The sequence below is a fragment of the Clostridium sp. 10cd* genome, from assembly GCF_044336395.1.
Taxonomy (GTDB): domain Bacteria; phylum Bacillota_I; class Bacilli_A; order Erysipelotrichales; family Erysipelotrichaceae; genus Clostridium_AQ; species Clostridium_AQ innocuum.
The window spans coordinates 4,493,073-4,550,743 of sequence record NZ_CP172347.1; the positions used below are offsets into that span (position 1 = coordinate 4,493,073).

56 protein-coding genes and 1 pseudogene (2 of these 57 cut by a window edge) are annotated in these 57,671 nt (G+C 42.8%); 14 read left to right on the forward strand and 43 right to left on the reverse strand.

Features of this window, described 5'->3' with window-relative positions; all coding sequences use genetic code 11:
- Window positions 1-272, forward strand: partial view of a type I phosphomannose isomerase catalytic subunit gene (locus ACG3M1_RS22325; protein WP_242408277.1) — the final stretch only. Its footprint begins 658 nt before the window's first position; 272 of the gene's 930 nt are visible here — the last part of the coding sequence; its start codon lies off the left edge, out of view; it ends in the stop codon at window positions 270-272.
- 221 nt (window positions 273-493) lie between these two features.
- Here ACG3M1_RS22325 and ACG3M1_RS22330 read toward each other — a convergent pair whose 3' ends face one another.
- From ACG3M1_RS22330 to ACG3M1_RS22375, 10 genes are all read right to left on the reverse strand, one after another.
- Window positions 494-1,207 (reverse strand): glucosamine-6-phosphate deaminase, encoded by a 714-nt coding sequence (locus ACG3M1_RS22330; protein WP_242408276.1) that lies wholly within the window; start codon window positions 1,205-1,207, stop codon window positions 494-496.
- 13 nt (window positions 1,208-1,220) lie between these two features.
- The gene (locus tag ACG3M1_RS22335; RefSeq protein ID WP_395814630.1) at window positions 1,221-3,101 is read right to left on the reverse strand and encodes a glucose PTS transporter subunit IIA; all 1,881 of its coding nucleotides are present in this window, start codon (window positions 3,099-3,101) and stop codon (window positions 1,221-1,223) included.
- Between the two features lie 94 nt (window positions 3,102-3,195).
- On the reverse strand, window positions 3,196-4,029 hold the full coding sequence (locus ACG3M1_RS22340) for a PRD domain-containing protein (RefSeq protein WP_109770749.1): 834 nt from the start codon (window positions 4,027-4,029) through the stop codon (window positions 3,196-3,198).
- Window positions 4,030-4,495: 466 nt separating this feature from the next.
- Window positions 4,496-5,248 carry a class I SAM-dependent methyltransferase gene (locus ACG3M1_RS22345; RefSeq protein ID WP_395814633.1) on the reverse strand — a complete coding sequence of 251 codons (753 nt, stop codon included), beginning with the start codon at window positions 5,246-5,248 and terminating at the stop codon, window positions 4,496-4,498.
- Window positions 5,245-5,961, reverse strand: a complete 717-nt coding sequence (locus ACG3M1_RS22350; RefSeq protein WP_395814636.1) for a hypothetical protein — start codon at window positions 5,959-5,961, stop codon at window positions 5,245-5,247. Before ACG3M1_RS22350 ends, ACG3M1_RS22345 begins: the two co-directional genes overlap by 4 nt.
- A gap of 46 nt (window positions 5,962-6,007) precedes the next feature.
- Window positions 6,008-6,745, reverse strand: coding sequence for a GntR family transcriptional regulator (locus ACG3M1_RS22355; protein WP_002606518.1), 738 nt, complete (start codon window positions 6,743-6,745; stop codon window positions 6,008-6,010).
- Between the two features lie 214 nt (window positions 6,746-6,959).
- Window positions 6,960-7,796 (reverse strand): 3-dehydro-L-gulonate 2-dehydrogenase, encoded by an 837-nt coding sequence (gene yiaK, locus ACG3M1_RS22360; RefSeq protein ID WP_008816210.1) that lies wholly within the window; start codon window positions 7,794-7,796, stop codon window positions 6,960-6,962.
- Window positions 7,778-7,948, reverse strand: coding sequence for a hypothetical protein (locus ACG3M1_RS22365; RefSeq protein WP_009588475.1), 171 nt, complete (start codon window positions 7,946-7,948; stop codon window positions 7,778-7,780). Before ACG3M1_RS22365 ends, yiaK begins: the two co-directional genes overlap by 19 nt.
- 110 nt (window positions 7,949-8,058) lie before the next feature.
- On the reverse strand, window positions 8,059-8,841 hold the full coding sequence (locus ACG3M1_RS22370; protein ID WP_009588446.1) for an HpcH/HpaI aldolase family protein: 783 nt from the start codon (window positions 8,839-8,841) through the stop codon (window positions 8,059-8,061).
- Window positions 8,838-10,037: a glycerate kinase gene (locus tag ACG3M1_RS22375; protein ID WP_008816207.1), complete on the reverse strand. Its 1,200-nt coding sequence runs from the start codon at window positions 10,035-10,037 to the stop codon at window positions 8,838-8,840. Before ACG3M1_RS22375 ends, ACG3M1_RS22370 begins: the two co-directional genes overlap by 4 nt.
- Window positions 10,038-10,159: 122 nt before the next feature.
- Between ACG3M1_RS22375 and ACG3M1_RS22380 the strand changes: the two genes are divergently transcribed.
- Window positions 10,160-11,266, forward strand: coding sequence for a CdaR family transcriptional regulator (locus ACG3M1_RS22380; protein ID WP_008816206.1), 1,107 nt, complete (start codon window positions 10,160-10,162; stop codon window positions 11,264-11,266).
- 169 nt (window positions 11,267-11,435) lie between these two features.
- Here the strand turns inward: ACG3M1_RS22380 and ACG3M1_RS22385 are convergent, their stop codons facing one another.
- The 13 genes and pseudogenes from ACG3M1_RS22385 to ACG3M1_RS22445 all read right to left on the reverse strand — a co-directional run bounded on the left by ACG3M1_RS22385 (window position 11,436) and on the right by ACG3M1_RS22445 (window position 26,096).
- Window positions 11,436-12,665, reverse strand: a complete 1,230-nt coding sequence (locus ACG3M1_RS22385) for an ATP-binding protein (protein ID WP_008816205.1) — start codon at window positions 12,663-12,665, stop codon at window positions 11,436-11,438.
- A gap of 226 nt (window positions 12,666-12,891) precedes the next feature.
- The gene (locus ACG3M1_RS22390; RefSeq protein ID WP_008816204.1) at window positions 12,892-13,758 is read right to left on the reverse strand and encodes a ketose-bisphosphate aldolase; all 867 of its coding nucleotides are present in this window, start codon (window positions 13,756-13,758) and stop codon (window positions 12,892-12,894) included.
- A 20-nt stretch (window positions 13,759-13,778) separates the two neighbouring features.
- Window positions 13,779-14,633, reverse strand: a complete 855-nt coding sequence (locus ACG3M1_RS22395; RefSeq protein WP_008816203.1) for a class II fructose-bisphosphate aldolase — start codon at window positions 14,631-14,633, stop codon at window positions 13,779-13,781.
- 18 nt (window positions 14,634-14,651) lie between these two features.
- Window positions 14,652-15,740 carry a PTS fructose transporter subunit IIC gene (locus ACG3M1_RS22400; RefSeq protein WP_395814639.1) on the reverse strand — a complete coding sequence of 363 codons (1,089 nt, stop codon included), beginning with the start codon at window positions 15,738-15,740 and terminating at the stop codon, window positions 14,652-14,654.
- A 21-nt stretch (window positions 15,741-15,761) separates the two neighbouring features.
- Window positions 15,762-16,073, reverse strand: coding sequence for a PTS fructose transporter subunit IIB (locus ACG3M1_RS22405; protein WP_002606527.1), 312 nt, complete (start codon window positions 16,071-16,073; stop codon window positions 15,762-15,764).
- 134 nt (window positions 16,074-16,207) lie between these two features.
- Window positions 16,208-16,663, reverse strand: coding sequence for a PTS sugar transporter subunit IIA (locus ACG3M1_RS22410; protein ID WP_002606528.1), 456 nt, complete (start codon window positions 16,661-16,663; stop codon window positions 16,208-16,210).
- A 74-nt stretch (window positions 16,664-16,737) separates the two neighbouring features.
- Complete coding sequence (locus tag ACG3M1_RS22415) at window positions 16,738-18,702, reverse strand: BglG family transcription antiterminator (RefSeq protein WP_008816202.1); 1,965 nt, start codon at window positions 18,700-18,702, stop codon at window positions 16,738-16,740.
- Window positions 18,703-18,726: 24 nt separating this feature from the next.
- Complete coding sequence (locus ACG3M1_RS22420; RefSeq protein WP_008816201.1) at window positions 18,727-19,617, reverse strand: ROK family protein; 891 nt, start codon at window positions 19,615-19,617, stop codon at window positions 18,727-18,729.
- 200 nt (window positions 19,618-19,817) lie between these two features.
- Window positions 19,818-21,217: pseudogene (locus ACG3M1_RS22425) on the reverse strand (glycoside hydrolase family 1 protein).
- A 17-nt stretch (window positions 21,218-21,234) separates the two neighbouring features.
- Window positions 21,235-22,674 (reverse strand): glycoside hydrolase family 1 protein, encoded by a 1,440-nt coding sequence (locus ACG3M1_RS22430; RefSeq protein ID WP_008816199.1) that lies wholly within the window; start codon window positions 22,672-22,674, stop codon window positions 21,235-21,237.
- A 2-nt stretch (window positions 22,675-22,676) separates the two neighbouring features.
- Window positions 22,677-23,135: a sigma 54-interacting transcriptional regulator gene (locus ACG3M1_RS22435; protein ID WP_242408082.1), complete on the reverse strand. Its 459-nt coding sequence runs from the start codon at window positions 23,133-23,135 to the stop codon at window positions 22,677-22,679.
- A gap of 339 nt (window positions 23,136-23,474) precedes the next feature.
- Window positions 23,475-25,052: a 2,3-bisphosphoglycerate-independent phosphoglycerate mutase gene (gpmI, locus tag ACG3M1_RS22440; RefSeq protein WP_008816197.1), complete on the reverse strand. Its 1,578-nt coding sequence runs from the start codon at window positions 25,050-25,052 to the stop codon at window positions 23,475-23,477.
- A gap of 102 nt (window positions 25,053-25,154) precedes the next feature.
- Entirely contained in the window at window positions 25,155-26,096 is a 942-nt protein-coding gene (locus ACG3M1_RS22445; RefSeq protein ID WP_008816196.1) for an alpha/beta hydrolase, read from the reverse strand.
- A 350-nt stretch (window positions 26,097-26,446) separates the two neighbouring features.
- Here ACG3M1_RS22445 and ACG3M1_RS22450 point away from each other — a divergent pair, with 350 nt between their 5' ends.
- Window positions 26,447-27,355, forward strand: a complete 909-nt coding sequence (locus ACG3M1_RS22450) for a PD-(D/E)XK nuclease family transposase (protein ID WP_009270017.1) — start codon at window positions 26,447-26,449, stop codon at window positions 27,353-27,355.
- A gap of 448 nt (window positions 27,356-27,803) precedes the next feature.
- On the opposite strand, the gene ACG3M1_RS22455 is transcribed toward ACG3M1_RS22450, so the two are convergent.
- The 3 genes from ACG3M1_RS22455 to ACG3M1_RS22465 all read right to left on the reverse strand — a co-directional run bounded on the left by ACG3M1_RS22455 (window position 27,804) and on the right by ACG3M1_RS22465 (window position 30,000).
- Complete coding sequence (locus tag ACG3M1_RS22455; protein ID WP_008816193.1) at window positions 27,804-28,421, reverse strand: manganese efflux pump; 618 nt, start codon at window positions 28,419-28,421, stop codon at window positions 27,804-27,806.
- Between the two features lie 68 nt (window positions 28,422-28,489).
- Entirely contained in the window at window positions 28,490-29,056 is a 567-nt protein-coding gene (locus ACG3M1_RS22460) for a DUF3795 domain-containing protein (RefSeq protein WP_008816192.1), read from the reverse strand.
- A 257-nt stretch (window positions 29,057-29,313) separates the two neighbouring features.
- Entirely contained in the window at window positions 29,314-30,000 is a 687-nt protein-coding gene (locus tag ACG3M1_RS22465; RefSeq protein ID WP_002606536.1) for a hypothetical protein, read from the reverse strand.
- A 128-nt stretch (window positions 30,001-30,128) separates the two neighbouring features.
- Here ACG3M1_RS22465 and ACG3M1_RS22470 point away from each other — a divergent pair, with 128 nt between their 5' ends.
- From ACG3M1_RS22470 to ACG3M1_RS22515, 10 genes are all read left to right on the forward strand, one after another.
- Window positions 30,129-31,175 carry an HNH endonuclease gene (locus ACG3M1_RS22470; protein WP_008816191.1) on the forward strand — a complete coding sequence of 349 codons (1,047 nt, stop codon included), beginning with the start codon at window positions 30,129-30,131 and terminating at the stop codon, window positions 31,173-31,175.
- 255 nt (window positions 31,176-31,430) lie between these two features.
- A complete protein-coding gene (locus ACG3M1_RS22475; RefSeq protein ID WP_008816190.1) occupies window positions 31,431-31,853 on the forward strand; it encodes a rhodanese-like domain-containing protein in 423 nt (140 codons plus the stop codon).
- Window positions 31,854-31,857: 4 nt separating this feature from the next.
- The gene (locus ACG3M1_RS22480; RefSeq protein WP_008816189.1) at window positions 31,858-32,295 is read left to right on the forward strand and encodes an RrF2 family transcriptional regulator; all 438 of its coding nucleotides are present in this window, start codon (window positions 31,858-31,860) and stop codon (window positions 32,293-32,295) included.
- A 3-nt stretch (window positions 32,296-32,298) separates the two neighbouring features.
- Entirely contained in the window at window positions 32,299-32,625 is a 327-nt protein-coding gene (locus ACG3M1_RS22485) for a thioredoxin family protein (RefSeq protein ID WP_161129468.1), read from the forward strand.
- 16 nt (window positions 32,626-32,641) lie between these two features.
- Entirely contained in the window at window positions 32,642-33,568 is a 927-nt protein-coding gene (gene trxB, locus ACG3M1_RS22490) for a thioredoxin-disulfide reductase (RefSeq protein WP_242408083.1), read from the forward strand.
- 54 nt (window positions 33,569-33,622) lie between these two features.
- Window positions 33,623-35,170, forward strand: a complete 1,548-nt coding sequence (locus ACG3M1_RS22495; RefSeq protein WP_242408084.1) for a glycine betaine ABC transporter substrate-binding protein — start codon at window positions 33,623-33,625, stop codon at window positions 35,168-35,170.
- The gene (locus ACG3M1_RS22500) at window positions 35,167-35,895 is read left to right on the forward strand and encodes an ATP-binding cassette domain-containing protein (protein WP_242408085.1); all 729 of its coding nucleotides are present in this window, start codon (window positions 35,167-35,169) and stop codon (window positions 35,893-35,895) included. The genes ACG3M1_RS22495 and ACG3M1_RS22500 overlap by 4 nt, the downstream gene beginning before the upstream one ends.
- A 790-nt stretch (window positions 35,896-36,685) precedes the next feature.
- On the forward strand, window positions 36,686-37,156 hold the full coding sequence (locus ACG3M1_RS22505; RefSeq protein WP_009270020.1) for a flavodoxin: 471 nt from the start codon (window positions 36,686-36,688) through the stop codon (window positions 37,154-37,156).
- 18 nt (window positions 37,157-37,174) lie between these two features.
- Window positions 37,175-37,966 carry a carboxymuconolactone decarboxylase family protein gene (locus ACG3M1_RS22510; RefSeq protein ID WP_008816097.1) on the forward strand — a complete coding sequence of 264 codons (792 nt, stop codon included), beginning with the start codon at window positions 37,175-37,177 and terminating at the stop codon, window positions 37,964-37,966.
- A gap of 334 nt (window positions 37,967-38,300) precedes the next feature.
- Window positions 38,301-38,888: a flavodoxin gene (locus tag ACG3M1_RS22515; RefSeq protein ID WP_008816096.1), complete on the forward strand. Its 588-nt coding sequence runs from the start codon at window positions 38,301-38,303 to the stop codon at window positions 38,886-38,888.
- A 527-nt stretch (window positions 38,889-39,415) separates the two neighbouring features.
- On the opposite strand, the gene ACG3M1_RS22520 is transcribed toward ACG3M1_RS22515, so the two are convergent.
- From ACG3M1_RS22520 to ACG3M1_RS22560, 9 genes are read right to left on the reverse strand one after another with little or no spacing between them, the layout of a single operon-like run.
- Complete coding sequence (locus ACG3M1_RS22520; RefSeq protein ID WP_009270022.1) at window positions 39,416-40,027, reverse strand: AAA family ATPase; 612 nt, start codon at window positions 40,025-40,027, stop codon at window positions 39,416-39,418.
- 14 nt (window positions 40,028-40,041) lie between these two features.
- Window positions 40,042-40,443 carry a GntR family transcriptional regulator gene (locus ACG3M1_RS22525; protein ID WP_395814642.1) on the reverse strand — a complete coding sequence of 134 codons (402 nt, stop codon included), beginning with the start codon at window positions 40,441-40,443 and terminating at the stop codon, window positions 40,042-40,044.
- Entirely contained in the window at window positions 40,400-40,774 is a 375-nt protein-coding gene (locus ACG3M1_RS22530) for a GntR family transcriptional regulator (protein ID WP_395814645.1), read from the reverse strand. Before ACG3M1_RS22530 ends, ACG3M1_RS22525 begins: the two co-directional genes overlap by 44 nt.
- 28 nt (window positions 40,775-40,802) lie before the next feature.
- Window positions 40,803-41,588: an SDR family NAD(P)-dependent oxidoreductase gene (locus ACG3M1_RS22535; protein ID WP_009588420.1), complete on the reverse strand. Its 786-nt coding sequence runs from the start codon at window positions 41,586-41,588 to the stop codon at window positions 40,803-40,805.
- Window positions 41,589-41,614: 26 nt separating this feature from the next.
- Window positions 41,615-42,088, reverse strand: coding sequence for a PTS system mannose/fructose/N-acetylgalactosamine-transporter subunit IIB (locus tag ACG3M1_RS22540; RefSeq protein ID WP_009588460.1), 474 nt, complete (start codon window positions 42,086-42,088; stop codon window positions 41,615-41,617).
- Window positions 42,057-42,503, reverse strand: a complete 447-nt coding sequence (locus ACG3M1_RS22545; protein ID WP_002606590.1) for a PTS sugar transporter subunit IIA — start codon at window positions 42,501-42,503, stop codon at window positions 42,057-42,059. Before ACG3M1_RS22545 ends, ACG3M1_RS22540 begins: the two co-directional genes overlap by 32 nt.
- A gap of 19 nt (window positions 42,504-42,522) precedes the next feature.
- Entirely contained in the window at window positions 42,523-44,181 is a 1,659-nt protein-coding gene (locus ACG3M1_RS22550; RefSeq protein ID WP_257362651.1) for a PTS system mannose/fructose/sorbose family transporter subunit IID, read from the reverse strand.
- 15 nt (window positions 44,182-44,196) lie between these two features.
- The gene (locus ACG3M1_RS22555; protein WP_009270027.1) at window positions 44,197-45,201 is read right to left on the reverse strand and encodes a zinc-dependent alcohol dehydrogenase family protein; all 1,005 of its coding nucleotides are present in this window, start codon (window positions 45,199-45,201) and stop codon (window positions 44,197-44,199) included.
- Window positions 45,202-45,204: 3 nt separating this feature from the next.
- On the reverse strand, window positions 45,205-46,056 hold the full coding sequence (locus tag ACG3M1_RS22560; RefSeq protein WP_009270028.1) for a class II fructose-bisphosphate aldolase: 852 nt from the start codon (window positions 46,054-46,056) through the stop codon (window positions 45,205-45,207).
- Window positions 46,057-46,328: 272 nt separating this feature from the next.
- On the opposite strand from ACG3M1_RS22560, the gene ACG3M1_RS22565 reads away from it, so the two are divergent.
- Complete coding sequence (locus ACG3M1_RS22565) at window positions 46,329-47,075, forward strand: MurR/RpiR family transcriptional regulator (protein ID WP_021421016.1); 747 nt, start codon at window positions 46,329-46,331, stop codon at window positions 47,073-47,075.
- 311 nt (window positions 47,076-47,386) lie between these two features.
- Here the strand turns inward: ACG3M1_RS22565 and ACG3M1_RS22570 are convergent, their stop codons facing one another.
- From ACG3M1_RS22570 to ACG3M1_RS22605, 8 genes are all read right to left on the reverse strand, one after another.
- Window positions 47,387-48,139 carry a GNAT family N-acetyltransferase gene (locus tag ACG3M1_RS22570; RefSeq protein ID WP_021421017.1) on the reverse strand — a complete coding sequence of 251 codons (753 nt, stop codon included), beginning with the start codon at window positions 48,137-48,139 and terminating at the stop codon, window positions 47,387-47,389.
- Between the two features lie 848 nt (window positions 48,140-48,987).
- Window positions 48,988-50,421 carry a glycoside hydrolase family 1 protein gene (locus tag ACG3M1_RS22575; RefSeq protein ID WP_257362599.1) on the reverse strand — a complete coding sequence of 478 codons (1,434 nt, stop codon included), beginning with the start codon at window positions 50,419-50,421 and terminating at the stop codon, window positions 48,988-48,990.
- A gap of 26 nt (window positions 50,422-50,447) precedes the next feature.
- Window positions 50,448-52,289 (reverse strand): BglG family transcription antiterminator, encoded by a 1,842-nt coding sequence (locus ACG3M1_RS22580; RefSeq protein WP_154411004.1) that lies wholly within the window; start codon window positions 52,287-52,289, stop codon window positions 50,448-50,450.
- Between the two features lie 20 nt (window positions 52,290-52,309).
- Window positions 52,310-55,471 (reverse strand): adenine deaminase C-terminal domain-containing protein, encoded by a 3,162-nt coding sequence (locus ACG3M1_RS22585; protein WP_395814648.1) that lies wholly within the window; start codon window positions 55,469-55,471, stop codon window positions 52,310-52,312.
- Window positions 55,472-55,473: 2 nt separating this feature from the next.
- Entirely contained in the window at window positions 55,474-56,769 is a 1,296-nt protein-coding gene (locus ACG3M1_RS22590; RefSeq protein ID WP_009270050.1) for a PTS sugar transporter subunit IIC, read from the reverse strand.
- Window positions 56,770-56,771: 2 nt separating this feature from the next.
- Window positions 56,772-57,074, reverse strand: coding sequence for a PTS sugar transporter subunit IIB (locus ACG3M1_RS22595; protein WP_002606632.1), 303 nt, complete (start codon window positions 57,072-57,074; stop codon window positions 56,772-56,774).
- Window positions 57,075-57,080: 6 nt separating this feature from the next.
- On the reverse strand, window positions 57,081-57,392 hold the full coding sequence (locus ACG3M1_RS22600) for a PTS lactose/cellobiose transporter subunit IIA (RefSeq protein ID WP_002606633.1): 312 nt from the start codon (window positions 57,390-57,392) through the stop codon (window positions 57,081-57,083).
- 240 nt (window positions 57,393-57,632) lie between these two features.
- Window positions 57,633-57,671 carry the end of an HAD family hydrolase gene (locus ACG3M1_RS22605; protein WP_021421026.1) on the reverse strand. Its footprint extends 609 nt past the window's final position, so only the last 39 of its 648 coding nucleotides appear in the window; the start codon falls outside the window, past its right edge; its stop codon occupies window positions 57,633-57,635.

Here is a 57,671-nt window from a genome sequence, read left to right on the forward strand (position 1 = left end):
TACAAAGCAGAGATTGTATACAGACAGTATACCAAAATGATCCCGGCATCTTTACGTTAAAGAAAATAGAGCTGCATGGAGATACCACAATACACCATAAGGATTTCCACCTCCTAACGGTAATTGAAGGAAACGGCACGATCAACGACGAGCATATAAACAAATGGGATACACTTCTTCAAATTTGTGATACAAAACTTCATCTATGTGGTGATATGACAATCATGGCAGCGAGCTTTAAAGAAGCAAAGACTTCCTGCATAGCCACATAACCCTATGTATGACATAACAATAGCGAAACGCAACTCTATAGCATCTGCAAACAGTAAAAGCCTTATCCGAATTATCCGCTTAATACTAAGCTGTATTTGCAGTTTTCCTATCAATAGTGCATGTATATAATGGGCAAAGTCTTTTGGAACTTACCTTACAAAATAAAACCCTGAAGTTATAGAGGACATATCCATAACTTACAGGGTTTTTATCTTATTCTTTACAGCAGAGATGCCGCTTCTTCGTCCACAATCAGAGTGAAATGAGGATGCAATGTCAGAATGGAGGCTGGCACATCCTGATCAACCACCTGTTCCAGCAGTGTTTTGATAATGCCTGCTTTTTTTACTCCGCTGGCAATCATGACGATATGTCTGGCACGCATAATACTGCGTGGACCCATTGTAATATAATACTCAGGAACATCTTCCTCAACATTATGAAACTCCGGCAAGATGCGTGCTTTTAAACGCTGATCATTTTCCACACGGGTTGTCAGATCACCAAATTTTGTCGTCTGTGGCAGATTACCGCAAAAGTGACCGTCTGCCCCTACTCCCAAAATCACCATATCAAGCCCACCGTCTTTTTCAATGCGCTCGTCCTGTGTCTGATAATTAAACTGATCGAGCTTATGAATCTGTTCTTCTTTTATGTGTGCAGGTGTAAAAAATGCATCCCGCAGACCGGATATCGTAACACCCTCACGGTCCTCTTTTCGATAGGGTATTTCATCAAAGTTATAGAAATGCACATGCTGAAACTGTTTTTTATCTTTTACCATAGGTACCAAAATTTCATACATACGCTGCGGTGTCGTCCCACCTGTTATCGAAAGATTTACTCGTTCCCTATCCTGATACATATAACTCATCACATAGCCTGCGGCTACCTGACTCATCTCTTCAACGTCTTTACCGATTATAACTTTCATTTTTATATTCTCCTTAACATATAATATTCATAATTTCCTGACCAGCAGATACTGCATGCTCTTTATCTTTCACAAACAGGTCGAGATACTGGTTGGCGTTCGTGATGATCATAATAACATCACTATTGTAGTTTTTTTCTTTTATTTTCGCCTGATCAAATCGTATTAAGGCAGTTCCCTTAGTAACCGTTTCTCCCAGCTGTACTTCAGCAGTGAAAAAGGCACCGTTTAAATTCACCGTATCAATTCCGATATGAAGAAGGATATCCACACCCTCACTGCTTCGGATACCGATTGCATGCAGTGTAGGGAACAGGGCGGTTACCTCACCATCCACCGGAGCATATATAACATCCTCCTCTGAATGGAAGGCAATGGTTTTTCCCATTTTCTCCTGTGCAAAGGTATCATCCGGCAGCTCCTTCACATCTGTAAAGCTGCCATTTACCGGACTGTACACGGATATGACCTTATCATCCATTGATGCTGTTATTGTAGGTTTTACGATTGCCTGTACTTCCTTGATATTTACGCTTCCATCCTCTTCGATCAGCTTATTTTTCAATAGAAAGATAATGGCCATTGTTACAGCAATGGAAGCAGGCAGACCAATGGCAATTCCCATAAAGCCTTCTCCAAATGTTGCAGGGATGGTAATCAGAGAGGACATGACCATGGCATACTCCGCACCATTGAATGCCGCACAGATAGCAGCACCAATTCCTCCACCAATCATCGTTGCTATCATAGCAACTTTATATTTTACAATGATGCCATATAAACCTGGCTCTGTAACTCCCAGAAATCCTGAAATTGCTGCGGATAGAGATATATTCTTCATTTTTTCATTCCGCTTACGCAATATCAGATAGATAGCTAACGGCGCAGCAGCCTGTGCCATAGTACTCATATAATTCATAGCTCCAATTGTTGTGAATCCATAGGTAGCAAGCTGCTGAGATACGATTGCACGTACTGCATGATGCGTTCCTGTAAGAACGGTCAGCGGACGCAAGAAGCCAATCACAAATCCGGCGATAATCGGTGAGAAGCTGATTAGTGCCTGTACTCCCTCGGCAAGGTACTCACCGATATAAAATCCAAGTGGACAAATCATAACCAGAGAGACAGGTATGATGATAACCAGTGACAGCATCGGTGTAAAGATAACACTGATAATATCCGGGATATGCTTCTCAAAAAAGCGGTATACATAGCTTAATATCCAAACGGATAAAATGATCGGTATGACAGAGGCATTATAATCTAAATATGGCACACTGATAAAGCCGAAAACCTGAAAGCTTTCCAAGCCTGCATTGATGCCCTCATACATAGTCGGATGCATCATACTGCCGGCAACCGCCAACGCCATATATGGGTTTGTCTTAAACCGCTTTGCGGCAGATACGGCTAATAGAAACGGATAGAAATAAAACATACCATCCGATACGATATTCAATAGATTAAAGAGATTGCTTCCCCATTCAATCCATCCAAACTCCCAGAACATAAAGAGAAAGCCTTTGATCATACCTCCACCGATAATCGGAGGCAGACTTGGAATTAAAATGGAGGATATTGTCTCCAACAGATTTGATAGGAAGGATTTCTTCTCCTTTGGCCCTGTCTCCTTTTCTTCATCATTGAAAGCCGTTAATGCGGTAAGTGCCTGATAGACCTTTGTCACCTTACTGCCTACAATAACCTGAAACTGCCCGTTTTGTTCCTGTACCCCTAATACTCCCTCCAACTGCTCAATATACTTGACATCTGCTTTTTTTCTATCTTTTAAGGTGAATCGCAATCTGGTAACACAATGGGTCAGATTTTTAATATTTTCCTCTTTCCCTATATGATCCAGGATTGCTTTTGCTAAATCCTGATTTTTCATAAATGACTCCATTCCCCCGCACTTTGCGTGCGGACACAAATATTACACGAAGGTTGCTTCATACTACAAACTGGATTTTCTCTTTCACTATCTCCTATTGCATTTTCAGTAAACGGTTAATATGTAAGGTAAGATATAATTTTTCACTATCTGCTGATGTATTTTGATAAAGTACATCCATTTTGTCTGCAATACTTTGTGCACAGGCATATGCCTTTGGATATTTTTCCTGTACAATCTCCAGCAGTTCATCATTGATGGATTCCTCTATTTCAAAATTCAGCTGACGGATCAGATAATATCTTAAATGTGTTATGAAACGAGAGAACGATGTACTGTTCTGATCAATCGTACAATCAAAATATGTTTCTATATAGGAAACAATTTCTGCCATAACATCTGTCAGCTGTGAAACATCATATGCTTCGCTCAGTCCACCTAATGCATTTACGACATGCATTGTCAGAAATACGGCTTCTCCCTGTGGAAGGTCTACATGCAAACGTTCCTTAATCAGACGCAGTGCGTAGTAGCCAACTTCCATTTCTTTAGGATAAAACTGCTTGATTTCGTTTGCGAGAGGATGATCTATCAGCATATGCTTCTGCATGCGTTCCATTGTAAATTTTAGATGATCCGCAAGTGCAAACATCAGGTTTCCGGAAACTGGTTTACCCAGCATTTCATTTGCCTTAACAATGATTTCCTCACAGACATTCAGTGTTTCCATTGGAAGACTTTTTAACAATTTTATATAATAGACATCATCCGTATGCTCCTGTAATATAAAACGTTGTTCAATCAGCTGTTCATTCACATCATTTCCGGGATATACCTGAAATCCCAGACCTTTTCCGGTTACGATCATCTTTTGTGTTCCATCCTTGATGAGTACGACATTGTTGTTTATACGATTGATAACCTTCATAATGACACCTCTTTTTTTATGTGATCACATAGGAATTAAATAAATGGAATAAAAAAGACCCAAATGATTTATACTAAAAATCACTTAGGTCATGCCGGCATATTCCGTAACAAATCCTGGTTACTATTTAATTCATTTACATTCTAACAGACGCAATTTCTCTTGTCAACCACTTTCATCAGAAAAATGAAACCGCTTATATTTATAAATTACGGTTTTCGCAATCACCTGTAAGAAAGTTTATTCATAGAAATCACTTTGATAACCATAGCTGGAAACATACCATTTCATACAGCAGCAACTAGAAATCATATATAATATAAAATAATTTTATACAGTCTGTATCCGCTTCATATTTCCTATGCGCGTTTTTTTATTATAATTTTTTATCACTGCAATTCATCGCAGTTATCATGCCCAGCTCAAGTCATTTTATCAGGCGTCGTAAGCAATCATTTCTTTACCCTCACATTTCTCTTGTCATTTTTCTCGCCCGAACAATCAGAAAGCTTGGTTTGATAAACTCTTTTATCATACCCGGACATTCCTGCAGCGCATGTTCATCCGGCAGCGTTTCCACCATATCTTCTACAAAAAAACCAGTGTGTGCAAGCGTGGTGATGATGGTTCCCATCATGCGATGATAGTTTTCCACATTGTCGACATACCAGAAGCCGCTCCTCTTTCCTTCCCTTCCATAATCAGAAAAGGTATAGGAAATGCAATCTCCATGCTCATCGTGATTATAGTGACCCTTTCCATCATAGGTCGCAGTTATAATTGGATGCTCCTGTGAAAACAGAAGGATGCCACCCGGTCGTAACAGCTTATAAATATCATGTACCAGGGCAGGGAAATCTTCAGCATAATGAAAGGCTAGAGAGCTGTACACAAGATCATAGCTATTGTTTAAGGTGCCAAGCTCCGCCATATCCATTCGCATATATGTAATTACAGGATGTGCATAGTTTCTTCTTGCTTCTTTCAGCATTTTTTCTGAGATATCTATCCCGGTTACATGTGCAGCGCCGTTTTCTGCAAAATGAAGACAGTTATGCCCATAACCACATCCGATATCCAATATCGCCTTACCTTTACTATCCGGCATCAGCTCCTGCATCTTTGGCTGCTCCATAAAATCATTATAGTTTTTCCTATGCAGACGTAAATCCATATACGCAGAAAAAAATTCATCATTATCGAAAATATTTTGCGTCATTTCACATTCCTCCTTCTTTCCTCTATGATTTTTCGTGACCGCTCCGCCTGTATTTTCAAAATGCCGTTTTTTTCTGCATATGCCTGAACAAACGCTTCACTTTTTTCACAGGTAAAGGCAGACATGCAAAGAAGCAGCTTCCACAGAATCAAAGAGTCTTTCTTCCATTTTTCAGCCAGCTGCAAAAGTGAATCACAGATTTGTGGTGAAGCGATATCCGGGTGATAAAAGGCCATAAACCCTATAGCGTCCAAAGCCTCACTTACTTTTGCTTTATCGTCACCTTCTGTAACAGCTACTAAAACAGAGGCTGTACATGGATTCATTTTTCCCATACAGCGCGCTATAATATCCCGCGGAAGTGGATAGGATTTTTTTGCGGATACTGTCTCGGGAACTGTTTTATACTGGTTTGTCCCTATCCTTCCCAGATACAGAGCCATTTTTTCAGCTGTTCTTTGATCACCTGCCTCAAGCGTTTCACAAATTGCTATCCGCGTGTATAAGCACTTCTCCTTTTCCAGCTGCTGAAGAAGCTCATCAGCAGCCTGCTCCACATCTTTTTTCAGACTGATTGCTGCGGCACTTCTTATCCATGCCGCTTCATGTGATAGCAAAAGTATACGCTTCTTCACTTCCAAGGATGACAGCTCTTCTATATCATCCAATGATGCCTTTCCCCGCTTTCGCAATTGCTCCTCTGTACTTTTCATACACATACCCCCTTCGATAAAAAGACACTGTACAGTGTCTTTCAGCCTATTTGTTTTTATATTTTTTTGAAGTTTCCGTACTTACAACCGTATAAGTAAACATCTTATAGTTGTAAATGGTTTTTGTATATTCGATTGGATTATTATTCAAATCATACGCCGTATTATAAACAATCAGAGCAGGACCTGACTTTGCCTGCAACAGAATATGTGCGTCTTCACCGCGAATGCTGTCAGCACGAATGTCATCTCTTGCCCATGATAAATCCAGGTGATAATGCTCATAGAAAACATCATATAAAGAAAAGCTTTCAAAGTTGAACATTTCAAGACCCGGACAGTATAATGCATTGATATGCGCATATTCTACAGCGATTGCTTCATCATTCGCATAACGGATCCTATGCAGAAAATAGACTTCATCCGTTTCCTTCAGATTCATTGCCTCACGTATATGCTCATCCGGTTTTATCCTTTCCAGATGCAGCACCTTACTATGGCATTTCAATCCTTTTCGCTCCATGAGTTCTGTAACGCCCAGTATTTCCTTGCTTCTTTGAATCATCAAATCCATTACAAACGCACCACGGCCACGATCAATGCGTACCACTCCCTGCTGCTCCAGCTTTTGCAGGGCATGTCGGATGGTCATTCTGCTTGCGCCAAAGCGCTCCTGCAGCTCCCGCTCAACGGGCAGTTTATCTCCCTGCTTATATATTTCCTGTCGTATTTCCTGATGAATCGCATCTGCAATTTCCAAATATTTAGGCTTACTCTCTTTCATTTACCTCACCTCATTGTATGTTAATCCTATTATAACAAATAAATCAGTATTTGTATGTACCTTACAGGATAATATATCTTGAGTAGCAATTGTCTATACAAAGCATCCTTCATAGTGTATATTTATTTCCTATCAGCAAAGATATCATACTCACTTTACAGTATGGAAAAAGGCCCATCACACAACGATTGGACCTAAAGAAGCTTCTCTCACATCACATTGCAAGAACCTTATTCCATTTTTCTTCAATAACAGGAATCCCGTTTTTCCTATGCTCCTCCATTGTTCGCCATTCCGGTTCACCCGGATATAAAACAGGCCTTGCTTCATCGATCGGCTTGGATGCCTTGATATAAGCGAGGATACCATCCACAATGGCATCGGTCTGCTCTTCAGTATTTGCCTTCGATGGGTCTATGGCAATCATCATCTGAGATAGTCCTATCTCATCTTCAAAGGTCCCGATTGTATGCACCGCATTCTCGGCTGTCAGCACACTTGCGATCATATCCAGTGCAATCGAAATCCCGCTCCCCTTCCAGAAGCCCATGGGCAGCACTCTTTTTGTTTTGTATATTTCACCGGGATCCCTTGTAATCTGTCCGCTGGTATCATATCCGCCAGGTACCGGAAGCTGCAAGCCCTTCAGCCTGTAATCCTCTATCTTTCCACAGGAGAACTGAGACATTGCACAATCGATTACAACGTGCTGCCCATTGCTGCGCGGAATTGCAAATACCAGTGGATTATTTCCGATTCTCTGATTCTCACCACCCCATGCAGGCATATTCGGCTTTGTATTTGACCAGCAGATACCGATGCACCCGGCATCCGCTGCCTGAAGCCCATAGCTCCCACCACGCATCCAGTGATTGTTATTGGCCAGTGCTACCATACCAATGCCATACTGCTTTGCCAGCTCACAGGCTCTTTCCATAGCCTGTCTGGCATTCAGGGGACCAAAACCGCGATGTCCGTTCCAGCGTTCATACGCTTCAAGCTGTAGCTCACAGGTTGCCTTGATATCAGAATCTATTTCTCCCTTCTCCAAATACTCCACCGATTCAGTCCATGCGAATAGACCCCTGCCAGACTATTCTGTGCAAAGATTGCCGCAGCAGCCTCTGCTCTGTCCTCCTGAAACCCCTTCTTCATTAACACACGTTTGAATTCCTGCAGCATTGTATCATAGCTTACACGCATAATAAGTTCATTCCTCCTCACGGTACTTTGATTGTTGCGTTTCCTGGTTTCCATATTTGGTTCTATGTACTCGCTCTATGTTCTTAGTTGCTCTTAAACGAGCACGGCTGTCAGCCCATGATGATTTCCTTTAGCTGATCTCCTTCATTTTTATAAAAATCCTTAAGGATACGCAAATCTGTTCCCAGTGCAAAATCACGAACGCCAAGCTCATAATAATAGGCCGCATCCGCTGCATTCCGTATTTCTACACGGATGCGTTTTCCATATCGAAGTGCTGTTTCGATTACATATTTTTCAACCTCTTTGACCTCATCCGGATGTACGCTTTTGTCAAACCCGGAATTCATGGAGAAATCAGCAGGACCGAACTGCAGGAAATCGACCTCCTCCACCTGACAAATCTCTTCCAGATTGTGTACTGCCTCAACCTTTTCTATCATAAAGCCCTTAACGATATCACAAACATCCCGTGCGTAATCCATCTGACTGGACAGATTGGCATTGCGTATCCAGCGTCTGTTCACAAAGCCAAGAGCGCCTCCATCCGGTGTAGCCGGTGTAATTTGCCGGATGGTCTCTCTCACCTCTGCCGCTGTTGTATGATCGGTGAACAGGATTCCCTCAAAACCGGATGCCATAGCCTTTTGCGCCACATATATACGATTGTGATAGTCCGGCTTTATAATCATGGAAATATTGTGCAGCTCTGCTGCGCGTGCCATGTTCTCCAGGTCGTAATGGTCAAATGGGGCATATTCCGCCAGGAATTCCACATAATCATACAGCTCGTTGCTGCCGATGATTTCAATAAGCTGCGGCCATGTAAAATCGATACGGGTTGCGACGATAACTTCTTTTTCCATTAATTTCTTTCTTAACTGATTTATCATATTGTTTTTCCTTTCCTGCAGAGCTCTTCTGCTATCGTTACTTTTTGATTCTTTAACACTGTGTGCGATATCCCTGCTGTCATGGTAATCAGACGCATCAGCTGGTAACCGGTTTCCTCCAGATATTCCTCTGTATGTGCCAGTGCCTCATGGAGTGGATAGATTCCCTGCTGTATGGTGAAAATGCCTTGGAAATATGTAGTAAGTGCTATACAATCCACTTCCCTCTGCCCGCATACGGCAAGCACAGGAATGCCTTCCTTCTTCGCTGCCTGCGCAATACGTATCGGAAGCTTTCCCTGCAGGGTCTGATGATTCATCTGTCCCTCTCCCGTAATCACCAGATCTGCTGTATGCAGTCTTTGCTCCAGACGGACATAACGGTTGATCAGCTCATAGCCAAAGGTTAATTCCGCACCGAGTATGTGCAGTCCTGCAGCACAGCCGCCACCTGCACCGCAGCCTTCCTGCATAAGATTTCTTGCGCTTCGCTGCTCCAGTAGATGAAGCTGCTGTTCAAGCTTGTGCATCTGCATGGCATTTGCCCCCTTCTGTGCAGAATAGGTAAGCACACAGCCCTCTTTTCCATACAGTGGTGCACAAACATCACAGCCTACAAGAAGCTTCATATCACCGAGCTTCTTTCTTACGGTCTGAAAGGCTTCTTCATCCCAGTGATCAAAAGCAAACAGAGGATTGCAATCGTCAGGCAGCACATTTCCCATTTGGTCATACAGCCTGATGCCCAGTCCCTGTAGGACACCAAGACCACCATCGGTTGTGATTGTTCCGCCGAGAAACAGCAGTACCTTGTGAATCGCATGGCCGTGCAGCTGATTAAGAAGCTCACCGAGTCCATAGGTTGATGCAGTGGCAGCAGTGGCACTGGAAACCTCGCAGTTATGCAGCCCGAAGATATCCGCGGCCTCCACAGCACAGCACAGGCTTTCCCCCTCTTTAAACAGCAGTGTGCGCACGGTTATTCGTTGATGAAAGGCATCCCGGCATTGCCATGTCTTGTATTCCCCCTTTACACAGGCTGCCAGTGCATGGACGCTGCCCTCTCCTCCATCCGCTACACTGCAAACCGTCGTCTGATGTCCGCTTGTCCGCAAGATTCCTCTTTCCAGAGCCTTTCCTGCTCGTTCAGAGGACAGCGCGCCTTTGAATGAATCCATCGCTATTAGAACGTTCATGTTCATCTCCTTTCCCCTTACAATATAATTCTTATATGCAGATAGGAATAATCATATGTGTTATAATACAAATATAACCATGATTTTATTACATATTTTTGTGATATAGAACAGGAGAACTTATGAAAATTTCTGAAGAGCTAGCAAAGATTATCGTTGATAATATCCATGAAGTCATCCCTGAGGAAATCAATTTCATAAATGCGGACGGTCTGATTATCGCCAGTACAGATCCAAAGCGTATGCATCGTCTGCATACCGGCGCGCTCAGTGTTATTCGAAACCGCGAGCAGCTGAGCGTGCAAAACGATACACAATATTACGGTGCACGTAAGGGAATCAATATGCCGGTATTCTTTGATGATGAAATTATCGGTGTGATTGGCATTACAGGTGAGGAACAGGATGTTATCGGCTATGCGAAAATCCTGCAGAAGATGACACAGATTCTTGTCAAGGATGCATATTATCGTGACATCCGTCATCAGAAGCGTTCCAGTGACAGGATTCTGATTGAGCGTGTGCTGAGCGGGAATTTTGAGAATGAATCCTTATTTCAAAATGACAATCTGACACAAAGGAGTCCAAGACTGATTGTATGTGCAAAGATTGACGGACAGCTGAAGGATGAGCAGATCGACCGTATACACCGTCTGCTGGAGGCTATTCCCTTTTCCACCTATATTGAGAAAAAGGCGTTGTATGTGCAGGAGCTGATTTTCATTATCCCTGCACAGAACAGGATGTATATCCATCAGTGGATCGGAAGTATCCGGGAGATATGTCCGCATGCGATTTTCTGGGGAATCGGCACTGTGACTGAGAAAATCAGCGATTTGCCGCTTTCGTATAGCAGAGCAAAAACAGCTGCCCTCTGGGGCAGCGGGATCAGCGGGCACAGGGTTTCCTGTTATGAGGATATCGGGGTCGGTATGCTGCTGCCGCATATCGATGAGTTGGAGAGAGCATATTTCCTGAAGCATCTATTCAAGGATTGCAGTGCTGAGCGAATTGCGGAAATCATGATGGTTTTATCCCTGTACGAGGAGCATAACGGCAGCATTCTTCATTGTGCAAAAGCCTGCAATATGCATCGGAACTCCTTTCAGTATAAGCTTCTGCAAATACGCAAGCAGACCGGTCTGGATCCGAGAAGCCTTCATGATTATGTGCTGCTGAAGCTTGCTGTTGTGCTGTACCAATTTCAGCAAAATACACCGCATTCCTAAACGAAAACCTGTTCATGCAAATGATATTTATGAGAAAAGCACGCCTTGACTCTTTGGAGTTCCTGCGTGCTTTTATTCTTGTGGGTAATCTGTTCATATCTTTATATTCACTTCTGGTTCGATTATCACAGGTGAAAGTCTTATCATACTTAATCTATAATCAACAGGCTTATATGCTGTTTAAAGCTACCGCTTGAACATCCCTATTGATTGGATAATTCTCCAGAGTATTACACAGAATAATACGATTTTCAATCTGATATAGCGACGATTTCAACTGATCAAATCCCTTTGCATCACTTGCTTGAAAAGAAACACCCTGTTTTATTTCTATGAGTGAAAGCCTTCCTTTATAAAGAAGGACAAGGTCAATTTCATTTTGTTTACTATCCCGATAATAATATGCATGAAACGGCTCCTTATTATTTAAAAAGGTTTTTCTTATTTCATTCACTACAAATGTTTCAAAGAAAGCACCGGATAAATTGGAAATACGCAGAGTTTCGGGATAATTCATCTTTATCAGGTAAGCTGCAAGACCTGTGTCACTGAAATACACCTTACTTGATTTTACAACACGCTTCGTTATGGATATATCATTATACGGTTGTAGAAAATATATCAAACCGGTAGATTCCAATATAGAAAGCCAATGCTGTATCGTGTTACTGCTTACTTGCAGTTTTCTGCTCAGGTCAGAAGCATTGATCTGCTGACCTGTAAGAGCAGCAAGATATTGAAGGAAATCATGAAATTTCAGCTTATCCTTTAGGTGTATCAGTTCACTGATATCTCTGTCAATGTACGTATTCACATAATTCTCATAATAGTCAGGCACCGCTTGATCTGTCCGATATAATTCCGGATACATACCCTTTGTAATCAGTTCAAATACATCTTTTACACTTATTTTTATACTTTTCTGATACATTGCTATGCGATCTTTTGAAGGTACAAACGGTAAAGTTTCTCTACCCAGAATTTCATCCAGCCCCAGAGGCACCATTTGAATAACACTGGCTCTTCCTGCAAGGGACTGTGTTACATTTTTCATTAAATGAAACGCCTGTGATCCTGTTAACAGATACATTCCATTGGCATTACCAGTTTCCAGTCTCTTTCTGTTTACAATTTCTTCTATCACTTCAAATAAAACCGGAGCATACTGCACTTCATCTATGATCAGCGGCGTGTCAAACTGCTGTAGGAAATACTTAGGATCAGAAATTGCAAGCTTTCTTTGATCAATATTATCAAGTGACACGTACGCAAAGCCCTTTTCTTTCACGAACTCATAAGCAAGTGTAGATTTCCCCACCTGCCTTGATCCGGTTAAAATTACAACAGGATACATATCCAAAGCTTTTACTACATGTGGTTTTATAGCCCTTTTCAACATGAACAGTCACCTCGTTTCGCACATATTTTAAGTTCAACTTCATAATAACACTAATTTCTTCTTTTTTCAAATATAAAAAATCCGTATGAAAAGCTCCTTTTCAAGTATACCCATGAAAGAGTCCTGTCATCACCATTCTCTTTCCTGTTGCTTTATTATATGAAAAGGACTGGTTCCATCGCTTGAACCAATCCCTTTTCATCTTTATAAGAAATTATTTTTGATCTTAGTAGTAATATTTCACTTTGTCATTCGATTTGAACAGACGAATCTTTTCCTCAACGACTTTTCCACATACTTCCATTGCTTCCGGATAGATTTCCAGAGGTTCACGATAACCTGGATTTTCATTCAGAGTCTTGCGGCACTGTGTATAGAATGCAACCTTGATATCACTGGAGATATTGATTTTACAAATGCCATTATCAACTGCTGCTGCAATCTCTTCGTCTTTATTGCTGGATCCGCCGTGCAGTACCAGTGGTACATCCACCTTGCTGGTAATGTCTTTCAGAATATCAATACGCAGCTCCGGTTTCATATCCTTTGGATAAATTCCGTGAGCTGTACCGATAGCTACGGCAAAGGTATCAATTCCTGTGTCCTCAATGAACTGCTTTGCTTCTTCAGGAACCGTATAGATAACACCCTGTGTTCCGCCCTCAATTGAATTACCGGTTGTACCGATGGTTCCTAATTCTGACTCAACGGATACATTGGCGATATGTGCGGTTTCCACTACTTTTTTCGTAACTGCAACATTTTCCTCATAAGGCAGTGTGGATGCATCAATCATAACAGATGTCATACCTGCACGGATGGCGCGTACTGCTGTTTCATAGGAATCCCCGTGATCCAGATGGATACATACAGGCACATCGGTCTGTGCTGCTTCATAAATCATAGCCTGAATCTGTGCATCTCCTACAAAGTTAAATTCATCCGGACTCATTTCCAGAATAACCGGTGAATTTAATTCCTTTACTTTTTTCATAACAACCTTTAACAGCTGATCGCTTCCGATGTTGAATGCAGGTATTGCAAAATGATTTTTCTGTGCAACTGCAAGTAAATCCTTCATATTCATTAACATAAGTTTAGCTCCTTCTTCCCTTACAGGGATTTTCCTTCCGATTTTGATAATCTGATGTAATGCCTGATAATCTCGCGACTATCAATTTCAACCTGATGCATCATGACCCAGTAATTGATGTTCGGATCTTTTTCCAGATGCTTTTTGATACTGTCAACATTGGCATTCATGAAATCACAGCCGACATTGATTTTGTTAATACCGTATTTTACACAATTTTCTATGTTTTTATCCCCGGAGCCGGAACCTCCATGCAGAACCAGCGGCATTTTGGTAAGCTCCTTGATTTCCTTTAGACGTTCAAAGTCAAATTCTGGAACATAGCCTTCCGGATAGTTGCCATGAGAGGAGCCAAAGGAGATTGCCAGCGCATCAATGCCGGTTTCCTTCGCAAAGCGCAATGCCTGCTGCGGGTCTGTCTTCATGGCATCATTTGTATAATTGCCGCCTTCACTACCACCCATGCATCCGATTTCCCCTTCAACAGATGCATCAAACTGTCTGGCAAATTCTACAATTTCCTTTGTCATTTTGATATTGCCTTCCAGATCATAGCGGGAGGCGTCCACCATGACACTGGAATATCCGTCATGAAGTGCTTTTTTCAAATATCCGATTTCTTCCCCATGGTCGAAATTTAATGCAACTTCAACACTGGCCCGCTGTGCCAGCAGCTTTACGATCGGTGCAATCAGCTCGCTGTCACAGTGATTCACCATATGCTCCTGAACGATATTCACAATGATGGGAGCTCTTAAATCCTGCGCTGCACTTATGACAGCTCTTGCTGTTTCTATATTAAAGCAGTTGATTGCCATGACTGCATAATTTCCTTCGTTGGCTCTTTGCAACATGCCTTTCATTGATACATACATTGCGATCCCTCTTTCTTTTTATGAGAATGTGATGCCGGAAAGATCCATTTCCTCTTCGACCTCTTCCACCTGAACTTCATCAGCGTCTGTTCTCTTCTTTTTGATAAGTACCAGCAGAACAGCTGTCACACACGTACCGGCCAGCAGTGCGAGCAGGGCTGCGAATGGATTGGTCATGGCCGGGATAACGAAGACACCGCCGGATGGCACGGCACTTCCCACACCCAGAGTAAAGCTGATAGCGCCTGTAACACCACAGCCGATGGAGGTACAGATAACCGTACGAATCAGGTCATTCATAGCAATCGGGATAACACCCTCGGAAATCATGCACAGTCCCATCGGGAAGGCAACCTTGATGTTTTCAACCTCAGTCGATGTATAGATGCGTTTTTTGATGAATTTAGAGATAACAAGGGATAAGGTGATTCCAAGTGGCGGAACCATGGCTGCAAGCACCTTGATTGCTTCCGGCTCCAGAATTCCTTCCAGCAGTAACCCGTCGCAAATAAGATTCGGAACCTTGCTGATCGGACCGCCGAAGTCCAGACATCCAAGGGCACCGATGATAAAGCCGTACAGAACCTTGGAGCTCTGATCCAAACCTGTGATGAAGTTTGTCAGACCTTCTGTTAACCATACGATTGGTGTACCGATTACAAAGTACATCAGTAATCCTGCAATGATGGAAGATAATGTTGGAATGATCATCATCGGCATCAGTGCCTCTGCCCAGTGTGGAACCTTCAGATGCTTTCTGATGAACAATGCGATATAACCGACAATGTAGCCTCCGACCATACCGCCCAGGAAGCCGGCACCCAGGAAGGAAGCAAGCTGCCCCATCAGGAAACCTGGAGCAATACCCGGACGATCTGCGATTGAATAAGAAATATAACCTGCGATAAATGATGGAAGAAGACCCATTCCCAATACACCGAGTGATGTCAATGCACTAGGAATCGTCATCTTGCTTAAATCTGTAACTACCTCTCCACCCATCAGATTTCCGATAGCGATCAGCAGACCGGAAGCAACTACCAGCGGCAGCATATAGGAGATGGCGGTGAGGGCATGGCGTTTCAGCTCAGCACCAAATTTTTTCATAATCCTTTTTCCTCTCTTTCTTTATTTGTTTAATTCTGCTTCAATTTTTTGAATCAGCTGCTTCGGTGCCTTCACACACACATTGGTAGGAACCTTTACTGTCTTTTTCCCCTCAAAGCGCTCCGTACCTGTAATGGCGATGTCAATGGCAAGAATGACAACATCTGCGGCTTTGATCTGTTCCGCTGTTAATTCATCCTCAGTACCGATCGTTCCCTGTGTTTCCACATGGATTGTGTGTCCCATACCTTCCGCAGCTCGAATGAGCTTTTCTTTTGCGATATACGTATGAGCGATTCCGGATGTACAAGCTGCAACTGCAACGATATTCATTTGTACGTCCTCCTTTCTTTAACTGTCTATATTATAAAATGTTTCCGACATTCCTTCCGATTCATTGTGGTATTTTTAATACTGCCCTTTTTTTCTTTCCTTTGAAACAGATGGGAAGATAAATGTGGTACTTTTTATTTTCCTGCAAATATCTCCTTTAATTCTTCTACATTCTCTACCTGCAGCAGACGTTCGACTGCCTCATCATTCCCCAGCTTTCTGGCAATATCCGCCAGCAGCAGCATGTGGTTGCGTGCATACTCATGATCATTGCTTACCGCAAACAGGAAAACCAGACGGACGCCCTTATCATCCAGTGTCTCCCATTCAATTTCATGCTTCAGCTTTGCAATTGCGATACCGACCTGTGTCACAGAATCACTTTTTCCGTGCGGAATAGCGATATAATTGCCGATTCCTGTTGTTCCTTCACTCTCGCGCAGATAGATATCCTTCTTGAAGGCCTCCACATCTGCGATATAGCCTGCATCCTTCAGCTTTCCTGCGAGTAATGTTAATACCTCTTCCTTATTTGCCGCCTCTGCGTTTAAGTCGATGATTCTCTCATCCAATACATCTATTAGTTGCATATCATGTTCCTCCTCGTATTTTTTTATGATATAACATTGCAAATCTTCATGTTGATCGCGTATACTTCTGTCGACTACTGTATCAGATAGCGATACAGCTCCAGATTCGATTTTTTACTGCGTATGATTTTCACCTTTTCATCTGTCTCTATCAGCGATATATACTGCTTATAGAATGACTGTATTCTTCGGATTTCCTCATGTGTGGACATTTTAAAGCCCAGCAGGAAGATCACATCCACCCGGTCATCATCCCAGACAATCGGTTCCGGTAATACTGCAATCGCGACATGGGATTCATTCACTTCACTCATGGCTCCATGGGGAAGTGCCACACGGTTTCCGATACTCGTCGTTGTCGCTTTTTCCCGCTCCATGACGGAATCATAGAATTTTCCTGTCACATAGCCCTTCAGCTCCATGCGCTCACACATGTACTTCAACAGCTCTTCCTTCGTATCAAATGACGTATTGATGAACATCAGCTCAGGAGAGAACAGCTGAAAGCAGATCGGCTCAAATGGATTGATTTCCTCCGATACCCGAAGATTCAGATTATCCATGAAGCTGCGAAGCATCCCGATCCCCGTATCACTTAACAGGTTCGGTATGACGATAATGCGTCTGTCTGTTTCCTTTAACAGCTTGGAGCTTATGATGATATCCTCATCCGGATGCTCATACAGCTTGAAATCATGATGACTGATAACCTTCAGACTGCTGATTTCCGGTACGGTTTTGCGAATCCGCTCGCTTAGCAGCTGTGCGTGTCCCAGATTGCTTTCCGCAAGCAGAATGGCACTGTAGCGCTGATTTCGTCTTTCCAGTGCTGATTGTATATACAGCACGATATAGCCGAGCTCATCCTCTGTAATCTGCAGACCGAAGGTGTTCTCAAACATCATGGATATCGACCAGGCCGCACGGAAGACCGTCTTGTATTCGGTTTTGATGAAATTCACAAGCGAATTGCTTTGTGGAGAGCCGTAACGCAGACGGAATATGGTTGGTCGCATATGGAAGATGAGACTTTCCCGCAGCTTGCTGTCATTTGTCAGATCCACTTCCAGAATATTTCCAATCGTAACCAGCATCTCATCAATAAAATTCAGTATTTTCTGATCATATTTTGAGATATTGGAAATCATATCCACCGCATTGTTGATGCCGATGAATTTCGAGCATAAAATCTGCGTTGCCAGAAACATGACATCCTCGTTGGAGAAGATCACATGCATCTTCTCATGCAGCTTTTTGAAGATAGCGATGGTAAACGGATATTCGTTGTAGCGTTCCAGGATTTCCTGATCCTCCTGTGCGATGCGAAGCGGTGTACTGAAATCCTTACGCTGATATGCCAGACAGCAGTAAATGAGTATTTCGTAAAAGGAAGTATCTGTGAAACGATAATTCCATTCGTTCTCCGTTTCAATAATCGCTTTCTTTATTAAATCGATATCGATACTGGAGAAAAAGTCCTGTGTCTGTCTGCGTGTTTCATCCAGATCATGATCCAGCATGATATAGTCCTTTAATGCGATTCGATAGCTTGTTTCATCATATTTCAGTGAACAGCCGCGGCTTCGTTCGTTGTTGATTTCAATGCCATACGGAGCAAGCCATTTTTCACAGTCTTTCATCACCTTCAATACGGTTGGCGGACTGAGATACAGCTCCTCTGCCAGCTTCTGTGTTGTGATGGTTTCTCTGGGCATCATACGAAAGAATATCTGCAGTGTTTCTCTTACCCGCTGTGTTGCATCATAGCCTACACTGAAGTGCTCGGCACCATCCAGCAGCCGCAGCATTTTTTCCTTCTGCTGCTCGTCCATATTCAGCCAGATTCCGACACGCGGCTTCTTTTCAATGGAGCCTAGCTGATTCTCCTGTAAATAGTTTTGCAGGTGCTCCAGCTTATTTCTGGTTGCCTTTTCCGAAAGAGCAATCATGGAAGCTATTTTACCTGTTGCGACGATATCGCCCTGTACCAGTATCTTCAGTATTTCCTTAATATAGTAATTTTCTTTTTCAGACTTCATAGACACCTCCTGTATCTGCAGTTTCTACACTTGAAGAAACGCAAGACAGGCTGCTCCGAGCAATCCGCTGTCTTCACTCAGGTTTGTTTTTACAACCTTCACCAACGGCTGAATATTCGGATACACCTTTGTTTTCACTCTCTGTTCCACATCCTCTACAAACCCCGGTATCTTGATTGCGACACTGCCGCCAAGAATGACGATTTCCGGATCGACAAACGCATAGATTATGGCAATCGTATTTGCAAGATATTCCTTGGCATCCTCCATAATGTCAATCGCTGTCTGATTTTGCGAACAGGCAAGTGAATATACATCGCCGGCATGCTCAACATCCAAACCGGCTTTTTTTGCGCGTGTTGTAATCGCTGTACCGCTGCAGATAGCTTCCACACCGCCGGGATAAATGGAACCATGGCTGGGACCGTTTCTCCATAACGGAATATTCGCGATTTCATGTGCAAAGCCATGCGCTCCCTGATAGATCTTTTTATCAATGACAAGTCCTGACCCAAGTCCTGTGGAAATGGTCAGAAACTGCACATAGGAGTAGTCTTTCCCCTGACCCAGAACAGCTTCCGCAAGACATGCGAGATTTGCATCATTTTCCAGAAAAACCGGTACCTTTAAACGTGCACTCAGCTCTTTGCTTACCGCAAGACCATGCCAGCCTCCTTTTAAATTGGGAGTGTCCAGAATAATTCCCTGCTTCAAATCCAATGGACCCGGACAGGATAAACCGACTCCTGCGATAGCCACGGAAAAGCTCTGCACCGTCTCCTGAATTTTTTGAAGTGTTGCGTGTGGATTATTTACATCTGTAGGAAACTGTATTCTTTGAATAATCTCATATGCTTCATCAATCAGTGCGATTCTTGTATTTGTTCCTCCGATATCAATTCCTGCTGTATACAATCATATCCCTCCTTATTTACAAGTTAAGAATACCATGAACCCTTTATTCCCTCAAAAAAATATGGGGAATATAAATGAGGTAGTTTTTCCTTTTTGTCGTTTTTGCAGGAATACATATGAAAAAGACCTGTTTATAGTAAACGCATATCGTTCTTTATAAACAGGTCTTTTAATCCTACTTCAAGCTGAAAGATTCGTTGCTATTCCAAATCCTCACCGTTGGATGCTATCACTTTTTTGTACCAGTAGAAGGAATCCTTCTTGTATCGATTCTTAGTACCATTTCCTTCGTTATCCAGATCTACATAGATAAACCCATAGCGTTTCTTCATTTCACCTGTGGAAGCACTAATCAAATCAATACACCCCCATGGAGTATAGCCTCTTAAATCCACGCCATCCTTCAGTGCTGCATGCATAGCTCTGATATGCTCGCGCAAATAGTCTATGCGATACGGATCATGGATACTTCCATCCTCCTCCAGCGTGTCAATTGCCCCTAAGCCATTTTCTACAACCATAACAGGAATTTCATAACGGTCATAAATATCATTGAGGAAATACTGTAAGCCGTCCGGATCCATCCCCCAACCCCAGTCAGTATATTGAATATACTTATTTTTTACACCGAGGCTGAGATTGCCTGCCCCATCCTTTTCTACGCCCTCATGCGTCGTTACGCAGCTTGTTCCATAATAGGAAAAGGTAAAGAAATCAACGGTTCCCTTTTCCAGCTGCTGCATATCCTTCAATGTACAATCAAGTTCGACATAGTCTTCTTTCCATATACGTTTTGCATAGGCCGGATATTTCCCCCGTACCATAACATCACCGCAATAATAAAACGCAGCATACATCCCACCTGATAATCCGGGTCAGTCTCGTGCGCTCTTTGCACAGCTCTTGCACTTGCGACGAACTGATAGTGCAGCTGCTGATAATAAGAGGATACCATTTCTCTGGTTGCATTCGGCATCCAGTCTTTCATCATAATCAGACAATTGATTTCATTAAATGTAAGCCAGTATTTAACCAACCCCTTATATTCCTTAAAAATGACTTCTGTATAGCGATCAAAATAAGCAATCATTTTGCGTTCATTCCAGCCGCCTTCTTCCTCTTCCAAATAAAGCGGTGTATCATAATGTGAAATCGTTACTAAGGGTTCAATATGATATTTCTTCAATTCCATGAACACGTTTCTGTAGAAATCCAAGCCATCCTGATTTGGTTCATGTTCAATTCCCTGCGGAAAGATCCTTGACCAGGAAATTGACATCCGAAACATTTTAAAGCCCATTTCAGCAAACAATGCAATATCCTCTTTGTAGCGATGGTAGAAATCTATCCCCTCCTGATTGGGATAATAATAGCCATCCAGAACTGCACCTTTTCCTCCCTCAGGAATACCTTCAAACTGAGAAACAGCACCCGTCGTTCCATCCGGCATGCGATAGGTCAGCATTCTCGCCGTATCAGCCGTACCTGCTGTCGTGATATCGGTTCTTGCAGGTCCACGTCCTCCCGCATTCCATCCACCCTCGCATTGATTGGCAGCAGTTGCACCGCCCCATAAAAAATTCTTTGGAAAGTTATTCATAACGTTTTATCATCCTTTCATTCCTCTAGCTTTGCGCCATTGGACGCTATCACCTGTTGATACCAGTAGAAGCTGTCCTTTCGATAACGTTTCATCTCTGCTGTTTTTGCGGCATTATCATCCTCATTACGATCTACATAAACGAAGCCATAGCGTTTTGAAATTCCTTCTCTTGTTGAAACCAGATCAATCGCAGACCATGGACAATAGCCCATGATATCTGCACCTTCCTCGATGCCGATACGCATTTGACGAATTGTTTCCCGTAAATGCTCAATGCGATAGGAATCGTGAATTGATCCGTCCGCTTCCAGTATATCTTCTCTTCCATAGCCGTTTTCCGTTATCAACACAGGAAGGTGATAACGCTGCGTCAGTCTTCTAGCGGTTATGCGGATACAATAGGGATCAAAGCTGTGTCCGTCAGCTTCCGAATTCATAAGATATTCATTTTGCACAGCACGCCCGATACCCGGCTTATCCATCAGCTTCATCAAATAGCTTACTTCTCTGTTATCCGCATGCAGCATAGCTTCATAGTCAATTTCAAAGTACGGCAGATATTCCGTTGTATCATTACCATAGCAATTGAAGCCGATAAAATCCGGATGGCAGGTTCTCATGCATTCAAAATCGCCTTCCTCTGTACGTATCTGAATGTCATTTAATTCAAAGTAGTGATTGACACTTTCCGGATATTTCCCGAATACCAGCGCATCCAGGTAAAAATTATTTCTCAGATCATCCATATTCATTGCGGCGATATAATCGATTGGATTGCACGATTTCGGATAGGATGTTGTAATATTCGGTGCCGGTCCGATTTTCGCATCCGGACACAGCTCATGACAAAGATGAATTGCCTTTGCCTGTGCGACCAGCTGCACATGAGCCTGATTATATAATGCATCTAAATTCTGCACCCTGCCGCTGCCGCCTGTCATATCCACGGCCCCAAAGAAAATCAGCATATTCTGTTCATTGTACGTCAGCCAATATGTAACATCCTCTTTGAATTCCGAAAACAGCACTCTGCAGTAGGCGACATAGGCATCCATCATCCTGCGGTTATTCCAATTCCCGTATTTCTTTTCCAAAGCAAGCGGTAAATCAAAATGAAAGATGGTAACAATGGGTTCTATGTCGTATTTACGACATTCAGCAAATACCGCTTTATAAAAATCTATTCCTTTTTGATTTATCTCATTTTCACCATCAGGCAGGATACGGCTCCAGGAAATGGACATCCTGTATGCTTTGAATCCCATTTCCGCCATAAGTGCAATATCCTCTTTCCAATGATGATAGAAATCGGAAGCGTAATGAAAGGAACAGGTTCCTTCATTCAGTTGCTTGACATCCCAGATAGAAAGTCCGCGTCCATCACAATCATAACCGCCCTCTACTTGCGCGCTGGAAGAGCTGCCACCCCATAAAAATCCTTCCGGAAACGCCATAGCTAAACCTCCTGTGCTTCCAGAGCTTCTGCTTGTTCCTTTTCAATACACTGCTTTTCATAAATTTTGAAGAACGGATACCAGATGATTGTCAGTAATGTTTTGCCAGTGCCCTGTTCGCCGACGATCAATGTACTCATAGCGTCTTCCGGATAAAGAATAGCTGCTTTTGCTAATTGAACAGCATTCTTCAGGCTGCCGTTGACACCAATCAGTTTTGAGAAGCAGGATAAATGCTTTTCTTCCTTTTTACCTTCTTTTAATCTATACAGTACAGGTCTTTGCTTTGATTTTTCCAGAATACCCTGCTTAACACAATCATTTAATATCGCTGAAAGATTGGTTCTCTGTATATTTAAATCAGCCGACAGCTCCTGAGTCGTAAAGCCTTTGAAATCTTCACCCTTTTTTATGGTCATGTCCTGCATATACATTAAAACCATTTCTTTATTTGTCCTCATCTATGATCACCTCGGTTATCAGATAACACCTTCATTTTTATAGTATCATATTTATACTTACCAGTACCGCTAAAAGTATAAGAACATAGTGTATAACAGGTTATACAGTATCACAAGAGCTTTGCATGAAACTGCACCTTGCTGTTCACTCATATGTGCGAGAACAGCAAGGTCAGATTGTTATGTCTGTTATGTAAAAATAAAGAGGGTTTTCTTCCAGCATCCACAGACAGAACCTCAGGCTGTCCTCGCTTGCTATATAAAAAAAGCCAATCCGCTTATTAACTAAGGGACTGGCTTATATATTATATATACCTAGACAGATGTTATACAATACAATTATTTTTTGATAATACTTTCATTCCAGTGTTCATTCGGTGCTACTTCCAGCAGGTCTGCTACGGTAGCTGCCACATTGGATAATCCAAGCTGCTCATCCTGCTTTAGCTCTACATCAGCACCGTAAATGATGAACGGAACCTTGTTTAATGTGTGAGATGTCTTTGCCTTTACAGGAGCATCTTCCTTTTTCTTCTTTTCATACATTTCATCGGCGTTTCCATGATCAGCGGTTACGATCAGAATACCGTTAACTGCATCCACAGCCTTCTTTACACGGGCCAGCTGCAAATCCACTGACTCCACACCGATTACGGTAGCTTCAAAGTTTCCTGTATGTCCAACCATATCACCGTTTGGATAGTTCGTACGCAGGAAATCATAGTTTCCGGATTCGATTGCCGCACACAGAACATCTGTAATTTCTGCAGATTTCATCCAAGGACGCTGTTCAAACGGAATTACATCGGATTTGATTTCCACATAGTCTTCCAGCTTTTCATCCAGCTTTTCGGAACGGTTACCATTCCAGAAATACGTAACATGTCCGAATTTCTGCGTTTCACTGATTGCATATTCACGGATACCATGCTTGCACAGCTCTTCCGTCAATGTATATTTAATTTTTGGAGGGTATGTCAGGAAATTATGAGGGATGTTCAGGTCAGCATCATACTGCAGCATTCCGGCAAACATCACCTTCGGCATTCTGACACGGTCAAACTTGTCAAAGCTGTCATCTCCGTCAAACGCCAGAGAGATTTCCTGTGCACGGTCACCACGGAAGTTGAACAGAATGACACTGTCTCCATCCTCGATCGTACCGACCGGCTTTCCATCCTTCGCAATAACGAATCCAGGCAGATCCTGGTCAACTACACCGGATTCTGCACGATAGGTTTCGATTGCTTCCTTCGCAGACGCAAATTCTCTACCTTCGCCAAGCACATGCACATGCCATCCCTGCTCAACCATTGCCCAGTTTGCTTCGTAACGGTCCATGGTAATGGTCATACGTCCGCCACCGCTTGCAATGCAGGCATGGAAGCTGTCATCGTTCAGCTCAGCCATGTAAGCTTCTATATCATCTACATAGGTTAATGCACTTGTTTCCGGAACATCACGTCCATCCAGCAATGCATGAACACGCACTTCCTTAACACCATCTTCCTTAGCCTTTTTAATCAAAGCCTTCAGATGGTTGATGTGAGAGTGCACGTTTCCATCAGAAAGCAATCCGAGGAAATGCATCTTTCCATCCTTACAGTTATTTACAAGTCCGCTCCAGGTTTCTGTTTTAAAGATTTCACCTGTTTCGATATTTTCATTTACCAGCTTCGCTCCCTGAGAATAAATCTGTCCGCAGCCAAGTGCATTGTGTCCTACCTCGCTGTTCCCCATATCATCATCCGTAGGAAGTCCAACAGCAAGACCATGTGCCTTGATTTCTGTATGCGGGCTGTTTTCCCACAGGTTGTCTAATGTTGGTTTATACGCTTTTTTTACGGCATTTCCAAATTCGGAATCACTGATTCCCACACCGTCCATAACCACTAATACTACTGGTCTTTTACTCATTTTCAATACCTCCTGTATTCCCTAATAATATAACACTTTTTGCTGGTTTTAGGAATCCTTTTATATCAATTTCAGCCGTTTGCATGAAATAATCTTATGCCTCTATATGTATTTTTCAAGGAAGGTATCCACCTTTTCCCAATAGGCCAGCGGATCGGCCTCTCTACTCTTTCCATGTCCGGCTCCCTTAACAATCATAAGCTCTTTTTCACCGGCAGCTGCCTTATATAGAGGGTACACCATATCTGTTGGAACGAAATCGTCCGCATCTCCATGGATGAACAGCATGGGGACCTTTTTCCTTTTTACTGCGGCTAGCGCATCCGCATCCTTTAAATCATAGCCTGCACGAAGCTTTGTCACAAGATTTGCGGCATCCAGTGCGGGAAAAGACGGCAATCCAAACAAATCATCCAGCTGGAAGCTAAATTCATCCCAGGCACTTGTATAGCCGCAGTCTTCCACTGCGACTTTTACAGCATCCGGAAGCTGTTCGTTACCACTTGCCATCATAACCGTGCTGGCTCCCATGGATACTCCATACAGAGCGATACTGGCTGAGCTGTCCTGCTTCAGAATATACTTCGACCATTCAACAATATCCTCGCTGTCCCATGCACCCATTCCTATGGAATCGCCTTCACTTTGTCCGTGTGAGCGAAGATCAGGCACCAGTACACGATATCCCTGTTCCGCAAAATGGTTTGCGACCTCTGCCATGTTTTTTGCTTCGCTGATGTAGCCGTGAACAACAATGACCCATTTATTTCCGGTTTGATTGATTTCATAAGCATGCAGCCTATAGCCGTCTTTATTTTTCATCCAGACATCCTTTGTATCACGCGCCATCATTTCATTATAGGAATCCTTCGATGCCTGTGCTGCTTTGGGATCCTCCTCTTCATTTCCGAATACAACGCTTTTATCACTATGTGCGTCAATCGCCAGTGTATAGAAATAATTACCGGCAAATCCAAGACCGCCCAATACCAGAATCAGCAGACTGATACCAATTCCGATTACTACCTTTGTTCTCTTTTTCATATCATCACTCCATTTACTTTTATAATCAAACTTTGTTATTATAGCAGACATTATCTGAAATGCAAGCAAATGAAGAATGAATTGAATATGAATCGTTATGAAACACCATAAAGCTGAAAAAAACTCATGATGTGATACAGAATGGAGTGAACAGCTTTTATTGCATGGCTCGAATATATCATATAGAAGATTCTCATATTGAATGAAAAAGCTCTTTGCGAATTTATTTTTTCTTTTGACACATAAAAAATTTCGATAAATATAAACAAATAGTGGATTATTTAGGAATTCAGTATCTTCCATACGTATATAGGGGTGTAAGGAACCCTTACAGAATGGAGGACATAAAAATGTCAAACACAATGCATCAACTCAGCTACAGTAATGATCTATTTTTTAAGTACACCCTTTCCCGTGAGGATGAAGGCTCTGTGTACGCCCGCAACACCATCATTGAACGTGTTACCGGAATTCGGGTAAAGGAAAGCACCGTGCTCAATCCCAATCTGGATCCGGGCATCATTCTGGATGTTCATGTGAAGGATGAACAAAACCGCCATTTCAATATCGAGATGCAGACCACCTACAAGGGATTAGCGGAAATGATGCGCTTTGAATTTTACGGTGCCAGAGCATTGAACAATCAGCTCAACAGCGGTAAGAAGTACAGGGATTTAAAGCCGGTATATCAGATTATTTTCATTGACGAATATGCATGGAACAACAGAAATCTGATCAATCAGTATCAGATGCGCAATGAGCAGGGAGAGAAGGAAAGCTACTATCCGCTCATCCTTCGCACCTATATTCATATGCCGGCAATCAATGACATCGTAAGGGAGAAGGAAATACAGAGGCTGAATGACTTTGAACAGCTGGTGTATCTGTTTGAAAACAATGGAAAAAATGATATACTGAAGTCAAAGGAAAGGCTGGTGAAGGTATTCATGGATAAGTACGAGGAAATGCAGAAGGATGACGAGCTGTGGTCAACCGCAATGGCGATTCAGATGGGAGAGGCACGTTACCGCTATGGCTTGGAGGACAGCTTTGAAGAAGGAAAAATTGAAGGGGAGAAGATTGGTATACAGAAAGGTAGGATATCGCTGTTACTCAAGCTGTTAAAAAGTAAATATCATGAGGATTGCTCAGCCTGGCTGCTCTCTTTGAATGATGAACAGATGGAAGCCGTATCCAGCTTGATACTGGTCTGTAATTCTTTTCAGGAGCTGAAGAATCAGGTTACGATAATGAAGTAATACATACAATCCCAACTAAGAAAACTGTTTTATGAGCGCTTCTGATAAAACAGTTTTTTGTTCTTTTTCACTCTCAAACATATAAAGCCCTGTTCATACAGTTGAGCCAGTCCGCTTCACCTCAATCTGCTCATTATCCTGAGCTATACACGTATATCGCGTATGAAGAAAACAGCAGCGCCATTCGGCATCCCAATCCCTGAAGCAGCACAGGTCTTTTACAGGACTGCAGGGAGGACAGCCTATTTCTTAATTCATCAGCCTATATTGGTATACAGGAGTTAATAATCAACAATTCCATTGCTTAAAAGCTGGCTTTCCAGTAGGTGCCCGACACGAAAACCTATCGTACATGCAATAGAAATGGAAGCTGGTGTAAGCCAGATACAGAAGTAATCCTTATAAAACAGTATGAACCAAAAAATACATATCCAAAGCAGATATGTATTCAGAGTATTCTTGAAAATGCCAGGATCAGAAACAGAACTCCACTGACCCAGGACAGCCTGCATTCTTTCAGCGATAGCACTCTGCTGCCCAGAAAGGATCCCCCCAGAATTGCCAGTATACCGACGCAGAAACTGATGACCAGCACCGGCAGAGGCTGCACAATGCTGATACCCAGCGCAAAGCCGCTCGCCAGTGAATCAATCGACAGAGCCACAGCCAGATACAGTGCCTCCTTCAGGGAAAGCAGCTTGCTGTTATCCGCATCCGCCTTGGTTTCATCCAGATAGATGTCCAGAACAAACGATATTCCACTGTATTCAAAGCTCAGCTTTTTCCGTTTATAGGTGCCAAGAAACGACTTGATGGTTCCCTGAAACAGGGAGCTAAGACCAATCATAAAGAAAATCGTGAAGGATATCATGCGGCAGATATACGGCGGTATGAACTGCTGTATAAATGCTGCTGTATACAGGGAAAATGACAGAAACAGCACACCGATCAAGGAAATCAGAACCGCTGATTTCCAGGGTATGCGTATATGCTCGCCACCATAGGCAAGAGAGGCCAGAAAGCTGTCCAGACTCAGGGCAATGACAAGTAAAAAGGCATTCCACATGCTTATCAGACTCCTCTTTACTATCATATTGAATCTGAAAATTTATGTGACGAACGTTTTACGGAGCCTTATCCGACGGATTTCTGTTTCGGTTTCTTTCTAAGCTTTAATTCAGCAGGTATTTTAGCAGCGGCCTCCTGCAGCAGGGACGCAGCAAGCTCCGCTTTTTCCTTTCTTGTGTACGTATCCGTTTTTACTTCTGATAAACGTTGCATGACACCTCTCAGCTCCTTCAGCTCCAGCAGATTTACAGCAAGTGTAAACAGCGTTTTCCTTCTGCCATCATTATAATCTGATAAAAGCTCCTTTAGAATCTCAATTTTTTCCAGCTGTTCCTTGTGATATGCAGCGGCACCTATCGTATGCATGCGCATGAAATCCTGCATGCGGTTGCGGTGCGTGATAAAGGAATCATACGCATCCGGTTCTGCATACCGCTCACAAGGAAATTCAGAGCATGCAGAGCAATACATCGGTGTATCCTCCTTCTGCATAGCACACCGTGCAATCGCACACGCCTGATTTCCGGCACCTCCCCCGCACCCTGGACAATACCCGCCCAGATGCATACTGCAAAGTCCGCAGTTCAACCCGCATAGTGAAAACAGCTGATCCTCTCTTTCAAACCCCTTCATGCACACACCTCCGTTTTGATACAAATCTGCTTCTCTGTCTTCATTCTACCATCTCTATTTCAGAAAGTCATGACTTTTATCGGCATGTGTATATCAGAGCTTGGCTTGCAGGCAGGAGACGGTTAGAATATACAGCTGGCAATTACGAAAAAAAACAGGAAGCGAGCCATGTCGAAATTGCTCAATCCTCCTGTTCTATATATCAGGTGCTGTGTCGAAGCATGTATGCCGGATAGCGTATGCATGCCGGCAGAAGATTACAGCTCTGTAATATTACCTTTCTTATCAGCCAGAATCACACTCATATTCAGACTGTTTTTTACTGCCTTCGGAATTTCATTCCACTGTCTGCGATAGGAAACAGAGTCGTTAAATGCAATACTGTAATGTGTATTTGTATCCTCAATATGCTTTAAAACCTCGCTCAGCTTCACCGGCAGTGTCTGTTTTCTTCCCCGTTTGATCCCCTGTACATTGATCACCCAGCGCTGGCTCTCGTTGTGTGCTTCAATGAAATCCTTATTTTCGATGTATTCCCAGCCATGCTCACCCAGCCAGGATTTGATAAGATTGCATAAATCCTCTGTATTTCTCTTCATTTTTGCTTTTCTTGCGGCCAGCTTTTCTTCTTCACTCTTTGCCGGTCTTCCGCGTTTCTTATTCGGGAACATACGCTCTCTTTCCTCCAGCTGCTCTACATAAAAGCGTACCGTCAGATGAGAACCAAAGCCGGTATTTCCCTTTGGTCTTCTGAGAATCTCATCGCCTTCCAGCATCAGCTTGTAGATCGCCTGGCAGCAGGTTGGCATCGTTGCATGGTTTGGGCTCACGTTCGCATGCAGCTCCTTGGAGTTTACTTCTATAAATGCCTTGCCTTCTTTTTGTGCAGTCACCTTCATGTTTTCAATAACTTCCAAGTAATCTTTAATTCCTGGACCTTTCATTCTTTAACACTCTCCTTTTATTGCTTACATTGTAAATGTTTTGATTTGTCGAATACTATCACAATTTGACCAGTTAAAAAATTTTTTTAAAAAATATGTGTATAATAGAGTTAGGAAGTGGTGAAGACATGAGAAAAATGCTATTTAAGAAAATTTTGAGCATCCTGGATGCCATCGAGCTGCAGGGTGTTAGCTTACATGATGCCCCGTTGCGTGTATATGAGGAGATTGCAGGCGAGTATTATGCCATGAAGCTCAGTGAAATTCGGGATTTGATCGGCTTTCTGAATGAAAAGAAAATGCTGAAGACAACGCCGCGTGGAATTGATTTAACGCCTGCGGCAACAATCTATGCCAAAAGCAATCAGAATTCCGGTGTGGAGGCTCTGTCTATATTTGAAAGCTTTATCAAGGATCCTTTAATTTTCAGATACTATCATGAACAGATGCGGACAAATCCGTTTCGTGATAAACAGCTTGTCCTGGAATATGTCGACAGAGAAAGCCTTCAGCTCATGCTGCAGACAACTCTGTTTGAGGTCGTGGAGGAGAAGCTGCGCTTCCATCCGCGGCTGCTGAAGGGAATATCGGATATCCTGCAGGAATACAGTGATGAAAAAGTACCGCTGGTATCCATCACACTGACTGCGCTGTACACCTCCATTATCGTTGCTCACGAGGATATGCGTATTGACTATAAGAATACCAGCTACAGTATGATCGATTATAAATATAAGAATATCATACATGGCATCATTCCAAGAAAAGGGATCCCCCATGACCGGGATGAAACCAAGGCGCTGCAGGTATTTTATAAGGATACGCTGTTTCATGAGTTTGACCATAGCTGTCCAATCTGCGGTATCAATATACCACATATGCTGATTGCATCACACATCAAGCCGTTTCGTGACTGTGCGCATATTTATGAGGCAATCGACCACGACAATGGTTTGCTCTTATGCCGCAATCATGATTATCTCTTTGATCAGGGCTATTTTACATTTGATGAAAATGGCTATATCATCTTCAGTGAAGAGCTGCTGGAAAAAGATAATCTGGACAGTGCCTACAGTCTTCGTAAGAACTACAGGCTTGCAGAATGCTATCTGAGCGAAAACCGGATGAAGTTTATGGCATATCATCGGGAATTTATTTTTCACAGGAACAGGTAAGATATCCATTCCTTATTATAGAGATAAAATATAAAGTAAATATTAACAGAACATAAAATAGTATGTGAAATTGTCGAAGAAATGATACCTGCAGATCCTAAGAAATATACCATGAAGGAAGCTCACTGCTTCCTTTTTATATGGCAGGTTACAATACGTGGCAGCTTAGGATAAAAAAGATGTTCAAAAATCTAGGGCAGGATGATCGACTATTCTAACTGTAACTTTTACACTTACAGTAAAAGGAGGTATTGTATGAAAAAAATAGCTTTGTTTACCGTATTTGCCTGTATCATGGTCATACTGCAGGGCTGCGCAAAGGATATGCCGACGGAGGAGAATAAGGAAGCTGTACAGGAAAACAGCAATGCCTATCACAAAATTGACGCGAAGAAAGCAAAAGAAATGATGGATGCCGGAAAGGTCACGATCGTTGATGTAAGAACACAGCAGGAGTATAGGGAAAAACATATACCGGATGCCGTCCTTGTACCGAATGAAACGATTGAGGACGAAGCGAAGGACAAGCTTCCGGATACGGATGCTGTTTTGATTGTACATTGCCGAACGGGAGTCCGCAGTAAACAGGCAAGCGACAAGCTGGTACAGATGGGTTATAAGAATGTGTATGTTTTTGGTGGTATCAATGACTGGCCGTATGATACGGTAAGCGAATAAGCCTATGAATAGCGAGTTTATTATTGCACTGCATGCACTTGCCTATCTAAGGCATCGCAATACAAAGGTTTCCAGTGAGGAGCTGGCGAAAAGTATCTGTACAAATCCGGCGCGCATCCGCAAGGTGATGGCCAAGCTGAAAAAAGCCGGATTGCTGGAAACAAGAGAGGGTAACAGCGGCGGCTATGAGCTGCAAGGTGATGCATCCGCGATCAAGCTGTCCGATCTTGCACAGGCATTACAGCAGCCATTGACGAAATCCGGATGGAGAAGCGGTGCACTGAATACCTATTGTATGGTTGCTACCGGTATGGGTACTGTTGTGGACACACTGGAAGCTTCCCTGAATGAGGTGTGTATGCAATCCCTTTCTCAAATCACGATTGAAGATATCAGCCAACAGCTGATTGCTATTGAAAACCATAAAAATAAGGAGGAATGAAGTATGGCACTCGTAACAGCAAACAATGAGAATTTTTATGAACTAATTGAAAAAGAAGGAACCGTTGTGGAATTCTGGGCACCGTGGTGCGGATACTGTAGGCGTCTGTCACCGGTATTGAAACAGATTGCAGGGGAGTATCCTGATCTGACACTGGTACAGGTGAACATTGATGATAATGAAGAGCTTACTGAGCGCTATGGTGTGGAAACAATTCCAAGCCTGATGGTATTCCATGATAAAAAGCCATCCACTCTTTTGATTGCACCACAGGCAAAAGCGCAGGTAATCACATGGATGAAGGAACAAAAAGCTGCAGGAATCGAATAGAAGGTGAGGTGTTCTTATGAACAAGCAACTGTATGATGTGGTGATTATCGGTGGCGGTCCTGCTGGCTATAGTGCAGCTTTGTACTGTGCGAGAAGCGCGTTATCGGTTCTCGTGCTGGAAAAGCTATCAGCGGGAGGCCAGATGGCAACCACTGGAATCGTAGAGAATTATCCAGGCTTTGAGGAAGGAATCGACGGCTTTGATCTTGGAGAAAAGATGCAGCAGCAGGCAGAACGCTTTGGCGCCAAAACCGCTTATGCCGGCGTTGAAGGTGCGGATTTAACAGCACAGCCAAAGCTTTTGCATACGGACGAAGGTGATATTGAAGCAAAGACGGTAATCATCGCCACCGGAGCCTATCCAAGAGAGCTTGGTCTTCCAAACGAATCCAGCCTGCGAGGGCGCGGTGTCGCTTATTGTGCAGCCTGTGACGGCATGATGTATAAAGGGAAGGATGTCATTATTGTCGGTGGCGGAAACAGCGCCATTGCGGATGCTCTGTATCTGGAAAAGATATGCAAAAGTGTTACTCTGATTCATCGTCGCGAGGAGCTCAGAGCAAGCAAGGTGTATGCAGGTCAGCTGGAAAACAGCACCATCCGCTTTGTCTGGAACAGCCGTGTAAAAGAAATTCTCGCAGATAACAAGGTCAGTGGAGCCGTTATTGAAAACTTAAAAACAAAGGAAACACAGGTCATAGCTGCACAGGGGCTGTTTGTCGCTATCGGACGCATCCCGGATACCGCAGTCTTTCAGGGACAGCTGGAAGTGAACAAGGCAGGCTATATCGTAGCGGACGAAACAACACGGACCAGTATTCCCGGTGTATTCGCCATCGGAGATGTTCGTGATAAGCCTCTGCGTCAGATCGTCACTGCAGTGAGTGATGGAGCTGTCGCTTCTAAGTTTGTAGACGAATTCCTTGCAGGATTACCGCAATAAAGTTACAATAAAACAAACATAGCAGGATGTGACGGCATTCGGGGAGGAAAGCGTATGATACAGGAATTGTTTACTTTTATTACACAGCGTTGGGATTTTCTGTTGCCGCTTATTTATGAGCATTTACAGATATCCGCAATCGCTATTGTCTTTGCCACCATAGTAGGTGTCAGTGTCGGTATTCTCATTGCGGAGAAACGAAAGGCTTCTTCTCTGACACTTGGAGTCATCAGCTTTCTGTATACGATTCCTTCCATTTCCATGCTTGGCTTTCTGATTCCGGTAACCGGGATCGGTAATACGAGCGCCATCATCGCATTAAGCATCTATGCACTGCTTCCTATTATTCGCGCTACCTATACCGGTATCACAGGTGTGGAAGATGATATTCTGGAGGCTGCCCGCGGTATGGGAAGTACTGCTTCACAGATTCTCTGGCGCATTAAGCTCCCGCTTGCCATGCCGGTTATTTTATCCGGATTTAAAAACATGGTGGTGATGACGATTGCCCTGGCGGGTATTGCTTCCTTTATCGGAGCAGGCGGTCTGGGTGTTGCCATTTACCGCGGTATCACAACCAATAATTTAACGATGACGCTGGCAGGAAGTCTGGCAGTTGCCGTACTTGCCTTTCTCTTTGATATTCTGATGAATATTCTGGAATCCTTTTTCACAAAACGGAAGCATTCCAGAAAACAGAAGCGCACTGTGGCCGTAGTGCTTCTCTGTATTCTGCTTGCGGGATGCACAACCATGCTTGCGATTCCTTCCAAAAAGGATACCATTCATATCGCCACAAAACCAATGACAGAGGAATTTATTATCGGAGAAATGTTGAAGCAGCTGATCGAAGACCGTACAGACCTTTCCGTTGAAATAACCAAGGGAGTCGGCGGAGGTACGAGCAATATTCATCCGGCAATGGTTAAGGGTGATTTTGACATGTATCCGGAATATACCGGCACCTCATGGAGCTTTGTGTTAAAGAAAAAAGAAATACCTGAGCACGATATCCTGTACAAGGAGCTTATCAGGGAATATAAGCAGCAGTATCATCTGGAATGGACAGGCTTATACGGCTTCAATAACACCTATGGTATCGCGGTCACAAAAGAAACAGCACAGCGCTATCACTTAAAGACCTATGCTGATTTGGCCAGCGTATCCAGCCGGATGTCCTTTGGTGCAGAATATGACTATTATGAACGTGATGACGGATATGATGCTATGGTAAAAGCAAATGATTTTCATTTCAAAAAGAGTGTGGACCTGGATATCGGTCTGAAATATGATGCCCTGTTGAAGGGGGAGGTGGATGCCATTCTGGTTTTCACAACGGATGGAAGAATCAGTGATCCCGCTATCGTTGTACTGCAGGATGAAAGCAATTATTTTGAAAAATATTATGCAGGAACTGTAGTCCGCGAGGAGACACTTGCCGCATATCCCCAGCTGCGCAGTGTTCTGGAGCTGTTAAATGGACAGATCAGTGAAAAAGAAATGGCGGAGATGAACAATGATGTTGAAACCAATGGCAGAAACGAGACAGATGTCGCAAGAGATTTCCTTGTGAAGAAGCAGCTTCTGGAGGTAACAAAATGAGCAGCATAAGAATGGAGCATATCTTCCACTCCTATGGAGAGCATACTGTCCTGAAGGATTTCTGTATGGATATTCAGGACGGAGAGTTTATCAGTGTTATCGGTGGAAGCGGAAGCGGTAAAACAACTGTTCTGAAGCTGATCAACGGCCTTCTGATTCCGGATCAAGGTGAAATCCATGTGCAGAATAAGGATATTCGCAAGGTGGATCAGAATGAGCTGCGCCGTAATATCGGCTATGTCATCCAAAGCATCGGTCTGTTTCCGCATATGACGATTGAGGAAAACATCGGTTATGTACTGTCGCTGACGAAACAGGATTCCTCTTTGATTCAGAAACGTGTGAAGGAAATGATGGATATCATGAAGCTGGAGGAGCAGCTGCTGAACCGTTATCCCGACGAGCTGAGCGGAGGGCAGAAGCAGCGTGTCGGTATTGCCCGTGCACTTGCTTCTCATCCGAAAATTCTGTTAATGGATGAGCCGTTCGGTGCCGTGGATGAAATCACCCGCCACTCCCTTCAGGATGAAATTCTCAGGATTTACCATGAATTGCACATCACAATTTTCTTCATCACACATGATATCCGTGAAGCACTTCGTCTTGGAACACGCGTCATGATTATGAAGGATGGCAATATTGAACAGTTCGATACACCGGATATAGTGAATAAACAGCCGCAGACAGAATTTGTCCGACAGCTGTTATCCTACCTGAATGAGTAAACCTAGGTATATGGAACTGTATCAAATACCTTATACATATCATAATGAAAACGGAGAGATGATGCCTGAATTAAAACAGCATACATACTCTCCATTTTCTATCTAACAAGCAGGCAGAATACCCCACCTCAGTGGTATACAAAGGAGAAGCGGCAGGGATCAGAGTCGTAATCTGTGAAGAAGCAATACAATCGAAGGCTAGTTCCATTGACGAGGATTAAATACCAGTCTATGGAAACGATGTAGCGCATACCTTCACAGGGAAAAGAATCAAGCGAGGATTGTATAGAAGCAAAAACGGCATTCTAATGAATGCCGATATCAATGGAGCAAGCAATATCATACGAAAAGTATATCCATGTATGCCAAAGCGAGAGCGATGGAGTAGAGGTACAGTGAACGTACCAGTTACGTGTATCTGAACACGAACAAAACGTTTTGATGAATGTGCAGGCATTCATTGGAAGCCGCCTGCTCTTTAGCTGGCGGTAGTTCACAGCAATCTTGGTACAAGCGCTCATGTGATGGCAGCTAGTGTTGAGGGCTTTGCTAAGGAAGATATTCTAGTACAAAGAAATATATCCTGAGATTATTGCAGGTACTGTAATTGCATGGAGATGAAATATCTCCTACTCACAGCCTGAACATAAGGTGATAAAGGAAATGAATGCCTTTTAGGCATGCATATATATGCAGTATAGGTATTGGACATGATATAGTAATAAATTATAGAATAAATGTGTAAGTTAAGCTTATGCATTTATTTTTTTACGCTGAGGAGGATGATAGTATGAAAAAAAGACTAGTGGCATATTTCAGTGCAGGCGGAACAACAAAAAAAGTCGCAGAAATGATTGCCAATTGTGCAAATGCAGACTTAATTGAGATTACTCCAAAGACACCATACACAGAACGTGACCTTAACTGGATGGATAAAAAATCCAGAAGCAGTATAGAAATGAGTGATAAGACATACAGACCTGAATTACTTGATATAGATATAGACATGAATACCTATCATGAGATAATATTAGGATTTCCCATCTGGTGGTATGTTGCACCGACAATCGTACATACATTCTTGGAAAAATATAATTTCTCAGATAAAAAAATAATTTTATTTGCTACCTCCGGTGGAAGTGGATTTGGAAATACGATGAGAGAATTGCAGCCTTCTGTACCAAACAGTGTTATAGAAGAAGGAAGGATATTTAACAACACAACCAGACAGCAAATAATGAAATGGGTAGAAACATTATAAAAAATGGAGAGATGTAACATGAAGAAGATAATACAAACAGCAGGAAGAAACGCATTAGAAGAATTTGCACCACAATTTGCCCATTTTAATGACGATGTGCTTTTTGGAGAAAACTGGAACAATCATGATATCGATGTGAAAACCAGAAGTATTATAACCGTTGTCGCTCTTATGGCATCTGGTATTACAGATACATCATTAAAATTTCATTTACAAAATGCAAAAAGGCATGGTGTTACGCAGAAGGAAATTGCTGCCATTATCACACATGTTGCATTTTATGCAGGATGGCCGAAGGGATGGGCTGTATTTACTTTGGCAAAAGAAGTATGGAATGTGAACGAAGGTGATTTACCTTATGAAGATGCAGCAATGCGGGCACATGCAAAAGACATGATATTTCCAATCGGAGATCCAAACGATGATTTTGCAAAGTATTTTTCAGGAAGAAGCTTTCTTGCACCTGTTTCAACTTCCCAAGTGGCAATTTACAATGTGACATTTGAACCGGGTTGTCGCAACAACTGGCACATCCATCATGCGAAGAGCGGTGGTGGACAGATTTTAATCTGTGTTGCAGGACGCGGGTTTTATCAGGAAGAAGGAAAAAGTGTAATAGAAATGAAAGCAGGAGATTGCATCAGTATTCTGGAAGGAGTTAAACATTGGCATGGAGCAGCATCAAATGAATGGTTCTCTCATCTGGCGATAGAAGTACCGGGAATTGAAGTATCAAATGAATGGTGTGAACCTGTTACGGATGAGCAATATTTGCAATTGGAATACGAAAAGAAAAGCTATGAACTCTGACACAAAGTATCACTAACAACAAATACTGCGGCTCGGACTTGGAACAGCTATTATTTGCAGCTGTAAGAGCTTTTATTATGTTTGCACTTGAAAAGACAGCACTTTAAATATGTTTCCATGAGGATTGCACATCAAAGCCTTGTGTTTGATTGTCTCCTATCCGTACTTCAAATCTGTACCTTGTAAAGTATTATCAGAAGCATATGCTTTCATCACTTGTATTTAAGCAGCTTAGCATTTCAGCTATCGCTGGTATGTATGAAACACAAGTATCAAATCCGGTCACAACCCGGAACAGGGGGTATTGTTCAATGAGAAAAGGAAGGTGTCAAATATGAAAAGAATTCTGACTACAATTATATACATTATATGTTTAACAGTACTTGTTGCATGTAGTCATAATACAACAGGTATACCAGCATCTGAGAAAAACACAGCGCAGGAGAATGATCTCAAAATAGCAGTTGTATATTTTTCAGCAACAGGTAATACGAAAGCTGTAGCAGAATTGATTGCTGATGAAGCTAAAGCGGATATCTATGAAATTATCCCAGATAAAAAGTATACTGAAGATGATCTTAATTATAATAACGATAATTGTAGAGCTAATCTTGAAATGAAGGATGATGCTTCAAGGCCTTCCATTAAGAATGATTTGAGTGCTATAACAGAGTATGATGTGATTTATCTTGGATATCCTGTATGGTGGGGAACAAATCCGAGAATTATTCAAACAGTTTTAGATAAATACGATATTAGTAACTCAAAAATATATACCTTCTGTACATCCGGAGGCAGTGGTATAGAAAGCAGTATTTCAGATTTGCAAACTATGTATTCAAACTTGAATATTGTTGCAGGCAAAAGATTCGATAATCCTACAGAAGAAGATGTTAAAGCCTGGCTGGAAAGTATAGGATAAAAATCTTATATTCAGGTTCAGTTTAAAAAGTGGGAAATTATATATATGCAGTTTGAGTTATAGTATATTTCATATCCGATTTATACAGAAGAATTAAATAATATGCTTAATTATAAGGGCTGAGCCTTATATCAAGGAGATACTACATTAACATAAAAGAATACTTATCTGACAGGCACAGATGCGGTGATAGAAGGTCTTACATCACTCTTGTATCATGCAGTCATGCAGACATAAGGATAAAGATAATATTATAGGATAAGTAATAGAAGATCGTGTTAATGCCGCCATTCCATATGGGAATGACGGCATTTTTGTCTGTTTAAAAAGTCCAATTAAATCAGGTGCTTCTTTAAAAAACAAGCAGCGCTTATTTGATAAGAATCTAATGATCTGAGCCCTTTGTATGCTTGAAGGCGCATCGAGGTACGCATGAAATAGCCCGCTTCATAAGAGTTTGAGCATTTCTGCGAAATAGCCTCCGCCTTACTTTAGACCAATGTTTTTTTATTTTGGCGATGAAAATGTTATTGAAATTCCAAAAGCTCGTTTATTCTTATCATCAGCTCATCATATGGAGCTGTCGCAAAATCTGTCACATCCAGCTGCAGGGTCGTCCCCAGTGCAAAGGTTCCATATCCCCGGCAGGTACAGCGCTGTATGAATTCATCATAATCCAGCAGATTGTCCGCTTCCTCATGACTTGTCAGCTGTATTCCCTTATGATATTCCTTTAGGATATGCCCGAGGTGACGGGAAGCGTCCAAATCCCGTTTTTTCTGCCTTTCAAATAGAACATCCAGATCGGCAATCATGCGAATCGTAATAATCTGTACATGATGCTTATCACAGACCTCCTGCAGCTGATCATGCTGTTTATAGCTGAACGGATAATCGCTGAGAAGACTGATTCCCCGTGTGAATTTCCACTCCATTCTATGATAGTATTCCACCCAGCTTTTCTGAATCAGCTCTTCCTTTTCCTGTTCATTGCGGAAACCGTAGGCATCCCAGAACTCTTCCTTGATCTCATCCGGTGATAAAATTTCAAAGCCGGTAAACTGCTTCATTAACAGCTCTGCCAGATAGCTTTTACCCGTACCGGGATAGCCGGCAAGCAAAATCAGTGTCTGCTTCATGAACGAACCTCCTGTTATATGGCAAGCTCAATCTCCAGATGGTAGGTATCTGCACGATAATAGGTACAGACACATTCCCTTGGATGATTATCCTTATCAAAGGATATGCGGCGTATATAAAGCAGCGGACTGCCGACAGCAATGTGCAGCAGCTCTGCCATTTCTTTGTCTGCCAGAATGGAATAGATTTTCTGCTTGGCAAAGGACCATTGAATCTGATAGGCATTGGAAAGAAAGACACGCAGAGATTCTTTCGAAAAATCATGCTCCATGACTTCCGGTACAAAGGACTGCTCGAAATAATTGATTTCCAGATAGAACGGCTCCTCCCCCGCATAGCGTACACGCTTTATGCGAATGATATCACAATCATCAGATAGCTGAAGACACTCCGCGATATCCTTGGGCGCTTTCATTACTTTTTTGATTGATCATTCGTTTTACGGCGATAACTTGATCCACTCTGTTTTTCCTTGTATAGCGGACTACGCGCTGTGGTGATGTATTGGGCTGTGCCGATATGACAAAGGTTCCGTACCCGCGCTTCTTACTGACAAGCCCGTCATTGGCAAGCATCTCCATCGCTTTCCGTGCGGTTGCCCGAGATACATGATAGGTATTCATCAGCTCGCTCTCCGCCGGTATAATGCAGCCTACAGGATATTTACCGCTGATGATGTCCTGAAACAGAAGATTATACAGCTGATAATACAGCTGTTGTCTTCCACTGAAATCCAATGCACCCATGATGATCCCTCCTCATTCTACTGCCTTTTTAATCCATCCATTCTCCGCCTGTCAGATTGATGGACTGCCCTGTCAGATAAGCGGAATTATCTGTCAGCAGAAATACTGCCGCATTGATAACGTCCTGAAGATCAACCAGACGATGTATCGGGATATTCTTTTTGAAATACGGCATGACCTCTTCCGGATCAATGCCTTTCTTCTGTGCATATTCATATTTCAGCTTTTCCCACATTTCCGTGTATACAATTCCCGGACATATGGAATTTACACGTATATTGCGATCCGCAAATTCCTTTGCAATGGACTGTGTCAGTCCCTGCACACCAAACTTGCTTGCACAGTATACGGTCTGCCATGCGCTTGCCTTCTTACCGGACAGGGAGGACATGTTCAATATGGTTCCCCCACCATGCTTCAGCATTTTTTCAATCGCAACCTGACAGCACAGGAAGGTAGCCTTCAGGTTGACATTGATTGTCAAATCCCACAGCTCCTCACTGCTTTTCAGAAACGGTACCATTTTACTTACACCGGCGGAATTGATCCAGGATGTGATAGCTCCCAGCTCCTGCTCCACTTCATCGGCAGCAGTCAGAACCGCCTGCTTGTCTGTAACATCAACTTTTTTATAAACCGCTTTTCCATTTGCGTCCGTGATACTGTCCGCAACAGCCGATCCTCTTGCTTCATCCAGATCAAGGATTGCGATACCGGCACCTCTTTCCGCAAAATCCTTCGCCATGGCAGCGCCCATACCACTGCCGCCTCCCGTAATTACTATTACGCTTCCTTCCATTCCTTCATGATTCATATCTATCCACCATCACTCTCTATTTTCTACTTCAGATATTCCTTAACACTTACCGGTTTGTCCTGCGGCATCACCTGTATGAAGACATTTACATTCTTCTCCAATAATTCAGAGAACGCCTTATTTTCCTCAGGACTTGTTGAGATATTCTTATACAGCACACTTCGATCAGCTCGGGCACCCATGCCTCCGACATCCACTTCCTCAATGGCAATGCCGTGATCTACCAGATAGTTTAATGCTTCCGGCCCCTTGACCAGCAGAATCGTCGGTGCGTCCAGTCCCTGTTCAAAGAACTGCACACCTTCTTCCTTGGTGAAGATTCCTATTGCGATTTCTTCCGGTATTGCCATCTCCAGCACCTCGATCATATACTCATCATTCGCTGTTCCGTCATCCACGATTACCACCTGATCCGCTTTTCTGTTCCTGATCCAGGCAGTCATCACCTGTCCGTGAATCAGACGGTCATCGATTCTTGTTAATACTAAGTTTTGCACGTTGTTTTTTCTCTCCTTTCTTGAATACCGTTGTCTTTACGCCAACTGTACTCGATATGCCTGCTTTATCCGCAAGCTCCTCCAGCGTTGTTTCTTCGCTGCGCTCCAATGCAAGCGTCAGCAGCATCGGCATATTCATACCGGAAACAAGCCCGAGTTTGAAATCCTTTGAAAGATATGCGGCACTCTGGAAAGGTGTACCACCTGCAATATCAGACAAAACGATGGTTCCTGAACCGCTGCCGTCATCGGCTTCCCGCATGACAGTTTCAAGCTTTTCACGATAGGCTTCCGGAGACTCACCCGGAATGAGAGGCACCGCCCTCACTCCGTAATCTCCGCCTGCAATCATCTGCAGGCTGGCAAGCAGACCTTCACAGAATGCGCCGTGACTGATCAAAATGATATTTACCATAGCTGTCCTCTTTCGCCTTCTATCCTACATAGCCCAGAATACCGCTGTAATAGCCTGCGATACCTACCAGGAAGATTGCGATAATGATCCATACAGTATTGATTTTCTTCTTCAGCATCCACCATACAAGCAATGTGATTCCCAGCGGAATCAGACCCGGAGCAAGAGAATCCAGTACACTCTGAATTGTGGTTGTTCCTTCTCCTACCTTGATTGCGAGCGGAGTATTTACCGTGACTCTGGTTGCGGCCATGGATCCGACAACCATCAGACCTACAATACTGAAGGAGTTGATGATACGGTCAATCGTACCGTTTTTAAGAATTTTCAGCAGTGATGTTTTTCCCTGCTTATAGCCGGTCATAAACATGAAGTATCCGCAGCCGAAGATTAAAATTTCAAAGATTGCAAAGGACAGGATCGGTCCTAAATAGCTTCCATCCAGCGCCATGGAGCACCCGATACCAAACAGAATCGGGAACAGGATTCCCTGCATGACCGTATCACCGATACCGGCAACCGGCCCCATCAGACCGGTACGTACAGCATTGATATCCTTCTCTGTAACGTTTTCACCATTCGCATGTGCCTCCTCCATGGAACAGGCGATACCGTTGATGATCGGTCCTACGGTGAATACTTCAGAATTGTAGAATACCATATATTTTTTCAGTTCTTTTACACGTTCTTCGTTCGTGTCATACAGCTCACGAATCGGTGTCAGCATCAGGTTGGCAGCACCCAGAGCCTGTAAACGCTCATAGTTGTAGCAGGCCTCGGTACTCGTTGTCCATAACCATGTTTTAACAAGTGTTTTCTTGGAAAGCTTTTTTGTATACTCCGGCAGTTCAGCTGCTGCAGCCTGATCAGCCGGCTGTGAAACCTCGATCGTTTCTGTTTTTTTATTTAATGAGAGACGTTTTACCTTCTTCGTTTCCGTCTGCTTCTGTGCAGTATTGCTGTTCAGATACATAACAAGTGCAATGATTGCAGAGAAGATGGAGATTGCAGTAAGTCCCAGACCGGAATATACGGTCAGAAAGAAGCCGCTGAAGAACCACGGAATCAGCTTTTTCTTACCCAGATAGTTCAACAGCATTGCAATACCCAAGGCCGGCATGATACCGCCGACAACCTGAAGTGCACTGATGACACTTTCCGGAACGGCATTGATCAGATCGCTTGCCCAGCCGCTTCCGGATACAACCAGAAGGAAGGCAGGAATTCCATACAGGACAAGTGCCATACAGAAGGAAGGCACGAAGTTCATAAAACGCACACCGCGCAGATTGCCCTTTTCCAGCAGCTTATCCGCCTGATGAATCCATGCGGCGTTGACTGTCATATATACCTGGTTCAGCAACAGTCCAAACATACTGAACGGAATCGCAAAGGTTACGGCCATCGTCGGATCGGCGCCGGATAAAATCGTCATCGCCGTACCGAAGATACCTGCGACGATGGTATTGCTCGGCATGGTTCCACCTGCGGAAATCCATCCCAGATAAATCAACTGAATGTTGGCCCCCGCCAGCATACCGGTCATCGGATCCCCCATGAACAGACCAACCAGCGTACCTGTGGTCAATGGATAAACAAGACATTTCGTGACAGGGCCGAAGAACCACCACTGCCCCATTGTAGCTAATAATGCAACTAAGATTGCTGATAACACCATAACTATTTCCTCCTGTTAGTGCTCACCGCTTACGGAAACCAAGACCTTCCCTTTTCTTGCATAACGCAGGGTCTTTAGTTCCTCTCCCATTTCCTCCAAGGTAAGCTTTGCACTTATTATTTTCTTTGTATTGATCTGTCCGCTTTCCAGCAGGTGCACGGCACGCTCGCTGCATAGCGGATTCAGAAATGACGTATAAATACTGAGTTCTTTTGTATAAGCCTCAAACTGATTGAAGCTGATTGGCTGCTCTGGATCCCCCAGGCCGAAAAGCAGTACCTTCGCATATTTCCCCGCAATGCGAATTGCCTGTTCCATGGTGGATTTTAAGCCGATGCATTCAATGACATAATCAATGTTTTCCTGCTTAGCGACTTCCTCGATTTCCTGATCGCTGATGGCCATGGTTGCGCCCAGCTCGAGAGCAAGTCTGCGTTTTTCCGCTTCCCGCTCAATCACAATGATTTTGGCAGCACCTGTTAATCGAATAAGCTGCAGCATCAAGGAACCGATGGCCCCCATACCATACATGGCAACCGTTTTACCGCTTTGTATCCCGATCAGATCCATACCGTGGACCGCACAGGATAACGGCTCCGTAAAGGCCGCAGCCTCCAGATCCAGTGTATCCGCTATATGATATACATTCTTTTCCGGCGGATAAACATATTCCGCAAAGCCCTTGGCTACGCCATGACGCTCCAGACAGAAGTTTGGCAGTCCCTGCTGGCACCAGATACATTTTCCGCATCCCCAGCTGGGATCACAGGCAACACGATCCCCAACCTTAAAGTATTTGCACTCAGGCCCTACCTCTGTAACGATACCGGAACACTCATGTCCCAGAATAATGGGTGGTATGACAACACTTGCGCCGTTTTTCCCCTGAAACTTATGAATATCGGTACCACATAATCCGCACCAGGCAACGCGGATTTTTACTTCATCCGCTATCGGCCTACGCTCTGGTATATCACGCACCTCATATCCATAATCTCCGGTATAATATCCAGCTTTCATATGTTATTCACCATCCAAATTCTTAAACAGATGAATTTTTCGCTCCACGATTTCCGTGATGGTATCCAGGCATGGTACGACATTATCGCGATTGGATATGTTCTCGCGATGTTCATCATAGCACTCTCTGGATTTACGATTCCAGCCGACCAGCAGCTCAGTACCGACATTAAACTTGCGGATGCCCAGATCAATAACACGTTTTACATCCTCATCCTTAACACCGGTTCCTCCATGAATGACAAGCGGAATATCAACTACCTCCTGCAGTTCCTTCAGACGTTCAAAACTAATATTTGTTTTTGATTTGTACTGACCGTGGCTTGTACCGATTGCCACTGCCAGTGCATCGATACCCGTCTGCTTCACAAACTCAACCGCATCCTCAGGATCCGTGTAACAGGCATCGTCCTGGCTCACGGCGATACCGTCCTCAGTTCCGCCGACAGTTCCAAGCTCCGCCTCCACACTTACATTGCGAGCTCTGGCATAATCGACAACCCGTTTCGTCCCCAGAATGTTTTCCTTTAAGGGAAGGGATGATCCATCAAACATAACGGAGCTGTAGCCGGCATCAATCGCCTTGCGTATCTCATCATAATCCCTGGCATGATCCAGATGAAGAACGACATCGACGCCGTATTCCTCGGCCATGGAACGGCAGACTGCGACAAGATTTCTATGCCCGACATAATTGGCAGTTCCACAGCTTGTCTGAATAATAACCGGGGTTTTCTGATGTACTGCAGCCTTAATAATGGCCGGCAGCATCTCCAGGTTATGCGTATTGAACGCCCCAATCGCCATGTGCAGCAACTCTGCCTCCTTCAGCACTTCCTTTAATGTTGTATACATAATTTCCTCCTTTAATAACCTGTATGCAATGGAGAATCTGCATCCTCCTTTTGTGGTGATCCTGTATATCCAGCGTTAACTTTCTGAAATATACGAATATCATAATATCAAAATATACGTACGTTTTGATTTACAAGCACATTATACTTGATTACATAAAAAATACAGCGCTTTCACGCTGAAAACACATTCTGAAATTGTGATAAATAGTAAAATTCATGAATGGCCATTCATGGTACAATGATAGAGAAAACACACAGGGAGGTAAGCATATGTTTATACAAATTGATAAAGGTATATATGAAAAGCTGTCAGAAGCGGAGAAGGGGGTCATTCAGTTTTTAAACCAGAATGAAGAAAAGATTCCCTATATGAGCATCACCAATATCGCAGAGAAAACCTTCACATCACAATCAACAGTATCCAGAGCGATTCAGAAATGCGGTTATCAGGGGATTTCCCAGCTGCGCTATGCGATTTCTCAGCAGGAGCAGATGAAGGAGCATCACGAATCCAGCTATGGAGTAAATAATATCCTCGCAAAATCATATCGGGAAAGTACAAAAACGATTGATAATATCAGTCCGGTTGCCATGCTGAAAACAATTGAATACATCAAGCAGGCAAAGCGTATATTCATCTTTGCCAGAGGCTTTACGGCATTGATCGCAGAGGAATTTCAAATGTACCTGCAGCTGCTGGGCTACAATGCCATCATCGTTAAGGATGTGAAATGGATGGAGAATACCGAACGCATTGTCACAAAGGACGATATTGCCTTTATTCTATCCCTGCGAAATTCCACGCCGGAGCTGGCAAGAAGCGCCAGAGCTGCAAGAATGAAGGGTGCCAAGGTGATTACCTGCTGCTGTAAATCTCCCTGTGAGCTGGAGAAATTTTCAGATATCACGATTTACGGCCATTCCGAGCAGATTATGAAGGCCAGTGGAATGACGGTGTATTCAAGGATACCGCTGCTGATCATCACAAGGACGATTATTGAATACATCGGGCAGTGATGTGCGTTTTAACATTATTTTCTGTATTATATGAACGGATTTCACAGAAAAGCAAACACAGATTTCCATTCACCACAAATACATGCAGTTCACAACAAAGTCCTTTACATCCTTCTTTTAATATGTATATAAGCTGTTGGATAAAATATGATGGCTTGCTTAATTGAATTCCTACCTTGTTCAGAATACCATTGAATGAGAAAACATACAAAAGCGGGAAAAAAGGTTTTTACTTAATTCCATAAGTATGGACATTCCCAAGTAAAATATGCTTCATCACAGATTACTAGTATGTATCATAACCTATACGTTTACTTCTTCAAAATACGCGCTAAACTGTTAATATCCAGCAGCAGATTAACCGTCTGAAACCTTCCCTTGTAAAATACAGCCCAGTTATTGAAAACACACGGTACATTTTTTGCTTTTTCTAATGTATCAATCAAATGAAATGTTACAGGAATGTCATGCATTTCACAATACTGCCGTATAATATCTACATTTTTCAAAACGTACGGGCATTGCATGTCATAGAAAACCGTTAGCTCCTGATTACAAATGTGCTCTTGTTTCGCGGATGTACAAAAACGGGGCAGCGTACCGTCAAAAGATAGTGCCAGCAGCTGATAGCCGCTTTCAGTAGTATCTGCGACTTGAAATCCATAACTTTGTATAAAGGCTTGATCTGTGAGCCAGGCTTTCTGCTTCCTTGCTCCGAGAACACATATACCGGATTTTTTATTTGCTTTGGCGTCTGCGATACAGTATTCCAACAGCTGTTTTCCATAACCTTTCCCTTTATACTCCCCGACAGCCCACAAGCAGTATATATAATAATACTGATTTCCCTCGACAGGTACCCAGGCGGTTTCAAGCGGTGCATATTCAATAAAAACGGTTCCCTTTACATTTAATTTCCTAAACACATGTCCTTCTTTCAGCCTATCTGAAAGCCATTCTCGTTTTGCTGTTATCCCAGGATGCGACTTTCTGCTGCGTATGATGCAGCATAGGTGTTCGTCTGATACATTTTCCTCTGTTAAATTGATAAAGTCATTCTTCATAAATCTTCCTCCTTATTTTCATTCTTATTCATTTTAAATGTGTAACGTATGACACTCACAATACATAAAAGCATCCGTATAGAATTCTCATTTTTTTGTCCATGATATCAAATTGGTCATATGAGTATGCGATATTAAAGCTGATTCTGTTATTCTCGCCGCTATATGTTATATCTTTTCTGCTTCAAGCTGCTGTAGTCAAAAACATAGCATTCCCCATAATGAATCTGATTTCTGAATGAGCATACTGCATACGGATACTATGAAAGCTTGTATTTACTTTTATCAGAAAACTATTTTATTTACTTCTTCATCAGCCGCATAGCTTCTATCATACAATTATAAATCAGATTGACAATTAAAGCTTGATCCCAGTTGCTATTCACTTTGTCGCAAACAGAAATAGATTCATTCATATGCACAGTTAAAGCTGATGATGAATTACATCAGCTGTTTCATTAAATATGCAGGGGAATTCACGAATTTTCTCTGCCAGATTACACAGCTCTTACTATAAGATAAGAAGTTTTTTTCCAATCCTACAAAAATACATGTATATCCAAAATATCTTCTTACCGTAATTTTTTAAGGGAGTCAGCCCCTTTATTCATATGTTCTGACTATCACAGGATTTTTAATTCTACTGTAAGAAAAATGTCCAAGGACATTCCAAAAGACAAAAAGCAAAGATAGATAAATATATATGCAAATTCCTACAATATATGAAAAAGCCATCCAATCGCCTTCTTCTGACTACTTCAGATGAAGATCCTTATGGATGGCTTCCTTTATTATACTCTATAGCTTCTTCATATTTCTGAAGCTATTTCATTAGCCTAAGCTTTTATTTATGATTCGTCAAGTCCCTCTTCCCCATTGGATTCCATTACACGCTTATACCGCTCAAAGGAATCTTTTTTATAGCGTTTTTTGCTGCCGCTTCCATCATCATTGATATCCACATAAATAAAGCCGTAGCGCTTGCTCATCTGACCGGTGCTGGCGGCTGTAATATCAATACAGCCCCAGGATGTGTAACCCATAACATCCACCCCGTCTTTGATTGCTTCTCGCACCTGAATCAAATGATTTTTAAAGTATTCTATACGGTAATCATCATGTATCTTACCATCAACCAGCTCATCATGCGCACCAAGACCGTTTTCTACAATCATCAGTGGAATCTGATAGCGCTCATAAAGCTGATTCAGAATAATACGCAGGCCAACCGGATCAATCACCCAGCCCCAGTCGCTGGCTTTCAGATAAGGATTACGGAGAACTCCCAGCATACGCTCATCCTCTGTCAGATCACTGACCTTTTCCGGATTTAACGGAGTCACTCTTGAATAATAGTAGCTGAAGGAGCAGAAATCAACGCTTCCCTGTGCAAGTACTTCAGCATCACCGTCCTCCATAACAATTTTAACTCCCTTTTCTTCAAAGAAACGATTTGCATAGGATGGGTATGCTCCACGTACACATACATCGGTATAAAGGAAAATCTCATGGTTCGCTTCAATACTTTCCATAACATCCTCTGGTTTGCATGTATTGGCATAGCTTGGAATCGCATTGATCATACAACCGATTTTCATTTCCGGATCGATGCTGCGTGCTAGCTTTACTGTCAGTGCGCTTGCAACCATCTGATGATGTGCTGCCTGAAACATGATCTGTTCCTTATGCTCCCCTTCTTCGAATTCAAGACCTGCCGCATACCATGGAATAACACTGCAGAAATTGATTTCATTAAACGTGATCCAGTATTTTACTTTTCCTTTATAGCGTTCAAACAGTGTTTTCGCATACTTTACATAAAGATCAATCAGAATACGATTTCTCCATCCGCCATATGCCTCTACCAGATGCAGTGGAAATTCGTCATGTGAAATGGTAATCAGCGGCTCGATACCATTTTTCAGAAGCTCATCAATCACATTGTCATAAAACTGCAGACCCTTTTCATTGGGCTCCTCCTCCACTCCGGTTGGATAAATTCTTGTCCATGCAATCGACATGCGGAAGCACTTCATACCCATCTCCTTAAACAGTCTGATATCCTCCTTATAGGTGTGATAGAAATCAATACCGCCATGGGAAGGATAAAATACATCCGGCAGAATCTTATGATCCTTTGGTACCGCCTCTCTGCTGCCATGTGGAAGAATATCCACAATGTTTACACCCTTGCCATCCTCATTCCATGCCCCCTCAAACTGATAGGCACTGGTTGCGCCACCCCATAAAAACCCTTCCGGAAATTGTTTATCTTTTTTCATTATATCTCTCCTCTATATCTCTCCTCTCATGTAATATGTATTTTCTTCATAAATGCTGTATAGCTGTCACATTCCAATACCTGTGCAAATCGAATAGGATCATCAAATACATTCAGTATCAGATCATACAGCTTTGGAACCTGATCAAAGCTCTTGTGCAAAGCAAACATCAATACAATGTTCACTTCAAAGCCATCCCATATAACGGGCTTCCTCAGCAGTGCGACAGCGATGCCGTTTTTCTTTGCTGTTTTTTTCGTTGTATGCGGAATTGCATATCTTGCGCCAAAGCAGGTAGGTGCAATTGCTTCTCTTTCATAAATCTGTTCCTGAAAATCGGCGTCCACATACCCCTGTTCCTCGAGTAAGCTGCAAAGATAGGTAATCACCTCATCCTTGGTAGTAAGCTGTGAGGGAATACAAAACAAATCCTCCTTGAAATAATTATGGATCATGATATTTTCATAAGACTTTTTAACGCGGACACTCTTTACAATACGCTCAATTTTCTCATATTCTTCATCCTGAAGATAATTATCAAGCTGAAAGACAGGTACTCCCATTTGCTCACTGGTTGAGACCATTGTCACAATAATATCCGGCTTCTCGGTATAAAGCGCTTTAAAATCAAACATGGAGAAGCAGCCGATCATCTCGACATCTGTTAAAGCCTGTAATCTCTGCTGTATGATATGTGTTACAGAATTTCCATACGGATTGATCAATGCGATACGGACAATGGAGGTCTTTATACTTTTGATACCGTTCATAATATGCAAGGCGATAAAGCTGATTTCGTTTTCATCCAGAACATAGCCTGTTTGTTCCTGAAAGCGTATCGCTATATATGCTGCGATATCATATATAAGAACAAAGCTCTGCTTCAGCTCTGACAATAATGGATTTTTTATCAGCATACCATGCTTACAGCGGTTTCTCAAATTTTGAAGATGCAATGCCAGATTATCCATAAGATCCTGATTTTCAGTAAAATTGATACTGTAAATATCATAAATTTCCCTCAATACTTCATGCAGAAACTGCATAACTCTCACATCATCCTGTCCTGCATTTCGTTTTTTGAACAATGCACAAATCTGCTGTGTACCCTCTGCAGTGAATTGAATACGCATTCTTTCCCTTATCGCTTCAAGTAACGGCCTACAGCCCTGATCACATATCGAAGCACGATCCTCTTCCATGCATATATAAGAGGTGTTACTGATATACATCAGCATATGCAGCAGGATGGAAAACAGATTAAAATCAGAAACAGCAAGCTGCTGCCTGTGGATAAATTCCATCAGTATCTCAGAAAGCCTATAGACATCCACATTTTCAAAATAACGATCCAATATTCCAACATCAAAGCGCTGATCCTCACTTTCCTCCAATAGGAAATAAGTCAAAACCCTTCGTTTTTCTATATCATCACAATTCAGAAAGAGATGATTTTGTTTTCTTGTAATCCTCAGTGTCCGAAATTCCTTCTGTATGCGTTCATTCAATATCCGTATATCCTTATTCAGTGTAGAGGGGCTGATATAAAATCTATCCGCAAGCTCATAGTAATCCACATGCTCATTGAATAGAATTTCCTTCAGTATTTTTATATCTCTTCTCCCCTCATCACCAACGATATAGTTCTGCCTGATCCAGGCATCCTTATCACGCACTACATACCCTTTTCCTTTCAGAGAAGATATCATGCAGGCTTTTGATTTCCTATTGATTTCTGCTATTTCTCCGTGTATTGTTTTCTCACTGACCTTTAAAAGATTGGCAAGTGTCGCTGCAGTACAATATTCGGATTCCTTCAGTAGTATATCAACCATCTTCATTTGTCGTTTTGACAGACTGATCTCCATGATATCTCTCCCTTTCCATGTTATTGTTTCCAGGTAAATGCGTAATCGTGATTCATCAGATATGGTGTATAATAGGCAACCATACTGGATAACGGCAGGATATCCTCATGCAACTGAATACCGAGAACATCCTGTATATATGTTCTTCTTTCCAGCATGCGCTCCCAGCTGTTTGGATACTGCTTTTTGATTTCCTCTTTCAATACCGTATCCGCAAGAACAACGCCGTTTTCACAGCAGCAGCCCGGATATCCTTCTACAGACGGAATGATATCAATCTGCAAAAGCATACCGCTTTTCAGCTTCAGCCTTGAACCTTCGTAAATCGGGCTGCTTAGCCATTCCTCATCCGCAGTGAGGTGTCCGGGATTCAACTTCCAGCAGAAAATATCCTTCGGCAGAATATCATCAACCAACGCATATACCTCTTTCCCCTCCATACCGATATGGAGATGCTCAAGCCATGTGCAAACAGCTGAGAAATATGGTTTTGCGATTTTCTCTTCATAATCTCTTACTGCGGAATCAAGGTCTTCTCGTTTATAGGCGGCAAACGCTGCTCTGCTGGCAAGACCACCTTTATACCCGACGGTTAGTGATATTCTCTCTCCTGTCTGTATCGGCTTGTTCATAGGATACAGATTGGCTTTTTCAAAGCGTGTCCCGCTGGAACAGATGGTCACAACATTGTGTATCTGACCTTCGGATTCCAGCAATCCTCCGATTTCAGCTTCTGTTTTTCCCGGCTTCAGAGCAAGCATCGCCCGCTGAAGACCTCTTGCTGCAAGGATCTGCCCATACTCATAATGTGCAATTTCATTTGCATTATTGACCGTTCTTGCACCATCCTTTGGAGAGATGAATATATCCGTTGCATTGCTTATCTTCACTTCACAAGCTTTCAATGCTTCAAGAATGTAATAGGGTATGTCAAACAGCTCTTTCTGTAAACGGTAGAAGCCTTTCCATCCAACCACACCGAGATGCATACCGTTCTTAACGCCTGCCTTAGCTAACACACTTTTTAGATCCTCTTCCTCCTGAAGCGGCTGGTCAGGCAGTGAGAAATAAGACATATGCAGACCCTTTGCAGGTATTCTTGCATGCTTGGATAATGAAAGGACCTCATTCCCCAGTAGAAGATATGCATCTTCATTTTTATGAAGAATCAGTAAGGCTTCTTCAAAACGCGGTATAAAACCGGTAAGGTATTCAAAATTGCCACCATGCTCCACATCTGCATATACGGCAATACAGTCCAGTTTTTTCTCCTGCATACGGTGAAGAATCTTTTGCCGTCTTTCCTGCATGGTTTCATCACTAAGCAGTACCGGTTCTCCTGTCTCCTCCTTCGGAAACGGAATTTTATCTAAAACTACGTTTTCATAACGCTGATCCATGGTGATTCCCTCCTTTTTCACGACTGGTATTATTTTTTTCTCTTCTGTCATAACAAGTCCGTGGTCAGAAAGCTTCACGTACGGACATACAAGCAAATTCAATATTGTGATTCTGGATACCGGATTTTCCAAATAGCTGTTCCCCAGCTTATGAAAGGCCTCCGCCATTAGTTCCACGTTTTGTGATACTGTTTCCATACATTCCGTGCTCATCAGTCCGGCAACAGGAAGAGCCAGAGATGCAAGAATATTTCCCTGTGAAACTGCACAGAAGCCTCCATGCATATTCATAACCTCCTGTACGGCCAGATACCCGTTTTCAGGTGTATCATAAACCACACATACATTATGACTGTCATGAGAGATACTGCTGGCAACAGCACCATGATCAATACCGAAATTCTCGACGATACAAACCGCCCTTTGTGTGCGTCCATAGCGGTTGAATACTGCGGCATACATTTGTTTTTTATCCTTTTGAAGCAAAACCCTTCCATCCTGTATCGGGCATATACGTGTTTTCAGATGGGATGTAGCTATATATTCAGATGCAAAGCTTAGGATATTCAGCTGTGCATACGGACCCTTTGCTTTGATAAGGAAATCCTCCTGCTTCAGGGCCTGCATTTGGATAGTATTTCTGCTGTTCAGCTCGCGGGTATAAGAGGATAAAACAATTGGCGATGTCAGCTGTTCCTTCTTGCTGACAAGCTTCCCTTCAAAAAATACTGCATGCACCTGCAGATCCTCCACATTATTCAACAGCACCAGATCGGCTGCATATCCGGGAGCAATCGCACCGAGATGCTTACATCCGCTTTCCTGTGCCACACGGTAGCTCGCTGATAACAGGGCTTCCTCCACAGGCATTCCAAGAGATACGGCTTTTCTTACCACATGATCCAGATGTCCGTATTTTCCGGTGACATTACAGCGTCGGTCATCCGTACAGAAGCATATGCGGCTGTAATCATTAAATTCTTTGCAGACATCCAGAATCTCTTTCATACGCCCCTGTGTGTTAGCCTCTCTGATATCGATCCACATACCCTTTCTGTATTTATCAAGAGCCTCCTGTTTCGTTTTCACCTCATGATCGGATTGCGGCCCTGCATTTACATACGCACTGAGACGGTTCCCCTCCATAAGAGGTGCATGTCCCTGCAGATAGCCTGCATGCTTTTTAGCAGCAAGCAGTAAATCATGTATACGCTGTTCTCCCTGCAAAACTCCCTCATAATCCATCACCTCACCCAGTCCGGCTACACGCGGATGCTGAAAGAGTGCTGTATAATCCTTTGCGAACAGTTCAGCATTGGAAGATTCAAACCCCGGAAGACTTGGAACACAGGATGGAAGTGTCAGCAGCATACGCATAGGGAGATCCTGTGAAGCAGCAAGCATATACTGAATACCTTCCACTCCCATTACATTTGCTATTTCATGGGCATCCTCCAGTACAGTCGTTGTCCCGTGCGGCAGAACCATAGCGGCATAATGTTCCGGTACAAGGAGCGAGCTTTCAATATGTGTATGTGCATCAATGAAGCCCGGACACAAAATTCCGTTCAGCTGTAATCGCTGCTTTGAAGGCAGTGCCGAATTCTTTTTATTATATTCCACATGGGATATAAACCCGTCGCAGATGTAGACAGTTGCTTCCAGGAATTCTTTTGTAAATACGTTGAAGATGCGGCACCCCTCAATAGCCAGATCATTCTCTACATTTCCCAAAGCCGCTGCAATAAGCCGTTTTGTATCCTTTGGTTGAAACGCAAGCATGGTTATTCCTGCATTTCGTCCTGCTGTTCAATCAGCAGCTGCTGCTTTTCATACATTTTCATAAACGGAAAATATAACAGCATATCTATGACAATCAGAACAGCTACAAGAATGACAGCCTTGAAATCCCCGGTGGAGAAATAGGCGCCGAAGATACTTGGCATATTGAAAGAAAGCATCGCATAGGTTTTTCCAATCAATCCTGTATTCAGACAAAGGAATGCTATAACTGCATTAACTACAGATACCAGTGAACATGGTATGAAGAAGATAGGATTCAGCATAATCGGAAGACCAAATGTAATTGGCTCAGATATTCCAAAGAATGCCGGTATGATTCCCACCTTACCAACGACTTTTAAAAGCTTCGATTTGGAGAAACACAGGATAATAGCAAGCGAGAGACAGGAACCGACACCTCCAATGCAGATGAAATATACCCAGAAGGCTTCGGTCAATATTGCTGTAGGCGCTATTCCTGCCGCAAGCTGTGCAGCATTCTCTGAAATGTTCATCATCATAATCGGTCCCATCAGTCCCCAGAAGGTTGCATTATGGATTCCAAAGAACCATGCTGCATTGATAATAAAGGTCATAAGGAGAATAAACCACAAGCTGTCAGTCGCTTTGATTTGCGGCGCTATAACAGAGCTGAGCCACATGGCAAAGGTGGTATCCATGTTATGGAAGATGATAAACATTACCAGATACAACGACATGATCAGGATTGCGATGGATAAGGAGGCAAAGGTTTCGGATAGGGATGCAGGAACACTGTCCGGCAGCTTGATGCGCCCAAAGTTTTTTGATTTAAGAAATCTGTAAATTTCAACCGTCACAATGGAAACAAAGATTCCTACCAGAAGACCTTTTCCATCCAGAAAGTTCAAATCGGTAAGAGATAGCCCATACTGCAGTTTTTCAATTCTCACTGCCAGCATGAATACTCCGAATACAGTGATAAAGTTTGGAATCAATTCCTCAATTTTATAATTCTTACACAGATAATGTGTAATACCAAGTGCAACATACAGTGTGATAAAACCAAGACTTAAAACTGAAATCCATGAGAACACATAGCTGTAATCTGCCACAAAGCCAGCCCATGCGAGCAGAAAACCGTTCGTTGTCTCTTTTGTGACAGGTGCTGCGGAAATAACAGCTGACAAGCCGCCGAACACCATGATTGGAAGGATTGTCATAAACGTATTACGCAGTGCAAGCAAATGTATCTGTGTGCTTAGCTTTCCAGAAAATTCAAGTACTTTCGCCTCTATTCTGTCCTTCATACTTTCCATTTTTATTTTCTCTCTTTCATAATTTTTTTAACATCATCAATTACACCCTTTGCATTCATCAATCCGTAATGTGACGGATTCATGCTTACAACCGGAACTGACGCATCAACAAACTTTTTGATTCGCGGGATTTCATGACGTATTTGCGGTCCAACCAGAATCAGATCACACCCCTCCAGGTAGTTCATGAAATCTCCATCACCGTATGCCTCAACATAACAGTAACCATCGGATTTCTCATTCATTTTTTTTGCCATCATTGCTGTGGACATGCCATTGTTACAAACCAGAATAATCTTTAACATGAAGTATCATCCTTTCGTTTCACTCATACAGTGAAATAACTCTCTTGTCATCTGATAAATGATTTCACTCGCCATCATCTGATCCTCCGCATGAACCATTAACAGACTGATCTGATCGAATTCCCCATTTGCAGATTGCTTCAGAATCCTACTGTGTGCCCGCTTAGCTGTATAGAGATTTTCCTCGGCATCCTTGTACTGCTTTCTGCCAGCTTCTTTATCACCATCACGATAGCTTTGCAATGCTTCAAAGCACAGCGATCTTGCTTCCCCGCTATAGGAAATGATCTGCATCAGGGAAATTTCCAATTCTTCCATTGCTATGCCTCCTTTCATGTTCAGTATAGCACCGCCGGAATTTCTTTGTTTTCTTTTACTTCAGCTGCAAGAGGAAATATTGTAAAACTATGTATAATTATGCATAGAAGGCTGCGACTGCATGCTGATAATCAATACACAGAAAGAAACAAAAAAGCAGCCCGCCCCTGTATATCGGCTGCCGCTGCTTCTTCCCTGTCCGTATTCGTTTTTATTGCGTTTCTCTGTACATCTTTATATTTATACGATTTCTTTCAAATCGTCAAGACTTTTCAGTAT

Bases quoted from the DNA above. Each gene is read 5' to 3' on its own strand.
- ACG3M1_RS22330 (WP_242408276.1), bottom strand. From the start codon at position 1,207: ATGAAAGTTATAATCGGTAAAGACGTTGAAGAGATGAGTCAGGTAGCC.
- ACG3M1_RS22335 (WP_395814630.1), bottom strand. From the start codon at position 3,101: ATGAAAAATCAGGATTTAGCAAAAGCAATCCTGGATCATATAGGGAAA.
- ACG3M1_RS22340 (WP_109770749.1), bottom strand. From the start codon at position 4,029: ATGAAGGTTATCAATCGTATAAACAACAATGTCGTACTCATCAAGGAT.
- ACG3M1_RS22345 (WP_395814633.1), bottom strand. From the start codon at position 5,248: ATGACGCAAAATATTTTCGATAATGATGAATTTTTTTCTGCGTATATG.
- ACG3M1_RS22350 (WP_395814636.1), bottom strand. From the start codon at position 5,961: ATGAAAAGTACAGAGGAGCAATTGCGAAAGCGGGGAAAGGCATCATTG.
- ACG3M1_RS22355 (WP_002606518.1), bottom strand. From the start codon at position 6,745: ATGAAAGAGAGTAAGCCTAAATATTTGGAAATTGCAGATGCGATTCAT.
- ACG3M1_RS22365 (WP_009588475.1), bottom strand. From the start codon at position 7,948: ATGCGTGTAAGCTATGATACAATGCTGCAGGAATTCAAACGTGTGTTA.
- ACG3M1_RS22370 (WP_009588446.1), bottom strand. From the start codon at position 8,841: ATGATAAATCAGTTAAGAAAGAAATTAATGGAAAAAGAAGTTATCGTC.
- ACG3M1_RS22375 (WP_008816207.1), bottom strand. From the start codon at position 10,037: ATGAACGTTCTAATAGCGATGGATTCATTCAAAGGCGCGCTGTCCTCT.
- ACG3M1_RS22380 (WP_008816206.1), top strand. From the start codon at position 10,160: ATGAAAATTTCTGAAGAGCTAGCAAAGATTATCGTTGATAATATCCAT.
- ACG3M1_RS22385 (WP_008816205.1), bottom strand. From the start codon at position 12,665: ATGTTGAAAAGGGCTATAAAACCACATGTAGTAAAAGCTTTGGATATG.
- ACG3M1_RS22390 (WP_008816204.1), bottom strand. From the start codon at position 13,758: ATGTTAATGAATATGAAGGATTTACTTGCAGTTGCACAGAAAAATCAT.
- ACG3M1_RS22395 (WP_008816203.1), bottom strand. From the start codon at position 14,633: ATGTATGTATCAATGAAAGGCATGTTGCAAAGAGCCAACGAAGGAAAT.
- ACG3M1_RS22400 (WP_395814639.1), bottom strand. From the start codon at position 15,740: ATGAAAAAATTTGGTGCTGAGCTGAAACGCCATGCCCTCACCGCCATC.
- ACG3M1_RS22405 (WP_002606527.1), bottom strand. From the start codon at position 16,073: ATGAATATCGTTGCAGTTGCAGCTTGTACATCCGGAATCGCTCATACG.
- ACG3M1_RS22410 (WP_002606528.1), bottom strand. From the start codon at position 16,663: ATGCAACTAATAGATGTATTGGATGAGAGAATCATCGACTTAAACGCA.
- ACG3M1_RS22415 (WP_008816202.1), bottom strand. From the start codon at position 18,702: ATGAAGTCTGAAAAAGAAAATTACTATATTAAGGAAATACTGAAGATA.
- ACG3M1_RS22430 (WP_008816199.1), bottom strand. From the start codon at position 22,674: ATGGCGTTTCCGGAAGGATTTTTATGGGGTGGCAGCTCTTCCAGCGCG.
- ACG3M1_RS22435 (WP_242408082.1), bottom strand. From the start codon at position 23,135: ATGAGGACAAATAAAGAAATGGTTTTAATGTATATGCAGGACATGACC.
- gpmI (WP_008816197.1), bottom strand. From the start codon at position 25,052: ATGAGTAAAAGACCAGTAGTATTAGTGGTTATGGACGGTGTGGGAATC.
- ACG3M1_RS22445 (WP_008816196.1), bottom strand. From the start codon at position 26,096: ATGAAAAAGAGAACAAAGGTAGTAATCGGAATTGGTATCAGTCTGCTG.
- ACG3M1_RS22450 (WP_009270017.1), top strand. From the start codon at position 26,447: ATGTCAAACACAATGCATCAACTCAGCTACAGTAATGATCTATTTTTT.
- ACG3M1_RS22455 (WP_008816193.1), bottom strand. From the start codon at position 28,421: ATGTGGAATGCCTTTTTACTTGTCATTGCCCTGAGTCTGGACAGCTTT.
- ACG3M1_RS22460 (WP_008816192.1), bottom strand. From the start codon at position 29,056: ATGAAGGGGTTTGAAAGAGAGGATCAGCTGTTTTCACTATGCGGGTTG.
- ACG3M1_RS22465 (WP_002606536.1), bottom strand. From the start codon at position 30,000: ATGAAAGGTCCAGGAATTAAAGATTACTTGGAAGTTATTGAAAACATG.
- ACG3M1_RS22470 (WP_008816191.1), top strand. From the start codon at position 30,129: ATGAGAAAAATGCTATTTAAGAAAATTTTGAGCATCCTGGATGCCATC.
- ACG3M1_RS22475 (WP_008816190.1), top strand. From the start codon at position 31,431: ATGAAAAAAATAGCTTTGTTTACCGTATTTGCCTGTATCATGGTCATA.
- ACG3M1_RS22480 (WP_008816189.1), top strand. From the start codon at position 31,858: ATGAATAGCGAGTTTATTATTGCACTGCATGCACTTGCCTATCTAAGG.
- ACG3M1_RS22485 (WP_161129468.1), top strand. From the start codon at position 32,299: ATGGCACTCGTAACAGCAAACAATGAGAATTTTTATGAACTAATTGAA.
- trxB (WP_242408083.1), top strand. From the start codon at position 32,642: ATGAACAAGCAACTGTATGATGTGGTGATTATCGGTGGCGGTCCTGCT.
- ACG3M1_RS22495 (WP_242408084.1), top strand. From the start codon at position 33,623: ATGATACAGGAATTGTTTACTTTTATTACACAGCGTTGGGATTTTCTG.
- ACG3M1_RS22500 (WP_242408085.1), top strand. From the start codon at position 35,167: ATGAGCAGCATAAGAATGGAGCATATCTTCCACTCCTATGGAGAGCAT.
- ACG3M1_RS22505 (WP_009270020.1), top strand. From the start codon at position 36,686: ATGAAAAAAAGACTAGTGGCATATTTCAGTGCAGGCGGAACAACAAAA.
- ACG3M1_RS22510 (WP_008816097.1), top strand. From the start codon at position 37,175: ATGAAGAAGATAATACAAACAGCAGGAAGAAACGCATTAGAAGAATTT.
- ACG3M1_RS22515 (WP_008816096.1), top strand. From the start codon at position 38,301: ATGAAAAGAATTCTGACTACAATTATATACATTATATGTTTAACAGTA.
- ACG3M1_RS22520 (WP_009270022.1), bottom strand. From the start codon at position 40,027: ATGAAGCAGACACTGATTTTGCTTGCCGGCTATCCCGGTACGGGTAAA.
- ACG3M1_RS22525 (WP_395814642.1), bottom strand. From the start codon at position 40,443: ATGAAAGCGCCCAAGGATATCGCGGAGTGTCTTCAGCTATCTGATGAT.
- ACG3M1_RS22530 (WP_395814645.1), bottom strand. From the start codon at position 40,774: ATGGGTGCATTGGATTTCAGTGGAAGACAACAGCTGTATTATCAGCTG.
- ACG3M1_RS22535 (WP_009588420.1), bottom strand. From the start codon at position 41,588: ATGAATCATGAAGGAATGGAAGGAAGCGTAATAGTAATTACGGGAGGC.
- ACG3M1_RS22545 (WP_002606590.1), bottom strand. From the start codon at position 42,503: ATGGTAAATATCATTTTGATCAGTCACGGCGCATTCTGTGAAGGTCTG.
- ACG3M1_RS22550 (WP_257362651.1), bottom strand. From the start codon at position 44,181: ATGGTGTTATCAGCAATCTTAGTTGCATTATTAGCTACAATGGGGCAG.
- ACG3M1_RS22555 (WP_009270027.1), bottom strand. From the start codon at position 45,201: ATGAAAGCTGGATATTATACCGGAGATTATGGATATGAGGTGCGTGAT.
- ACG3M1_RS22560 (WP_009270028.1), bottom strand. From the start codon at position 46,056: ATGTATACAACATTAAAGGAAGTGCTGAAGGAGGCAGAGTTGCTGCAC.
- ACG3M1_RS22565 (WP_021421016.1), top strand. From the start codon at position 46,329: ATGTTTATACAAATTGATAAAGGTATATATGAAAAGCTGTCAGAAGCG.
- ACG3M1_RS22570 (WP_021421017.1), bottom strand. From the start codon at position 48,139: ATGAAGAATGACTTTATCAATTTAACAGAGGAAAATGTATCAGACGAA.
- ACG3M1_RS22575 (WP_257362599.1), bottom strand. From the start codon at position 50,421: ATGAAAAAAGATAAACAATTTCCGGAAGGGTTTTTATGGGGTGGCGCA.
- ACG3M1_RS22580 (WP_154411004.1), bottom strand. From the start codon at position 52,289: ATGGAGATCAGTCTGTCAAAACGACAAATGAAGATGGTTGATATACTA.
- ACG3M1_RS22585 (WP_395814648.1), bottom strand. From the start codon at position 55,471: ATGCTTGCGTTTCAACCAAAGGATACAAAACGGCTTATTGCAGCGGCT.
- ACG3M1_RS22590 (WP_009270050.1), bottom strand. From the start codon at position 56,769: ATGGAAAGTATGAAGGACAGAATAGAGGCGAAAGTACTTGAATTTTCT.
- ACG3M1_RS22595 (WP_002606632.1), bottom strand. From the start codon at position 57,074: ATGTTAAAGATTATTCTGGTTTGTAACAATGGCATGTCCACAGCAATG.
- ACG3M1_RS22600 (WP_002606633.1), bottom strand. From the start codon at position 57,392: ATGGAAGAATTGGAAATTTCCCTGATGCAGATCATTTCCTATAGCGGG.